This window comes from Phreatobacter aquiterrae (assembly GCF_053471285.1).
Genome location: NZ_JBJPHW010000006.1, coordinates 54,694 through 108,120 on the forward strand (window position 1 = coordinate 54,694; position 53,427 = coordinate 108,120).

The 53,427-nt window shown below is 68.7% G+C and carries 62 protein-coding genes and 1 tRNA gene (1 of these 63 only partly in view); 44 read left to right on the plus strand and 19 right to left on the minus strand.

All coding sequences use genetic code 11. The features are described from left to right. Positions 1–539, plus strand: partial view of an FAD binding domain-containing protein gene (locus tag ACJ4V0_RS10810; RefSeq protein ID WP_448299585.1) — the 3' portion only. Its footprint begins 259 nt before the window's first position; the window shows 539 of its 798 coding nt (coding positions 260–798); the start codon falls outside the window, past its left edge; it ends in the stop codon at positions 537–539. A 63-nt stretch (positions 540–602) separates the two neighbouring features. Here ACJ4V0_RS10810 and ACJ4V0_RS10815 read toward each other — a convergent pair whose 3' ends face one another. Further along, complete coding sequence (locus ACJ4V0_RS10815; RefSeq protein ID WP_448299586.1) at positions 603–968, minus strand: hypothetical protein; 366 nt, start codon at positions 966–968, stop codon at positions 603–605. Between the two features lie 269 nt (positions 969–1,237). On the opposite strand from ACJ4V0_RS10815, the gene ACJ4V0_RS10820 reads away from it, so the two are divergent. The 11 genes from ACJ4V0_RS10820 to ACJ4V0_RS10870 all read left to right on the plus strand — a co-directional run bounded on the left by ACJ4V0_RS10820 (position 1,238) and on the right by ACJ4V0_RS10870 (position 12,587). Beyond that, positions 1,238–2,059 carry a DUF3108 domain-containing protein gene (locus ACJ4V0_RS10820; RefSeq protein ID WP_448299587.1) on the plus strand — a complete coding sequence of 274 codons (822 nt, stop codon included), beginning with the start codon at positions 1,238–1,240 and terminating at the stop codon, positions 2,057–2,059. Positions 2,060–2,115: 56 nt separating this feature from the next. Beyond that, positions 2,116–3,033 (plus strand): AAA family ATPase, encoded by a 918-nt coding sequence (locus tag ACJ4V0_RS10825; protein WP_448299588.1) that lies wholly within the window; start codon positions 2,116–2,118, stop codon positions 3,031–3,033. 4 nt (positions 3,034–3,037) lie between these two features. Beyond that, a complete protein-coding gene (locus ACJ4V0_RS10830; protein ID WP_448299589.1) occupies positions 3,038–3,535 on the plus strand; it encodes a hypothetical protein in 498 nt (165 codons plus the stop codon). Next, the gene (locus ACJ4V0_RS10835) at positions 3,535–4,725 is read left to right on the plus strand and encodes a vWA domain-containing protein (protein ID WP_448299590.1); all 1,191 of its coding nucleotides are present in this window, start codon (positions 3,535–3,537) and stop codon (positions 4,723–4,725) included. Before ACJ4V0_RS10830 ends, ACJ4V0_RS10835 begins: the two co-directional genes overlap by 1 nt. Positions 4,726–5,032: 307 nt before the next feature. Next, positions 5,033–5,356, plus strand: a complete 324-nt coding sequence (locus ACJ4V0_RS10840; protein ID WP_448299591.1) for an XdhC family protein — start codon at positions 5,033–5,035, stop codon at positions 5,354–5,356. After that, on the plus strand, positions 5,356–6,033 hold the full coding sequence (locus ACJ4V0_RS10845; RefSeq protein WP_448299592.1) for an XdhC family protein: 678 nt from the start codon (positions 5,356–5,358) through the stop codon (positions 6,031–6,033). Before ACJ4V0_RS10840 ends, ACJ4V0_RS10845 begins: the two co-directional genes overlap by 1 nt. Positions 6,034–6,065: 32 nt before the next feature. Beyond that, positions 6,066–7,673 (plus strand): NTP transferase domain-containing protein, encoded by a 1,608-nt coding sequence (locus ACJ4V0_RS10850; protein WP_448299593.1) that lies wholly within the window; start codon positions 6,066–6,068, stop codon positions 7,671–7,673. Positions 7,674–7,997: 324 nt separating this feature from the next. Next, entirely contained in the window at positions 7,998–9,251 is a 1,254-nt protein-coding gene (locus ACJ4V0_RS10855; protein ID WP_448299594.1) for a BtaA family protein, read from the plus strand. A gap of 2 nt (positions 9,252–9,253) precedes the next feature. Beyond that, positions 9,254–9,919, plus strand: a complete 666-nt coding sequence (locus ACJ4V0_RS10860; RefSeq protein WP_448299785.1) for a class I SAM-dependent methyltransferase — start codon at positions 9,254–9,256, stop codon at positions 9,917–9,919. Between the two features lie 36 nt (positions 9,920–9,955). After that, positions 9,956–11,059, plus strand: coding sequence for a glycosyltransferase family 2 protein (locus tag ACJ4V0_RS10865; protein ID WP_448299595.1), 1,104 nt, complete (start codon positions 9,956–9,958; stop codon positions 11,057–11,059). Position 11,060: 1 nt separating this feature from the next. Beyond that, entirely contained in the window at positions 11,061–12,587 is a 1,527-nt protein-coding gene (locus ACJ4V0_RS10870) for a glycosyltransferase family 39 protein (RefSeq protein ID WP_448299596.1), read from the plus strand. Here the strand turns inward: ACJ4V0_RS10870 and bcsS are convergent. Continuing rightward, entirely contained in the window at positions 12,581–13,291 is a 711-nt protein-coding gene (bcsS, locus tag ACJ4V0_RS10875; protein ID WP_448299597.1) for a cellulose biosynthesis protein BcsS, read from the minus strand. The genes ACJ4V0_RS10870 and bcsS overlap by 7 nt on opposite strands. 199 nt (positions 13,292–13,490) lie before the next feature. Between bcsS and ACJ4V0_RS10880 the strand changes: the two genes are divergently transcribed. From ACJ4V0_RS10880 to ACJ4V0_RS10900, 5 genes are all read left to right on the plus strand, one after another. Next, the gene (locus ACJ4V0_RS10880; RefSeq protein ID WP_448299598.1) at positions 13,491–13,793 is read left to right on the plus strand and encodes an usg protein; all 303 of its coding nucleotides are present in this window, start codon (positions 13,491–13,493) and stop codon (positions 13,791–13,793) included. Positions 13,794–13,895: 102 nt separating this feature from the next. Further along, complete coding sequence (locus ACJ4V0_RS10885; RefSeq protein WP_448299599.1) at positions 13,896–14,516, plus strand: exopolysaccharide biosynthesis protein; 621 nt, start codon at positions 13,896–13,898, stop codon at positions 14,514–14,516. A 31-nt stretch (positions 14,517–14,547) separates the two neighbouring features. Beyond that, positions 14,548–15,177: an exopolysaccharide biosynthesis protein gene (locus ACJ4V0_RS10890; protein ID WP_448299600.1), complete on the plus strand. Its 630-nt coding sequence runs from the start codon at positions 14,548–14,550 to the stop codon at positions 15,175–15,177. Positions 15,178–15,252: 75 nt separating this feature from the next. Next, a complete protein-coding gene (locus ACJ4V0_RS10895; RefSeq protein WP_448299601.1) occupies positions 15,253–15,501 on the plus strand; it encodes a zinc-finger domain-containing protein in 249 nt (82 codons plus the stop codon). Positions 15,502–15,510: 9 nt separating this feature from the next. Beyond that, on the plus strand, positions 15,511–16,695 hold the full coding sequence (locus tag ACJ4V0_RS10900; RefSeq protein WP_448299602.1) for an FAD-dependent monooxygenase: 1,185 nt from the start codon (positions 15,511–15,513) through the stop codon (positions 16,693–16,695). A 4-nt stretch (positions 16,696–16,699) separates the two neighbouring features. Here the strand turns inward: ACJ4V0_RS10900 and ACJ4V0_RS10905 are convergent, their stop codons facing one another. Both ACJ4V0_RS10905 and ACJ4V0_RS10910 read right to left on the minus strand, forming a co-directional pair. Further along, positions 16,700–17,248: a DUF3617 domain-containing protein gene (locus tag ACJ4V0_RS10905; protein WP_448299603.1), complete on the minus strand. Its 549-nt coding sequence runs from the start codon at positions 17,246–17,248 to the stop codon at positions 16,700–16,702. Positions 17,249–17,370: 122 nt separating this feature from the next. After that, positions 17,371–17,455, minus strand: a tRNA-Leu gene (locus ACJ4V0_RS10910). Between the two features lie 222 nt (positions 17,456–17,677). On the opposite strand from ACJ4V0_RS10910, the gene ACJ4V0_RS10915 reads away from it, so the two are divergent. Then, positions 17,678–17,848, plus strand: a complete 171-nt coding sequence (locus ACJ4V0_RS10915; protein WP_448299604.1) for a hypothetical protein — start codon at positions 17,678–17,680, stop codon at positions 17,846–17,848. 6 nt (positions 17,849–17,854) lie between these two features. On the opposite strand, the gene gpt is transcribed toward ACJ4V0_RS10915, so the two are convergent. The 3 genes from gpt to ACJ4V0_RS10930 form a co-directional block, all read right to left on the minus strand. Further along, the gene (gene gpt, locus ACJ4V0_RS10920) at positions 17,855–18,349 is read right to left on the minus strand and encodes a xanthine phosphoribosyltransferase (protein ID WP_448299605.1); all 495 of its coding nucleotides are present in this window, start codon (positions 18,347–18,349) and stop codon (positions 17,855–17,857) included. A gap of 166 nt (positions 18,350–18,515) precedes the next feature. Further along, entirely contained in the window at positions 18,516–19,256 is a 741-nt protein-coding gene (locus tag ACJ4V0_RS10925; RefSeq protein ID WP_448299606.1) for an OmpW/AlkL family protein, read from the minus strand. A gap of 217 nt (positions 19,257–19,473) precedes the next feature. Next, complete coding sequence (locus ACJ4V0_RS10930) at positions 19,474–20,247, minus strand: competence/damage-inducible protein A (RefSeq protein WP_448299607.1); 774 nt, start codon at positions 20,245–20,247, stop codon at positions 19,474–19,476. Between the two features lie 135 nt (positions 20,248–20,382). Here ACJ4V0_RS10930 and ACJ4V0_RS10935 point away from each other — a divergent pair, with 135 nt between their 5' ends. Then, complete coding sequence (locus tag ACJ4V0_RS10935) at positions 20,383–20,865, plus strand: VOC family protein (protein WP_448299608.1); 483 nt, start codon at positions 20,383–20,385, stop codon at positions 20,863–20,865. Positions 20,866–20,872: 7 nt separating this feature from the next. On the opposite strand, the gene ACJ4V0_RS10940 is transcribed toward ACJ4V0_RS10935, so the two are convergent. From ACJ4V0_RS10940 to ACJ4V0_RS10950, 3 genes are read right to left on the minus strand one after another with little or no spacing between them, the layout of a single operon-like run. After that, positions 20,873–21,700, minus strand: a complete 828-nt coding sequence (locus ACJ4V0_RS10940; protein WP_448299609.1) for a transglutaminase family protein — start codon at positions 21,698–21,700, stop codon at positions 20,873–20,875. A 16-nt stretch (positions 21,701–21,716) separates the two neighbouring features. Continuing rightward, the gene (locus ACJ4V0_RS10945) at positions 21,717–22,661 is read right to left on the minus strand and encodes an alpha-E domain-containing protein (RefSeq protein WP_448299610.1); all 945 of its coding nucleotides are present in this window, start codon (positions 22,659–22,661) and stop codon (positions 21,717–21,719) included. A 14-nt stretch (positions 22,662–22,675) separates the two neighbouring features. Beyond that, positions 22,676–24,103 (minus strand): circularly permuted type 2 ATP-grasp protein, encoded by a 1,428-nt coding sequence (locus ACJ4V0_RS10950; RefSeq protein WP_448299611.1) that lies wholly within the window; start codon positions 24,101–24,103, stop codon positions 22,676–22,678. A 214-nt stretch (positions 24,104–24,317) separates the two neighbouring features. Here ACJ4V0_RS10950 and trhO point away from each other — a divergent pair, with 214 nt between their 5' ends. The 3 genes from trhO to ACJ4V0_RS10965 all read left to right on the plus strand — a co-directional run bounded on the left by trhO (position 24,318) and on the right by ACJ4V0_RS10965 (position 26,144). Continuing rightward, positions 24,318–25,076, plus strand: coding sequence for an oxygen-dependent tRNA uridine(34) hydroxylase TrhO (gene trhO / locus ACJ4V0_RS10955; protein WP_448299612.1), 759 nt, complete (start codon positions 24,318–24,320; stop codon positions 25,074–25,076). After that, on the plus strand, positions 25,073–25,294 hold the full coding sequence (locus ACJ4V0_RS10960; RefSeq protein ID WP_448299613.1) for a SlyX family protein: 222 nt from the start codon (positions 25,073–25,075) through the stop codon (positions 25,292–25,294). The genes trhO and ACJ4V0_RS10960 overlap by 4 nt, the downstream gene beginning before the upstream one ends. Before the next feature lie 94 nt (positions 25,295–25,388). After that, positions 25,389–26,144 (plus strand): proteasome-type protease, encoded by a 756-nt coding sequence (locus tag ACJ4V0_RS10965; protein WP_448299614.1) that lies wholly within the window; start codon positions 25,389–25,391, stop codon positions 26,142–26,144. Positions 26,145–26,153: 9 nt separating this feature from the next. Here the strand turns inward: ACJ4V0_RS10965 and ACJ4V0_RS10970 are convergent, their stop codons facing one another. Beyond that, positions 26,154–27,287, minus strand: a complete 1,134-nt coding sequence (locus ACJ4V0_RS10970) for a DUF1176 domain-containing protein (RefSeq protein WP_448299615.1) — start codon at positions 27,285–27,287, stop codon at positions 26,154–26,156. A 74-nt stretch (positions 27,288–27,361) separates the two neighbouring features. After that, positions 27,362–29,587: a glycoside hydrolase family 3 N-terminal domain-containing protein gene (locus ACJ4V0_RS10975; protein WP_448299616.1), complete on the minus strand. Its 2,226-nt coding sequence runs from the start codon at positions 29,585–29,587 to the stop codon at positions 27,362–27,364. 215 nt (positions 29,588–29,802) lie between these two features. On the opposite strand from ACJ4V0_RS10975, the gene ACJ4V0_RS10980 reads away from it, so the two are divergent. The 8 genes from ACJ4V0_RS10980 to ACJ4V0_RS11015 all read left to right on the plus strand — a co-directional run bounded on the left by ACJ4V0_RS10980 (position 29,803) and on the right by ACJ4V0_RS11015 (position 35,115). Continuing rightward, entirely contained in the window at positions 29,803–30,558 is a 756-nt protein-coding gene (locus ACJ4V0_RS10980; protein WP_448299786.1) for an alpha/beta fold hydrolase, read from the plus strand. 40 nt (positions 30,559–30,598) lie between these two features. After that, positions 30,599–31,453, plus strand: a complete 855-nt coding sequence (locus ACJ4V0_RS10985) for an alpha/beta fold hydrolase (RefSeq protein ID WP_448299617.1) — start codon at positions 30,599–30,601, stop codon at positions 31,451–31,453. 256 nt (positions 31,454–31,709) lie between these two features. Continuing rightward, positions 31,710–32,507: a hypothetical protein gene (locus tag ACJ4V0_RS10990; RefSeq protein WP_448299618.1), complete on the plus strand. Its 798-nt coding sequence runs from the start codon at positions 31,710–31,712 to the stop codon at positions 32,505–32,507. A 108-nt stretch (positions 32,508–32,615) separates the two neighbouring features. Beyond that, positions 32,616–32,831 (plus strand): DUF3126 family protein, encoded by a 216-nt coding sequence (locus ACJ4V0_RS10995; RefSeq protein WP_448299619.1) that lies wholly within the window; start codon positions 32,616–32,618, stop codon positions 32,829–32,831. A 134-nt stretch (positions 32,832–32,965) separates the two neighbouring features. After that, on the plus strand, positions 32,966–33,286 hold the full coding sequence (locus ACJ4V0_RS11000) for a DUF6949 family protein (protein WP_448299620.1): 321 nt from the start codon (positions 32,966–32,968) through the stop codon (positions 33,284–33,286). Between the two features lie 75 nt (positions 33,287–33,361). Then, positions 33,362–33,874, plus strand: a complete 513-nt coding sequence (locus ACJ4V0_RS11005; RefSeq protein WP_448299621.1) for a DUF1579 domain-containing protein — start codon at positions 33,362–33,364, stop codon at positions 33,872–33,874. 87 nt (positions 33,875–33,961) lie between these two features. Further along, on the plus strand, positions 33,962–34,507 hold the full coding sequence (locus ACJ4V0_RS11010; protein WP_448299622.1) for a gamma carbonic anhydrase family protein: 546 nt from the start codon (positions 33,962–33,964) through the stop codon (positions 34,505–34,507). Beyond that, a complete protein-coding gene (locus tag ACJ4V0_RS11015; protein ID WP_448299623.1) occupies positions 34,504–35,115 on the plus strand; it encodes a 2-hydroxychromene-2-carboxylate isomerase in 612 nt (203 codons plus the stop codon). Before ACJ4V0_RS11010 ends, ACJ4V0_RS11015 begins: the two co-directional genes overlap by 4 nt. A gap of 132 nt (positions 35,116–35,247) precedes the next feature. Here the strand turns inward: ACJ4V0_RS11015 and ACJ4V0_RS11020 are convergent, their stop codons facing one another. From ACJ4V0_RS11020 to ACJ4V0_RS11030, 3 genes are all read right to left on the minus strand, one after another. Next, on the minus strand, positions 35,248–35,892 hold the full coding sequence (locus tag ACJ4V0_RS11020) for a transglutaminase-like cysteine peptidase (RefSeq protein ID WP_448299624.1): 645 nt from the start codon (positions 35,890–35,892) through the stop codon (positions 35,248–35,250). Between the two features lie 400 nt (positions 35,893–36,292). Beyond that, on the minus strand, positions 36,293–36,952 hold the full coding sequence (locus ACJ4V0_RS11025) for a PilZ domain-containing protein (protein WP_448299625.1): 660 nt from the start codon (positions 36,950–36,952) through the stop codon (positions 36,293–36,295). Positions 36,953–37,025: 73 nt separating this feature from the next. Next, positions 37,026–37,625, minus strand: coding sequence for a PAS domain-containing protein (locus tag ACJ4V0_RS11030; protein WP_448299626.1), 600 nt, complete (start codon positions 37,623–37,625; stop codon positions 37,026–37,028). A 461-nt stretch (positions 37,626–38,086) separates the two neighbouring features. Between ACJ4V0_RS11030 and ACJ4V0_RS11035 the strand changes: the two genes are divergently transcribed. Then, entirely contained in the window at positions 38,087–38,806 is a 720-nt protein-coding gene (locus tag ACJ4V0_RS11035; protein ID WP_448299627.1) for a rhomboid family intramembrane serine protease, read from the plus strand. A 137-nt stretch (positions 38,807–38,943) separates the two neighbouring features. Then, complete coding sequence (locus ACJ4V0_RS11040) at positions 38,944–39,375, plus strand: CBS domain-containing protein (RefSeq protein WP_448299628.1); 432 nt, start codon at positions 38,944–38,946, stop codon at positions 39,373–39,375. A 5-nt stretch (positions 39,376–39,380) separates the two neighbouring features. Here the strand turns inward: ACJ4V0_RS11040 and ACJ4V0_RS11045 are convergent, their stop codons facing one another. From ACJ4V0_RS11045 to ACJ4V0_RS11055, 3 genes are all read right to left on the minus strand, one after another. Continuing rightward, complete coding sequence (locus ACJ4V0_RS11045) at positions 39,381–40,451, minus strand: patatin-like phospholipase family protein (protein ID WP_448299629.1); 1,071 nt, start codon at positions 40,449–40,451, stop codon at positions 39,381–39,383. A 3-nt stretch (positions 40,452–40,454) separates the two neighbouring features. Further along, positions 40,455–40,907 (minus strand): phosphoribosyl-AMP cyclohydrolase, encoded by a 453-nt coding sequence (gene hisI / locus ACJ4V0_RS11050; protein ID WP_448299630.1) that lies wholly within the window; start codon positions 40,905–40,907, stop codon positions 40,455–40,457. Positions 40,908–41,376: 469 nt separating this feature from the next. Further along, on the minus strand, positions 41,377–42,183 hold the full coding sequence (locus ACJ4V0_RS11055; RefSeq protein ID WP_448299631.1) for a prephenate dehydrogenase/arogenate dehydrogenase family protein: 807 nt from the start codon (positions 42,181–42,183) through the stop codon (positions 41,377–41,379). A gap of 272 nt (positions 42,184–42,455) precedes the next feature. On the opposite strand from ACJ4V0_RS11055, the gene gatC reads away from it, so the two are divergent. The 11 genes from gatC to ACJ4V0_RS11110 all read left to right on the plus strand — a co-directional run bounded on the left by gatC (position 42,456) and on the right by ACJ4V0_RS11110 (position 52,156). Then, positions 42,456–42,743: an Asp-tRNA(Asn)/Glu-tRNA(Gln) amidotransferase subunit GatC gene (gene gatC, locus ACJ4V0_RS11060; protein WP_448299632.1), complete on the plus strand. Its 288-nt coding sequence runs from the start codon at positions 42,456–42,458 to the stop codon at positions 42,741–42,743. 3 nt (positions 42,744–42,746) lie between these two features. Beyond that, on the plus strand, positions 42,747–44,258 hold the full coding sequence (gene gatA, locus ACJ4V0_RS11065; protein ID WP_448299633.1) for an Asp-tRNA(Asn)/Glu-tRNA(Gln) amidotransferase subunit GatA: 1,512 nt from the start codon (positions 42,747–42,749) through the stop codon (positions 44,256–44,258). 4 nt (positions 44,259–44,262) lie between these two features. Further along, positions 44,263–44,484: a hypothetical protein gene (locus ACJ4V0_RS11070; protein WP_448299634.1), complete on the plus strand. Its 222-nt coding sequence runs from the start codon at positions 44,263–44,265 to the stop codon at positions 44,482–44,484. A gap of 97 nt (positions 44,485–44,581) precedes the next feature. Then, entirely contained in the window at positions 44,582–46,861 is a 2,280-nt protein-coding gene (locus ACJ4V0_RS11075; protein WP_448299635.1) for a fused MFS/spermidine synthase, read from the plus strand. 220 nt (positions 46,862–47,081) lie between these two features. After that, positions 47,082–47,621: a sigma-70 family RNA polymerase sigma factor gene (locus ACJ4V0_RS11080; RefSeq protein ID WP_448299636.1), complete on the plus strand. Its 540-nt coding sequence runs from the start codon at positions 47,082–47,084 to the stop codon at positions 47,619–47,621. Further along, entirely contained in the window at positions 47,618–48,322 is a 705-nt protein-coding gene (locus ACJ4V0_RS11085; protein ID WP_448299637.1) for an anti-sigma factor, read from the plus strand. Before ACJ4V0_RS11080 ends, ACJ4V0_RS11085 begins: the two co-directional genes overlap by 4 nt. Before the next feature lie 118 nt (positions 48,323–48,440). Continuing rightward, positions 48,441–49,913, plus strand: coding sequence for an Asp-tRNA(Asn)/Glu-tRNA(Gln) amidotransferase subunit GatB (gene gatB, locus ACJ4V0_RS11090; protein ID WP_448299638.1), 1,473 nt, complete (start codon positions 48,441–48,443; stop codon positions 49,911–49,913). 44 nt (positions 49,914–49,957) lie between these two features. Next, the gene (locus ACJ4V0_RS11095; protein ID WP_448299639.1) at positions 49,958–50,449 is read left to right on the plus strand and encodes a DUF6869 domain-containing protein; all 492 of its coding nucleotides are present in this window, start codon (positions 49,958–49,960) and stop codon (positions 50,447–50,449) included. Between the two features lie 63 nt (positions 50,450–50,512). Next, a complete protein-coding gene (locus ACJ4V0_RS11100) occupies positions 50,513–50,971 on the plus strand; it encodes an HPP family protein (RefSeq protein WP_448299640.1) in 459 nt (152 codons plus the stop codon). Between the two features lie 79 nt (positions 50,972–51,050). Continuing rightward, complete coding sequence (locus ACJ4V0_RS11105; RefSeq protein WP_448299641.1) at positions 51,051–51,683, plus strand: glutathione S-transferase family protein; 633 nt, start codon at positions 51,051–51,053, stop codon at positions 51,681–51,683. After that, positions 51,680–52,156, plus strand: a complete 477-nt coding sequence (locus ACJ4V0_RS11110) for a GNAT family N-acetyltransferase (protein WP_448299642.1) — start codon at positions 51,680–51,682, stop codon at positions 52,154–52,156. Before ACJ4V0_RS11105 ends, ACJ4V0_RS11110 begins: the two co-directional genes overlap by 4 nt. A 24-nt stretch (positions 52,157–52,180) precedes the next feature. Here the strand turns inward: ACJ4V0_RS11110 and ACJ4V0_RS11115 are convergent, their stop codons facing one another. Beyond that, positions 52,181–52,483 (minus strand): hypothetical protein, encoded by a 303-nt coding sequence (locus ACJ4V0_RS11115; protein ID WP_448299643.1) that lies wholly within the window; start codon positions 52,481–52,483, stop codon positions 52,181–52,183. Positions 52,484–52,725: 242 nt separating this feature from the next. Here ACJ4V0_RS11115 and ACJ4V0_RS11120 point away from each other — a divergent pair, with 242 nt between their 5' ends. Further along, positions 52,726–53,424 (plus strand): glutathione S-transferase N-terminal domain-containing protein, encoded by a 699-nt coding sequence (locus ACJ4V0_RS11120; RefSeq protein WP_448299644.1) that lies wholly within the window; start codon positions 52,726–52,728, stop codon positions 53,422–53,424. Positions 53,425–53,427 lie beyond the last annotated feature (3 nt).

Below are 53,427 nucleotides of genomic sequence, written 5' to 3' on the forward strand. Positions count from 1 at the left end.
TCCCGGCGCTCGCCGCGCTCGCGGGCCATATCGGCGATCCGCATGTGCGCCATCGCGGCACCATCGGCGGCTCGGTCGCCAACAACGACCCGGCCGCCGACTATCCCGCAGCGCTGATGGCGCTGGGGGCCGTTGTCCACACCAGCAAGCGCAAGATCCCCGCCGACGAGTTCTTCGCCGGCATGTTCTCCACCGCCCTGGACGATGACGAGGTCATCACCAAGATCGCGTTCCCGATCCCGGGCAAGGCGGGCTACGTGAAGTTCCCGAACCCGGCCTCGCGCTATGCCATCGTCGGCGTCTTCGTCGCCAAGAAGGGCAGCAACGTGCGCGTCGCCGTGACGGGCGCTGGCTCCGGAGGCGTTTTCCGCCATGCGGACATGGAGGCGGCGCTGTCGAAGCGCTTCAATCCGAAGTCTCTGGAGGGCGTCACGACGCCGGCCGCCGACATGAACGGCGACATCCACGCCTCGGCCGACTATCGCGCCCATCTGGTGGGCGTCATCGCCAAGCGCGCGGTGGCGGCAGCCACAGCCTGATCGGTCACGACTTGTTAGAGGGGAAGCCGGGGCGACAGCTCCGGCCTTTCCGATTCAGCGGCCTCAGTTCGTGGCCTGGCCGAGGCGGTGGATCCGGAGGGTGCCGACAGGCTCGCCGTTGGCGTGGTAGGCGACGCAGCGCAGCGCGCCGATGGGACCGGCGACGTCGCGGTCGCGCGAATGGTCCTGCGTGAGGAGCGGATAGCACTGGTCGGCGCGCGCGACGGTGCGGAGCGTGCGCCAGCCGCGCGACAGCTCGGGATTGACGGCCATATATTCCAGCTTCACGTGGTCGGGACGGTTCGGGTCGATCATCCGCCGGACGCTGCCGGTCACCAGCGAGGCCTCTTTCGGGAAGAAGAGGTAGAGCGCCAGGAGGCCGCCGGCGAAGGCCAGCAGGAGGGTGGTAAGGACCGTGTTGTTGCGCATGGCGATCTCCGATGTGGAAACGCTGGGGCAACAAAGCCTTATCATGCAGCTCTTAATGAAAATTCGATTCGATTGCATATCATTCGTGTGACGGCGGGTAACCTCTGTGCCGGTCGCTCTGCCCGCTCGCGCGGACCCGGCTGTTGCCGGGCGTTCATCCGGGTTCCCCTATGTTTCCGGCGTGGCGCCGCAAATTCGCCCGACGGCGCCGCCAAACTCGGCTCCGAACAGCGGGGCCGAAGCCCCCGTTCCTTGAGAGGGTCGCGCGCATGAAATCCCCCGTCATCGCACTCGCCTTGGTTTCGCTCACCGCGCTTCCGGCGCTCGCCCAGTCGCAGGGGCAGGTCTCGGCGGACTACGCAGTCACCTTCCTCGGCCTGTCGATCGGGCGCGGCACCATGGTGTCGACCACGGACGGGCGCAGCTACCGGACCACACTCGAGGCGCGGGTCACCGGCATGGCGGCGATGTTCGCCGGCGGCACCGGCACGGCGACCTCGACCGGGCAGATCAGCGGCAATGCGCCGGTTCCGGCCAGCTTCAACGTCGAGATCCGCTCGGGCGGCAAGGTCGAGACGACGCGCATCGGCATGGCCGGCGGCAATGTCACATCCGTCGAGCGCAACCCGGACAAGCCGCCGCATACGCGGGCGACGCCGGTGCTGCCGGAGCACCTGCGCGGCGTGGTCGATCCGCTATCGGCCGGAATCTTCGTCGTCGGCGGCACGGGGCCGGTGACGGGCGCTGCGGCCTGCGAGCGGCGGTCGCGCATCTTCGGCGGCCGCGAGCGCTTCGACCTCATCTACTCCTTCGTCGAGACCCGGCAGGTCGACATCGGCGGCTACAAGGGCGAGGCGGCGATCTGCCGCGTGCGCTTCGAGCCGATCGCCGGCTACCGCCCGGACCGCAACGACATCCAGAGCGCGCGCCGCCGGTCGGCGGAGGTGGTGCTGGTGCCGGTGCGCGGCACCCGCCACCTCATCCCGGCGAAGATCACGCTGACGACCGGCTACGGCACCGGTATCGCCCAGGCCACGCGCCTCGCTCTCGATCCCGGCCTGCCGCAAACGCGACGCGCCTCTGCGGATTGAGGTTCTCGGCATCGCTCCGGCTGCGCTATGGTTCTGCGTCCAGCCGGAGTGCCTTCGTGACATCTGCATCGTCCCATCCGCTTCCCGCCTCCATCGACGAGACTCTCGCCCTGCTGAAGGGCGCCAACTACGTCGCCGACCGCTCGCTCGCGACGGTGCTGTTCCTAGCGCTGAAACTCGGGCGGCCGCTGCTGCTGGAAGGCGAGGCGGGCGTCGGCAAGACCGAGATCGCCAAGGTCCTCGCCTCGGCGCTGGGGCGCAACCTTATCCGCCTGCAGTGCTACGAGGGGCTCGACGTCGCGGCCGCGGTCTATGAATGGAACTATGCGGCGCAGATGATCGCCATCCGCCTTGCCGAGGCCGAGGGCGGCGTCGACAGGGACCAGCTCTCGGCGGGCATCTTCTCCGAGCGCTATCTGGTGAAGCGGCCGTTGTTGCAGGCACTGGAGCCGGACCTGCGCGGACCGCCGGTCCTGCTGATCGACGAACTTGACCGTACCGACGAGGCCTTCGAGGCCTTCCTCTTGGAGGTGCTCTCCGATTTCCAGGTGACCGTGCCGGAACTCGGAACGATCAAAGCGCCGGCGCCGCCCATCGTCATCGTCACCTCCAACCGCACCCGCGAGATCCACGACGCGCTGAAGCGGCGCTGCCTCTATCACTGGGTCGACTATCCCGACGCGGCGCGCGAACTCGCCATCCTCCGCGCCAAGGCGCCGGGGGCGCCGGAGCGGCTGACCAAGGAGATCGTCGCCTTCGTCCAGCGCCTGAGGAAAAGCGACCTGTTCAAGGTGCCGGGCGTCGCCGAGACCATCGACTGGGCGACCGCGCTGACCGAGCTCGACGCCGTCGGCCTCGATCCGCAGGCGGTCAACGATACGCTCGGCGTGCTGCTGAAGTACCAGGACGACATCCAGAAGATGCAGGGTGGCGAGGCCAAGGCGATCCTCGACGAGGTCAGGGCAGGGCGCTGACGCCATGGCTCCGCTGGCACTGATCACCGAACCGGGCCGGATGCCATGGTTGAAAGCCGCCGCCATCGGCGCCGCGCTGCTCGTCGTGCCGCTCGTCTGGTGGACGGCGCTGTGGCTAGCCGGGACGCGCGTGCCGGTGCCTGTTCCCTCCGGCCTGTCGATGATGCTCGTGGTGGTGGCGGCGATCTTCATCGCACCGCTCATCGAGACGGCCGTCCTCGCCGTGCTGCACTGGCTGATCGTGGCGCGCTTCGGCGCCGACCGCGCGATCTTCGTGCTGGCGGCCACGGTTGCGGCGGTGGCCGCCCACATGCCGGTCACGCTGGTGCGAACCCCCGTCACGGCCGCGATCTTCATCGTCTTCGCGCTTCAGTATGCCGGCTGGTGCGCGGCGCGCGGCTGGCGCTCCGCCTTTCTCGGCACGGCACTCGCCCATGCGGTTTACAATGCCGGGTCGCTCATCCTGTCGCCGCTCTGGGCGCTGCTGCTGAGGCCTGCCTGATGGCCCATGCGCTGACCGAAAACATCGCCCATTTCGCCCGCGCGCTGCGCATCGCCGGCCTGCCGGTCGGGCCGGGCACGGTGCTCGACGCGATCCAGGCTGTGGAGGCCGCCGGCATCGGTTCGCGCGAGGACTTCTACTGGACGCTGCATTCCGTCTTCGTGTCGAAGCACGAGCACTCCCTGCTGTTCCGCACCGCCTTCGAGATCTTCTGGAAGAAGCGCCACCTGATGGAGAAGCTGCTCTCCATCCTGTTGCCGGTGGCGCCCGTGCAGCCGGGGAAGCCGGATCCGGTGTCGCTGCGCCTGCAGGAGGCCTTCTTCAAGCAGGCCGAAAGCGTGCCGGTTGAGAGGCCGGAGATCGAGGTGGATGCCAGCCTCACCGTCTCCGACGTCGAGGTGCTTCAGAAGAAGGATTTCGCCCAGATGACGGCGGCCGAGATCGCCGAGGCGAGCCGGCGCGTCGCGGCTCTGGTGTTGCCCGATGACGCCGTTCCGACGCGACGCTTCGCGCCGGACCTCCGGGGGCGCCGGATCGACTTCCGGCGCACGCTGCGCCGCTCCATCGGCGAGGGCGGCGGCATCATCGACCTCGCCCGCCGCGGGCCGAAGACGAAGCATCCGCCGCTGGTGGTGCTCTGCGACATCTCCGGCTCGATGAGCCAGTACACCCGCGTCATGCTGCACTTCATCCACGCGCTGATGGAGAACCGCCGCAACGTCCACGCCTTCACCTTCGGCACGCGGCTGACCAACATCACCCGCATGCTGAAGGCGCGCGATCCCGACGAGGCCCTGGCGGCCTGCACGGCGGGCGTCGACGACTGGTCCGGCGGCACGCGCATCGCCCCCTCGCTGCACGCCTTCAACAAGCTGTGGTCGCGGCGGGTGCTCTCAGGGGGAGCCGTCGTGCTGCTGGTCACCGACGGCCTCGAGCGCGACGGCACGGAGGACCTCGCCCGCGAGGCCGACCGCCTGCACCGCTCCTGCCGGCGGCTCATCTGGCTCAATCCGCTGCTGCGCTTCGACGGCTTCCAGGCAAAGGCCCAGGGCATCCGTGCGCTGCTGCCGCATGTCGACGAGTTCCGCACCATCCACAACATCGCCGCCGTGGCCGATCTCGTGGCCGTCCTCGACGCGCGGCGGTCGGACCGCAGCCATGACCCGCGGCGATGGCTGAAGTCGGCGTGATGAGGGGGCAACCCAGTGCCCTGCATCGGGCAGGTGCGTCCTTCGAGGCTCGCCGGCCGGACGATGCTGGCGCATCGCCGGGGGCTCGCTCCTCAGGATGAGGAGGGGAGAGAATTGCATCAGCGTCTGACAATCGGGAGCGGTGCTCAACGCGCCTCGACCTGCTGCAGAACCCGTCCTCCTCATCCTGAGGAGCGAGCGATAGCGAGCCTCGAAGGACGCACTTCATCGATGCAGCCACTTCCCTTGCATACCGCCCCCGATCATCCGATGTCTTAAGCGTTGGACACCCTGCAGGGAGGCGACCATGCTCTCGACCGACGACGACATCCTCGGACAGGCCGAGGCCTGGGCGAAGGCCGGCAAGGGCGTTGCCATCGCCACCGTGGTGGAGACCTGGGGCTCGGCGCCGCGGCCCGTCGGCTCGCACCTCGTCATCGACGAGACCGGCACCTTCCTCGGCTCGGTCTCCGGCGGTTGCGTCGAGGGCGAGGTGGTCAGCGAGGCGATGGACGTCATCGGCTCGGGCAAGGCCAAGCTGCTCGAATTCGGCATCGCCGACGAGACCGCCTGGCGGGCCGGCCTGTCCTGCGGCGGCCGCATCGCCGTCTATGTCGAGAAGGTCTCCTGATGCACCTCGATCTCCTCTCCGCCCTGAATGCGGCGCGGGCCGAGCGGCGGGCCGCGGTTCTCGTCACCGACCTCGACGGCGGTGACGCCCGCATCGTCACCGAGGACCGCCTCCCCGGCGATCCGCTGGAGGAGCCGATCCGTGCAGCGCTGCGCACCGGCCGCAGCGGTGCGGTCGAGGGCACGCGCTCCTTCCTGACCGTGCAGGTGCCGGCGGCGCAGATGGTCATCATCGGCGCGGTCCACATTTCCCAGGCGCTCGTGCCGATGGCGAAGCTGCTCGGCTACGACCCGGTCATCGTCGATCCGCGCACCGCCTTCGCCACGCCCGAGCGCTTTCCCGACGTCCGCCTCCTGGCCGAATGGCCGGACGATGCGCTGCCGGGCCTGAACGTCGACCGCTACACCGCCTTCATCGCCCTGACCCACGATCCGAAGATCGACGACCCCGCGCTGCTGCACGCCTTCGGCAAGGAGTGCTTCTACATCGGCGCGCTGGGATCGCGGCGCACCCACGCCAAGCGGGTGGAGCGTCTGACGGCGAAGGGCGCGGCGCCTGAGGCCATCGCGCGCATCAGGGCGCCGATCGGGCTGGCCATCGGCGCGATCTCTCCGGCGGAGATCGCCGTGTCCATCCTCGCCGAGGTGACGCAGGCCTGGCGGCAGGGCATCGCGTGACCTGTCGCGTCCGGTTCCGATAGGAGACGGCGATGCGGTTCGGTCCCGTGCCGGTAGAGGAGGCGCTCGGCGGCATCGTTGCCCACGCCGTGCGGCAGGGCGGCCTCGTGCTGAAGAAGGGCACCCGTATCGGCGCGGCCGAGGTCGCGGCGCTGAAGGCGGCGGGCGTCGCCGCCGTGACCGTGGCGCGGGCAGAGCCCGGCGATGTCGGCGAGGACGAGGCGGCCGCGCGCATCGCCGCCGCCGTGGCGGGGCCGGGTCTGAGGATCGATCCCGCCTTCACCGGGCGCGCCAATCTCTTCGCGACGGAATCGGGCGTCCTGGTGGTCGAGCGCGACGGCATCGACCGCATCAACCGGCTCGACGAGGCCATCACTCTCGCGACGCTGCCGGCCTTCGCGACCGTCGAACCCGGCGAGATGGTGGCGACCGTCAAGATCATTCCCTATGCCGCGCCGGGTCAAAGGGTGGCGGAGGCCTGCGCCGGACCACCGCTGGTGCGGGTCGCGCCGTTCGTGCGGCGACGCGTCGCCGTGATCTCGACCCTGCTGCCGGGGCTCCCAGACAAGGTCGTCGAGAAGACGCTGCGGGTGACGGCCGATCGCCTCGCGCCTGCCGGTGCCGCCATCACGGCCGAGCGCCGCATTCCACACGAGGCAGCGGCCCTGGCGGCCGCTCTCGCAGAGGTCACGCCGGACAGCGACCTGATCCTCGTCTTCGGGGCCTCCGCAATCGCGGATCGACGTGACGTCATTCCCGCCGCGCTGGAGGCGGCCGGCGGGCGCATCGAGCACCTCGGCATGCCGGTCGATCCCGGCAACCTGCTGATGGTCGGCGAACTGGCCGGCGTCCCGGTCATCGGCGCGCCGGGCTGCGCCCGGTCGCCGAAGGAGAACGGCTTCGACTGGGTGCTGATGCGGCTGCTCGCCGGGCTGCCGGTGACGCGGGCCGACATCACCGGCATGGGGGTGGGCGGGCTGCTGATGGAAATCGTGTCGCGGCCGCAGCCACGTGAGGGGGATCAGGTTATGGACCATGCGCCACGCATCGCCGCCATCGTGCTCGCGGCCGGGCGCTCGACGCGGATGGGCGGGCCGAACAAGCTCTTGGCGCGCATCGACGATGTCCCGCTCGTGCGCCATGCGGCGCAGGCGGCGCTGGGCGCCGGCCTCGCGGACGTCGTCGTCGTGACCGGCCATCAGGAGGCGGCGGTGCGTGGGGCGCTGGCCGGCCTCGATCTGCGGTTCGCCCACAATCCGGGTTTCGCCGAGGGACTGTCGACCTCGCTGAAGGCGGGACTGGCGGTTCTCGACGAGACGGTGGACGCCGTGGTGGTGCTGCTCGGCGACATGCCGCGCATCTCGTCGGGACTGGTGCGGCGCCTCGTCGACGCCTTCGCCGCCGATGCCGGCCGGCACATCGTGGTCCCCGTGGCGGATGGCCGGCGCGGCAATCCGGTGCTGTGGGGGCGGCGCTTCTTCCCCGAACTCCTGCGGGTCACCGGCGACCAGGGTGGGCGGGCCATTCTCGCCGCCTCGCCCGAGGCCATCGCCGAGGTGCCGGCCGACCTCGACGACGTGCATCTCGACCTCGACACGCCCGAGGCGCTGGCGGCGGCGGGCGGCCATCCCGCGTCTTAACCATCGTCAATGCCGTCCACCGGCACGGCAAAAAAAGCCCCGGGGCGTTGCCGACCCGGGGTTGAATTTCATCTCCGTGGACGCGGAGTTGTTGGCATCATCTATCTGCTCTTCGTCGCGGCAGCACAATCAAAGCCGTATCTTTACCCTACCGGTTGACCTTACCGGAGCGATGCGGAAAATGCCCCAATTCTAACCTTCTCCGAGAGAGCGCTTCGGGAGAGGAGACCTGTCGCGCGTCATCGTCAGGTCATCGCGGTTTCACCCGCGCGTCATCGCCCGCTCATACGTCCGTCCCACTGACGCAGAATCGGGATGAACGGCATGGCCCTGGTGGCAGGCGAAACGCGCAAGGCGACCCATCGCAACCTCGAACGGGCGGTGACGCGCCACCGGCCGCTGTCCCGCGCCGGACTGCAGGAGCGCCTGTTCACGCTCATGTTCTCCGGTCTCGTCTATCCGCAGATCTGGGAAGATCCGGAAATCGACATGGAGGCGCTGGCGCTGACACCCGCCGACCATGTCGTGGCGATCGCCTCGGGCGGCTGCAACGTGCTGAGCTATCTCGTCGCGGGCCCGGCCCGCATCACCGCGCTCGACCTCAACGAAAACCACGTCGCCCTCAACCGGCTAAAGCTCGCTGCGGCGCGGCATCTTCCCGATCACGCGACCTTCTTCCGCTTCTTCGGCGAGGCCGACAGCCGGGACAATGTCCTCGCCTATGACCATCACCTGCGCGACCGGCTGGACCCCGCCACCCGTGCCTACTGGGATCGGCGCGATATCGCGGGACGCCGCCGCATCCGCCACTTCTCCAGCAATCTCTACCGCAAGGGCCTGCTCGGCTGGATGATCGGCACCGGCCACGCCGTGGCGCGGCTGCACGGACGTGATCCCCGCCGCATGCTGGATGCCCGCTCGCTCGCCGAGCAGCGCGCCATCTTCGACACCGAGCTGAAGCCGGTCTTCTCCTCCGGCCTGGTGCGCTGGCTGGTGAAGAACCCGGCCTCCCTCTACGGCCTCGGCATTCCACCGGCGCAATATGCGGCCCTGCTCAGTTCGGCGCGCGCCGGCGGCGGCATGGAGGAGGTTCTGCTGGCGCGGCTCGAACGGCTCGCCTGCGGCTTTCCGCTCGACCAGAACTATTTCGCCTGGCAGGCCTTCGGCCGGCGCTACCAGCCGGGCAGGGACGGGGCGGTGCCGCCCTATCTCGGCGCCGCCAACTTCGCGGCAGTCCGCGAGAGGGCCGACCGCGTCGAGGTCCGCCACGAGAATTTCATCGACCATCTGGAAGGCCTGCCCGATGCCTCCCGCGACGCCTATGTGCTGCTCGACGCCCAGGACTGGATGACCGACGCAGTGCTGAACCGGCTGTGGCGGGAGATCACCCGCACGGCGCGGCCCGGCGCGCGCGTGATCTTCCGCACCGCCGCCGAGGAGAGCCTGCTGCCCGGCCGGGTCGCGCCGGACCTTCTCGCCCGCTGGAGCTACGACCCGGCGCGCTGCCGGGAGATGACGGAGCGCGACCGCTCCTCCATCTATGGCGGCTTCCATCTCTACACGCTGGTGTCGCCGTGACGATGCCGGCTGAAGCCTTTCCGGCCGCCGAGCGGATGGACGCCATCTACCGCTGGCAGGTCGGCATCTATGACCTGACACGGAAATATTACCTGCTCGGCCGCGACAGGTTGATCGACGACCTGGCCCCGCCGCCCGGTGCCACGGTGCTGGAGGTCGGCTGCGGCACCGGCCGCAACCTCATCGTTGCGGCACGGCGCTATCCCGACGCGCGGTTCTACGGCTTCGACGTCAGCCCGGTCATGCTGGCCGAGGCGCGCCGCGCGGTCGCCCGCGCCGGGCTTGCCGACCGCATCAGGCTGGCGCAGGTGGATGCTGCGGCCTTCGATCCGCTCACCGCCTTCGCCCGCGACGGATTCGACCGGGTGTTCTGCTCCTACACGCTGTCGATGATCCCGCCCTGGGAAGCGGCGCTCGACCGTGCCATGGCGGCCGTGCTGCCCGGCGGATCGCTGCACGTTGTCGATTTCGGCGGTCAGGAGCATCTGCCGGGCCTGTTCCGCACCGGCCTCAGGGCCTGGCTGGCGCAGTTCCACGTCACGCCGCGCGACGGGCTGGCGATGGCGCTGGAGCAGGCTGCCGCGTCGCGTGGCTGCCGGGTGAGCATCGAGAGGCCCTATCGCGGCTACGCGGTGCAGGCGGTTGCGGTGCGGCCGCCCCTTGCTTGACCCCGTCGCCGGGCGGGGGCTATGACCCGCGCCCAGATGACCCAGCCAATCGACACTGCCGGCGCCCCCGAACTGACGGTGGTCGTCCCCAGCTACAACGAGCGCGACAACGTGCCGGAACTGGCGCGGCGGCTCGACCATGTACTCGCCGGTATCGCCTGGGAGATGATCGTCGTCGACGATGACAGCCCGGACGGCACCGCCGCGGTGGTGAAGGAGATCTCCCGTCGCGACCCGCGCATCCGCTGCATCCGCCGCGTCGGTCGGCGCGGGCTCGCGGGCGCCTGCATCGAGGGCATGCTCGCTTCCTCCGCCCCGGTCGTGGCGGTGATGGACGGCGACCTGCAGCACGACGAGACGATCCTGCCCGCCATGCTCGACCACATCCGCGCCGGGCGGGATCTGGTGGTGGCCAGCCGCAACATCGAAGGCGGTTCCAAGACCGAGGGCCTGTCGCGGCTCCGCCAGGGCATTTCCGATCTCGGCCGACGCCTGTCGGGGATGATCCTCAAGGCGCCCCTCTCCGACCCGATGTCCGGCTTCTTCATGATCCGCAGGGAGATCGTCGAGGAGGTCGCGCCGCGTCTCGCCACCTCCGGCTTCAAGATCCTCGCCGATATCGCGGCATCGGTGTCGAAGCCGCCGCGCCTTGCCGAGGTGCCCTTCGTCTTCCGCGAGCGCGTCCACGGCGAGAGCAAGCTCGATGCGAAGGTGGCGCTCGACTATATCGGCTTCGTCCTCAACAAGCTGTCCGGCGGGCTCATTCCGCTGCGCTTCATCTTCTTCGCCCTGGTGGGCGCGAGCGGCGTTCTTGTCCATCTCGCCGCGCTCTATGCCGGCCTGTCGCTGGGCGTGCGGTTCGAGTGGGCGCAGACGATTGCGACCTTCATCGCCATGACGTCCAACTACGTGATCAACAACGAGATCACCTATCGAGACGCCCGGCTGAAGGGCGCACGCTTCGTCACCGGTCTGCTGCTCTTCTATCTCGTCTGCAGCATCGGCGCCTTCGGCAACATCGGTGTGGCGAGCTGGCTCTACGCCGGCGATGTCGACTGGTGGCTGTCGGGCCTCGCCGGCGCCGTCATGGGCGCGGTGTTCAACTATGCCGCATCCGCCACCCTCGTCTGGCGCCGCTGACATGCCCGCCGCGCCGCGCCCGATCGGGGCGGGCAGCGCCGGTGTCGTGGTCACGCTGGTTCTCGCTCTGACGGCGATCCGCCTGTGGGCGGCGGGCAGCCTCGGCCTCGCCGCCGACGAGGCCTATTACTGGCTGTGGTCGAAGAATCTCTCCTTCGGCTATTTCGACCATCCGCCGATGGTGGCCGTGCTGATCCGCGCCTCGACGGCGGTGTTCGGCGATACGGAATTCGGCATCCGCTGGCTATCGGTGCTGCTCGGTTCCGCCGCGAGCCTCGGCGTCTGGGGTCTCGTCTGGCGGCTGACCGACGACCGCAACGCGGCGCTTGTTGGCGCTGCCATGGTGCAGGCGACGCTCTTCCTCGGGGCCGGCGCCATGCTGGTGACCCCCGACACGCCGCTGGTGCTGTTCTGGACGCTGGCACTGCTGGCGCTGATCGAGGTCTGGCGCACCGGGCGCGGAGAATGGTGGCTGGCGGTGGGGCTCTCGGTGGGCCTCGCCTTCGTCTCCAAATACACCGCCGTCTTCCTCGGGCTCGCCATCCTTGCCTGGCTCATCCTCGTGCCGGAGCTTCGCCGGTGGTTCCGCTCGCCCTGGCCCTATGCCGGCGGTGCACTGTGCCTCGTGGTCATGGCGCCGGTGGTCTGGTGGAACCTTGCCCAGGGCGGCGCCTCGCTGACGAAGCAGTTCGGCCGTGCGGTTCCGACCGCCTTCGACCCGCGTTTCGTGCCGGAATTCCTCGCTGGGCAGGCGGCGCTGCTGACGCCGCTCATCGGCATCCTCGTGCTCTGGGGCCTGTGGATCGCCGTTCGGCGCGCCCTGCGCCAGCGTGAGGCGGGGGCCGTGCTGCTGTCCGTCTCGGTGCTGCCGCTGGTCGCCTATCTCGTCTGGTACGGGCTTTTTGACAGGGTGCAGGGCAACTGGACGGCCTGCCTGCTGCCGGCCTCCATCGCCGCCGCGGTGGTCGGGGCGAAGGCGATGCCGCAGACACCGTGGCTCGCCGCCGTCCTGCGCTTCTGCTGGCGTTGGTCAGTTGTGGCGGGCGTGGTGCTGGGTCTGTTCGTCATCGGCCATGCGGCCTTCCGGCTGGCGCCGCTCGCCGTCGATCCGACCGGGCAGCTGCATGGCTGGCGCGCGGCGGCCCGCGCCGTCGAGCAGGCGGCGGAGCGGGCAGGGGCGGGGACCATCGGCACCGCGAGCTATACGACGACCGCCCAACTGCGCTTCTACGGCTCGGGGAGACCGCCGGTCGTCCAGCTCGGCGAGCGTCTGCGCTACGCCATGGAACCGCTCCCGGACCTGGCCGCCCTCTCGGCCCGTCCCGTGCTGGTGGTGGCCGAGAGCCGCCGGGCGGAAGAGGTGGCGGCTCGCCTCAGGGGTCTCTACCGCAACGTCGAGCCCGCCGGTCATGTGGACCGGCTGTGGCGCGAACGCTTGGGTCTGTCCGCGCAGATGGACCGTCTGTACCTGTTCATCGCGCGGGACCCGATCGAGCAGGGTGTGCCGGACCTCGCCGCCGTTCAGTAGCGCCGCCAGAGCGAAACCCCGCCATAGAGCCCCGAGCGGCCGCCGCGATCCATGGCGTAGCCTCCGGACAGGCGAAGGCCCACCGTGCCGATGGTGAAGCCGGTGACATGTAGGCCGAACCGCGAGCGCAGCGTGCCACGGTGGGCGCTAAAGCTCGCCTCCGGTCCGACGAAGACGCCCTTGCCGATGTCGTAGCCGGGGGCAAGGCGCAGGCTCGCCGCATGGAACGTCGTCGCGTAGCTGGCGAAGACATGCACGGCGACGCGCTCAGAGGGCGTGAGCCAGGCATCGATGGCGATCGCGGGGCCAATCCGCGTGCCGACATGGGGATCGGGCAGGGCGGGGCTGAGACGGCGCGTCTCCGTCGCCAGACCGGCGAAGAGCGTCGCCGATCCCCACAAGCCGGACTGCCGCCAGCCGGCCATGGCGCGCATGGTGCCGGTGGCCTCGAGGACCCGGTCGGGCAGGAGCGGGTCGATGCGGAAGCGCGAGACGCCGGAGCCCGCGGTGAAGCGGAGCACGAGCCCGCGGCCCTCGGCGTGGGCGCCGACTTGGGCATCGAAGCCGGAGGAGACGTGAAAGCCGTCGAAGGCGCCCTCGAGCCCGAGATAGGTGGTGAAACGGGGCGCGTCCGAGCCCTCGGCCGCCGATGCGGCCGACAACCCTGCGACGACGATGGCTCCCCATGCCCCCCATGCGCGCATGGCTCATGAGGTCACGGAATGATCCGCGCGGCCACATGGGAAGGAACCGGATGCAGGGTCCGGGCGGGCTGCCCTTGGGGAATTAAGGATTTGCTAACCATGCCGGTCGCTCAATCGACGAAGCGGAGCTGGCGAAGGTTCGGCCATGACACCGGCGCCCGCAGGACAGTGCATCGTCGCAACTCCACCGGAGGCCGTCATGCCCGTGCAGTCCAGTGCCGTCATCCCCCCGCGCGTCGATGCCGACTTCGTTCGATTGATCGAGGGCTATGACCTGACGACTGCGGAAATCCTCTACAGGATGCCGGACCACCCCCTGCTTCTGCAGACCTATCTCTGGCAGAACTACGATCAGGCGCCCTATTTCCCGGTGCTCAAGCGCTTCCTGGCCTTCTGGGAGAAGAACCTGGACGGCCGGCTGCACACGGTCAGGATCTGCTCGTCGCGCCTCGTCAGGCCGTGCGAGTTGCAGGTGGCGCAGAGCCTTGCCTACCTGCACTGACTGGCACGAATTGTCGCAAGGGCAGGCTGGCCGCAAGGCGGCAGTGGCGGAACCCCGCAAGGCGACGTATGGTCAGCGTCCCGTCGCCTGCCGGAACCCCACGTGTCCCCGCCTGAAAAGACGTCGCAGATCATCGCCTCGCTGATGTCGGCACAGGCGTCGAGCCATTCCGAGGTCCTGGGGACGCTGACGGTGGGCGACCTGCTCGCGTCGCTGCGCAGCCGCGCCTTCGGCCTGTCGCTGATTCTCTTCGGCCTGCCGAACCTTCTCCCCATCCCCGGACTGCCGATCCTCACCGGGATCGTCCTCGTGCTGCTGGCGCTGCAGATCGTCGGGGGGCGCGATGTGCCCTGGCTGCCGCCGCGCATCGCCAGCGCAAAACTGCCGCGCGAACGCCTGTCTGCCGTCGTGAGCCGGACCCTGCCCCTGCTCCGGCGCCTCGAGACAGTGACCCGGCCACGCTTCGCCCTGGCCGCCGGACCGACGGCACGGCGGATGGTGGGGCTGGCGGTGCTGGTGCTCGCCGTGCTGCTCATCATCGTGCCGATCCCGTGGATCGGCTCCATGCCGCAGGGCCTCGCCCTCTGCGTGCTCGGCCTCGGCCTGACCGAACGCGACGGCGTCCTGGTCACCGCCGGCTTCCTGCTGGCCGCCATCGCCGCAGTGGTCGGGGCGGGGATCGGCTACACCGTCATCCAGGGTGCGCTTGCGGTCCTGTTCTGAGGCGGGCTAGAAGCCGCCCGGGAGACAGCCCGTGGACGCATCGATCGAACAGTCGGCACCGAGGACCTCGGAGGTCTTCCTCACCCTCAAGACAGTGGGGGGGGATGACCGGATTTCGCTGGGGCAACTGACCGGCCTTCTCGGCGACCGGGCCTTCGGCCTGCTCGTGCTGATCTTCGCGCTGCCCAACATCATCCCGATGATTCCCGGCGTCTCGACCGTCTCGGGGGTGGTCATCGCCATCGTCGGCCTGCAGATGCTCATCGGCCGGCACGAGCCCTGGCTGCCGTCCGCCATCGCCGACCGGACGCTGCCGCGCGAGCAACTGTCCAGCATGGTGGACCGCACCATCGGCTGGATCGCCCGGCTTGAGCGCGTCGCAAAGCCGCGCTGGACCTTCATGACGCGGGGGCTGATGCACAGGGTGCTCGGCGCCATGTTCGTGCTGCTGGGTTTCATCCTCGCCCTGCCGCTGTCGTGGATCGGCAATTTCCCGCCCGGCGTGGCGCTGGTCTTCCTGTCGGTGGGTCTGCTGGAGGAAGACGGCATCCTCGTCGCCCTCGGCCATGCCATCGGCATTTTCGCCACCGTCCTCGTCCTCGCCCTGGTGGCGGCGCTGGTGGCGGCGGTGATGGTGAGCTTCGGCTGGCTGACCTCCTGACGCCCGCCGCGAATGACCGCTTCACTTGCGTCGTTGCGGGCACTATGGTCCGCCCACGTTTGACGAGGACATGCCATGGCCGATCACATCGTGCCCCATTTCGCCAATGACGACGGCGTCGCCGTCATCCATATCGGCGTGAAGGAATTCCAGTGCATGGGCGCCCGGGCGCCGTTCGATCATCCCCATGTCTTCCTCGACATGGGCAGCGACGCCGAAATCATCTGCCCCTATTGCTCGACGCTCTACAAGTTCGACGCGAGCCTCCACGCCGACGAGACGCGGCCGGCGGGCGCCTATGTGAAGACCCTCGCAGACGCCTGATCGCGGACCATGTCCGACCGCCCGCGTATCGCCATCGCCGGAGCCGGCATCGGCGGGCTGACCGCGGCGCTGTGCCTTGCCCGCACCGGCCTTGCCGTCGACGTCTTCGAGCGGGCACCCGCCCTCGAGGAAGTGGGGGCCGGCATCCAGCTCTCCCCCAATGCCAGCCGCGTTCTCATCGACCTCGGCCTCGAGGCGGCGCTGGCGCCTGCGGTCGTCGCCCCCGGGGGGATGGACGTGCGCTCCGGTCCTGCCGGATCGCTCATCGTCGCCGCCGAACTCGGCGAGGACATCGCCCGCCGCCATGGCGCGCCGTGGTGGGTGGTCCACCGTGCCGATCTGCTGGCCGTGCTGGCCGAGGCCGCCCGGGCCGAACCCGCCATCCGCATCGAGACCGGCGCGACGGTGGAGGGAGCCCGCGCGGTCGATGGCGGCGTTGAACTGGTCCTCGACCGGGCCGGCGAGACGCAATCGTCCACCGTGCCGGCCGTCATCGGCGCCGACGGCATCCGGTCCGTGGTGCGGTCGGCCCTCGGCGAGGGCGACATGCCGGTCTTCCGCCAGCGCGTCGCCTGGCGCGCCACCCTGCCCATGGCTGCGGTGCCGGCGGCGCTCAGGGGCGACAGGGTCGGGCTCTGGCTCGGCCCCGACGCTCATCTCGTCCACTACCCCCTGCGCGGCGGCGCCGACTTCAACGTCGTGGTGCTGCTGGGCGAACCCCGGCCCGTGGAGGGCTGGCGCGCCCCCGGCGATCCCGCCTATCTCCACCGCCGCCTCGCCGGCTGGTCACCCCTGCCGCGCGCGCTGATCGATCTGGTGAAGGACTGGCAGTGCTGGTCGCTGGCCGACCGGGCGACCTGGTTCGGACCGGGCCACGGCGCGGTGACGCTGCTGGGGGACGCCGCCCACGCCATGCTTCCCTTCGCGGCGCAGGGCGGCGCCATGGCGATCGAGGATGCGGCGGTGCTGGCGCGCACCTGCGCGCGCCGGCCTGACGACCTCGCGGCCGCCTTCCGCTCCTACGAACGGGCGCGGGCGGGACGGGTGGCGCGCGTCCAGGACCTCGCCCGGCGCAACGGCATGATCTACCACCTCGCCGGGCCCATGGCGGTCGCCCGCGACATGGCCATGCGGCTTCTCGGTGGCCGCGGCCTCATCGCCCGGCAGGACTGGATCTACGGCTTCCGCGCCTGAGGCGTCAGCGCCGGCGCGGCGGCGTCTGCGCCTGATCCCCGGTGCCGGCAAGCTGCCGGATGTTCAGCCTCTGGCCGCCCGGCAGCAGGATATCGCCGGGCACGAGGCCGCCGCCGCAGCGCGCCGAGACGAAGCGGCCCTCCTGCGTCGTCAGGGTCTGCTGGAATTCCGACTGGCCGATGGTCTGGACCGTGCCCTCGACCCGGAGCGAATAGGTGGCCCTGAGGTCGCCGGAGATGACCGAGCGCGCCGTCGTGCGGGTCTGGCCGGCCAGGCAATCGGTCTCGATGACATAGCCCTCGCCGTCGCGGCGGATGTCGTAGCGCTGGCACGTCTGGCCGAACTGGCCGAAGCCGTACTGCACCATCTGCCGCTCGGTGGCGGCGTCGGTGCAGGTCTGCACGGTGAACTCCTGCCCGCCCGGCCCGCCGCCGGTCATCATGCGGATTTCCCAGTAGCCCGGCCGGCGCATAGGCAGCTCGACCGCCTGCGGTTGCGCCAGCGCCGGGATGGCGCCGGAGACGACGGCAGCAAGGACCAGGGCAAGGCGCATGACGTCTCCCGGACGAACCAGATGGCTGACATCATACATAGGGCACGGCTGCCATTGCGACAGTGACGGATCGGCCACGGTCGGTGAGGGAAGCGGCGGTCAGCGTGTGGGGCTCGATGGTCTGGTGCGGACGGCCGGACTCGAACCGGCACGGGTTGCCCCGCAAGATTTTAAGTCTCGTGCGTCTACCGATTTCGCCACGCCCGCTCCGGGGCCGAGACTTACAGGGATCGCCGGGGCCTGTCACCGGTTGCACGCCGGCCGGCCGCCCCTGCCGCGAGGGAAGCCGCAGGCGTTAAACATCACCTAACGGCAACCGAACAGTTCGTTGACCATTTCGATCCTTCTGGTGAACGCCGCATTCAAAGCTGGCGGCTAGAGTCTGTCCGGGGATCGCGAGGAGGGGGAACGTCGCCGAGGAGGCCGACCGTGCAGCTCTCTCCTGCCAAGATCGTCTTCTTCTTCATGAGCCTGCTGGTGCTCATGAATCCGCCGCTGGTGCTGGGCCTGCTCGGTTCCGAGGGCCGCCGCGCCGGTATGTTGATCGACGAGAATCTCGGAACCGATTCGATGCGGATCGCCGTGTTCGGCCGCCGATGAGGCGCCTCACCCGGCGTCGCGGATCGGCGGCTGGAAGGTGTAGCCCATGTCCCAGGGGAAATAGATCCAGGTGTCCTGCGACACCTCGGTGACGAAGGTGTCGACCATCGGACGGCCCTGCGGCTTGGCATAGACGGTGGCGATGTGCGCCTTCGGCAGCATGTCGCGGACGACCTTGGCGGTCTTGCCGGTGTCGACGAGGTCGTCGACCACGAGGATGCCCTCGCCGCCGTCGGCCAGCAGGTGCTCGGCCACGGTCTTGATGACCTTCAACTGCCCCTGGCTCTGGTAGTCGTGGTAGCTGGCGATGCACACCGTCTCGATCATGCGGATGCCGAGCTCGCGGGTGACGATGGCCGCCGGCACCAGACCGCCGCGGGTGATGCAGACGATGGCGCGGAAGGGCCCTGCGCCGCTGATGCGCCAGGCGAGCGCCCGGGCGTCGCGGTGGAACTGGTCCCAGGAGACGGGGAAGGCCTTTTCCGGATTGGGCGTCGCCATGGGGCGCTCCACGAGAGACATCGACAGGGCGGCGACACTAGCGGTCCGCGCGGCCGCGGAACATCGGGGCGGCGGGCTTTTCCGCAGGTTTCTCGTCATCGTGTGCCGAAACGAAAAGAGGGCCCGCGAAGGCCCTCTCTTGTCTCCGTCCGATGTCGCGGAGCGATCAGAACCGGTAGGTGATGCCGGTGGAGATCAGCCAGGGGTCGATGGTGACCCGGCCCGAGGTGACGGCGAGTACGCCGGTGGTGTCGGTGTACTTGAAGGTCGAGCGCAGGAATATCTTCTTGACGTCGACGTTCACGCCCCAGTGGCGGTTGATCATGTAGTCGAAGCCGACCTGCAGGGCGAGGCCGGCGGCGGGTGCCACCGAGAAGCGGTCGTAGGCGAAGGGCGCGCCGTTCGCCATCGCGCCCTGGGCCGACTGCGAGAAGAACATCGTGTAGTTCAGGCCGACGCCGACATAGGGCTGGAAGGCGCCGAAATCGGTGAAGTGGTACTGCAGCATCAGCGTCGGCGGCAGCAGCCAGGTCTTGCCGATGGTGGCCGTCGAGCCGAGCGCCGTCGCCAGCGCGCCGGTCGGGCGGACATTGTGCGGCGTGACGCCGAGGATGAGCTCAACCGCGATGTTCTTGGTGAAGTAGTAGGTGATGTCCAGCTCGGGAACGATCGAGTTGGAGATGCCGAGGTTGGAGATCGGCGCGCCCGGCACGCCGTTGAGGGTGGTCACCGCGCCGCTTGAGGAGGGAATGACGGCCAGCGCGCGCAGGCGGATCTGCCAGGGGTTGAAGGCCGGCGTGGCGATCACGCTGTCGAAGGCCGCGCGCGGTGCGCCGAGATCGGCCGCGAGACCGGGAGACGCGAGAAGAAGCGTGCCGAGAGCGGCGCCGCGAAGAAGTCTGTTCATGGATTCAGCCCCATCAGGATGCAAAAGGTCCGCGGGTTTGGAAGGCCGGTCCCTGGGGGCGGGGGACTCGGCCGAAGTCGCCGCAGCACCTGACTCACAACGGCACCGGGATCGGAGCGGCCCCTTGATCTGGATCAATTGACAGGGCGTCGCACGGCAATTTGACGAGCGAAGTCCATCAACCTGTTGCGTGACAGCAACGGTTGATCCCGGAGCCTCACGCCCCGCGCGTGACGGAGATGGCGGCGTCCGGGCGCTTGTACTCGCCGACCATGGCGACGACGGCGGCCTCGGCCGCCTCCAGCAGCGCGGCATCCTTGGCGCGCAGCACCAGGCGGGTCCAGAACTTGCCGTCCTGCATCATGGGATAGGAGCCCATGATGACGCCGGGATGGGCCTTGGCGATCGCCGCATAGGGCGTGCCGATGTCGCCCTCGCGCAGGCCGGGGGCCTCGATGGAAACCTGCAACATCTTGGTTCCGGTCTTCAGCCGCGGCGAGACGACGTCCATCATCGCCTGCATCACCGCGGGCACGCCGGCCATGGTGACGACGTTGCCGATCATGAAGCCGGGCGCCTTGGAGACCGGGTTCTCGATCAGTTCGGCGCCGGCCGGGATGCGGGCCATGCGCAGGCGTGCCTCGTTCAGGTCCTTTTCGGGAATGCGCTCCAGCAGCATGGCGCGGGCGCGCGGGTCGACGTCGATGGAGACGCCGAAGGCCTTGGCGATGCAGTCGGCGGTGATGTCGTCATGGGTCGGGCCGATGCCGCCGGTGGTGAAGACGTAGCCGTACTTCGCCCTGAGCGTGTTGAGGGCGGGGACGATCTCGTCCTCCTCGTCGGGAACGACGCGGACCTCCTTCACGTCGATGCCGATGGCCGTGCAGTACTCGGCGATGTAGCCGATGTTCTTGTCCTTGGTGCGCCCGGAGAGGATCTCGTCGCCGATGACGAGAATGGCGGCGGTGACGGTGGTCGGCTGCGAGGACATGGGGCTCTCCGGGACTGGCACCGAGGTAGAGCGCAAGGGGCGATGCGGCAAGGGGCCGCAAGGACGGAGCGGTGTTGACGGCGGCGAGGCTATCGCTGTATTTAACTTATAGGTTAAGTAATGGAGACGGCCCCCATGGCTCGCATTCAGCCTCGCATCATCCCCTGCCTGTGGTTCGACGGCCGCGCCGAAGAAGCCGCGGAGCACTATGTCGCGATCTTCCCCGACAGCCGGATCACCGAGGTCGTGCGCTGGCCGATGGACGGCATGGCGCCGGCCGGCACGGCGCTCACGGTGGCGTTCGAACTCGACGGAATGACCTTTCTCGGCCTCAACGGCGGACCCGAGTTCACCTTCACGGAGGCCGTGTCATTCCAGGTGATGTGCGAGGACCAGGCTGAGGTCGATCACTACTGGGACCGCCTCGTGGAGGGCGGTGCGGAGAGCCGGTGCGGCTGGCTCAAGGACAAATTCGGCCTGTCCTGGCAGATCGTGCCGACCATGATGCCGACGATCCTCGGCGGCAGCGACCGGGCGACGGCCGCCCGGGTCATGCAGGCGATGATGGGGATGGTGAAGCTGGATATCGCCGCGCTGGAAAAGGCGGCGAGGGGGTGAGGGTGCGCTACTGGACCTGCACCTGGCGCGAGGCCTGGTCGACCACGACTTTGACTGTCAGGAACTCGCCCTCGCCGCCGTGGCGGGAGCCGCGGATGGGGGCGGCGTTGAGGTAGTCGAGGCCGCAGGCGATGCGGATGTGATGCTCGGTCGGGCAGGTTGCGTTGGCCGGATCGAAGCCGACCCAGCCGAGCCCGTCGACATGGGCCTCGGCCCAGGCGTGCCCCGCCTCCTGGTCGATGGTGCCGTCGGCATGGAGATAGTAGCCGCCGACATAGCGCGCGGGGATGTCGAGGTGCCGCGCCGCGGCGATGAAGACATGGGCGAAGTCCTGGCAGACGCCGCGCTTCAGGGCGAAGGCCTCGGCCGCCGTGGTGGCCGAATGGGTGGGGTCCTTGTCGAAGACCATGTCGCCGGAGAGATCGTCGAGCAGGGCGTGGAGTGTCGTCAGCGTGTCGCCGCCGCGCGCCTGACGCTCTTCCGCATAGGCGCGGATGGCGGGGTCTGCCGCGGTCAGGTCCGTGCCGCGCAGGTAGAGCCCGGGCGGGAAGCGCTCGATGGCGCCGCGCACGATGCCGGCGGTGTCGAAGGTCTCCACGAGACCGTCGACCCTGACGGTGAGGGTCTGGATCGGGCCGGCGCAGGAGAAGGTGTGGGTGATGTTGCCGAAGGCGTCCTCGTGGGCGTCGAGGCGGCAGTCCTGATCGACGTCGATGCGCCAGTTGGCGACGTGCTGGCCCTCGAAGTTGCGCGGGGTGAGGCGCAACGTCTGGATCACCGCATGGGCGGGAACCGCGTAGCTGTAGACCGTCTCGTGGGCGATGCGGATGCGCATGGTGCGGGCCGCGCCGTCAGGTCAGGTATTGCTGGGTGATGGCCGCGCCCAGCCGATTGTTCTCGGTGATGAAGTCCGAGACGAACTCGTGCAGGCCCGACTGGAAGATGTCGTCGATGCGGGCGTTCTCCAGCTGCGTGCGGGTGGCGCGGGCGGCGCGCTGGGCCGGGCCCTGCCGGCCATAGGCGAGGGCGAGGCTGTCGAGGTTGCGCACAATGCTCTCGTAGCAGGCGGCTAGCGAGCGCGGCATCTGGTCGTTGAGGATCAGGAGATCTGCCACCAGCCAGGGCTTCAGGCTCTCCTTGTAGACCCAGTGATAGGCCGTCAGCGCCGAGACGGCGCGCAGGATCGCCGACCACTGGAAGTAGTCCAGCGAGCCGCCGACATGTTCGGCGTCGGGCAGCAGCACGTGGTACTTCACATCGAGGATGCGCGCGGTGTTGTCGGCCCGCTCGATCATCACGCCGAGGCGGGAGAACCAGTAACCGTCGGAGCGCAGCATGGTGCGATAGGCCGAGCCGTCGAACCTCAAGCCCGTTTCCTTCACGAAGGAGAGGAAGTTGGCGAGGTGTTCGTCCTGATTGAGCCCGCTCGCCCGGTATTTCGACAGTTCGAGCCAGGCCGAGTTGATGGCTTCCCACATCTCCACGGTGAGCGCGGTGCGCACCGAGCGCGCATTGGTGCGGGCGACCTCGAAGCAGGAGCGGATCGATGAGGGATTGTCGGGCGAGAAGGCGAGGAAGTCGATCACCGTCTCGCGGGTCGCCTTGTCGTGGGCCTGAAAGAAGAGATGGGCGCAGCCGGCGGTGGCGACCGCCGACTCCCATTCGTTGGACGTGCCGGCATAGGCCGAGGGCAGGTTGGCGAGCCGGGTCGAGGCCTCGATGATGCGGGCGAGATATTCGGCGCGTTCGACGTAGCGGGCGAGCCAGAAGAGGTTGTCGGCGGTACGGGAGAGCATGGGTTCCGCCTATCTCACGAGTCCAGGACCCAGGTGTCCTTGGTGCCGCCGCCCTGACTGGAATTAACCACCAGGGAGCCCTCCTTCAGCGCCACGCGGGTGAGGCCTCCGGGGACGATGCGCACCCTGTCGCGGCCGGTCAGCACGAAGGGACGAAGGTCAACGTGGCGGGGCGCGATGCCTTCCTCGACCAGGGTCGGGCAGGTGGAGAGCGCCAGGGTCGGCTGGGCGATGAAGTTGGATGGGTCCTTCGCCAGCTTGTCACGGAACTGCTCGATCTCGGCGGCGGTGGCCTTGGGGCCGATCAGCATGCCGTAGCCGCCGGAGCCGTGGACCTCCTTGACGACGAGTTCGGGCAGCTTGTCGAGGACGTATTTCAATTCCTCCGGCTCGCGGCAGCGCCAGGTCGGCACGTTCTTCAGGATCGGCTCCTCGCCAAGGTAGAACTTCACGATCTCCGGCATGTAGCTGTAGACCGCCTTGTCGTCGGCGACGCCGGTGCCGACCGCATTGGCGAGCGTGACGTTGCCGGCATGATAGGCCGACATCAGGCCGGGCACTCCGAGCGCCGAATCCGGGCGGAACACCAGCGGATCAAGGAAATCGTCGTCGAGGCGGCGGTAGATGACGTCGACGCGCTTCGGACCTTCGGTGGTGCGCATGTAGACGACGTCGGCCTTGACGAAGAGATCGCGGCCCTCGACCAGCTCGACGCCGAGCTTGTCGGCGAGGAAGGTGTGTTCGTAATAGGCCGAGTTGAACAGGCCCGGCGTCAAGAGCACGCAGGTCGGATCGGACGAGGCCGAGCGCGGCGCCACCGACTTCATCGTGGCGAGCAGATCGTCGGTGTAGTTCTCCACCGGCGCGACGCGGTGCTGCGAGAAGAGCTCCGGAAACAGCCGGATCATCACCTCGCGGTTCTCCAGCATGTAGGAGACGCCGGAGGGCGTGCGGGCGTTGTCCTCGAGAACGTAGAAGGTCTCGGAATCGACGCGGACGATGTCGATGCCGGCGATCATCACGTAGATGCCGTGCGGCACCGGCTGCTGGTTCATCTCCGGGCGGAAGGCCGGATTGCGATAGACGAGGTCCTCCGGCACGAGGCCGGCGCGCAGAATCTCGCGCTTGGAATAGACGTCGCCGAGGAAGGCGTTGATGGCCCGCACGCGCTGGGTCAGGCCCTTCGACAGGCGCACCCATTCATCATTGGTGAGGATGCGCGGGATGACGTCGAAGGGGATGAGCCGCTCTGTCGCGGCCGCATCGCCATAGACCGCGAAGGTGATTCCGATGCGCCGGAACAGCGCCTCCGCCTCGCGCGAGCGTGTCGCGAGCAGGTCAGTCGGAATGGTCTTCAGCCAGCGGGCGAGGGTTTCGTAGGCGGGGCGGACCGCACCGTCCGCGAGGTTCATTTCATCGAAGATCGGTGCAGCGCCTGCCATTACCGGCTCTAGTCCCCTCTGGAAGACGAAGCGTGGCCCTTCTCTGGCGGAACGATCCTGACGCTTCACCGACAAGCTAGCGGCAAATCACGTCGTTAGGGAAGGGGGGCTTTCGCAGTCGCGAAACACAATGCGTGCTGCCAGAACCGCAACTCGCCGTTGCCGGTTCCCCGGCGGGCGGCTATGGCAGCGCCTTCATCCTTCCGGAGACCCCATGACCGTCAAGGTCGCCGCCCTCTATCGCTTCGCGCCCCTGCCGGACTGCGCCGCTCTCGTCGCGCCGCTGGCGGATCTGTGCGCCGGGCTCGGTATCCGAGGGACGCTTGTGCTGGCGCCCGAAGGCGTCAACGGCACGGTGGCCGGCGATCCGGCGGCGATCGACAATCTCGTGGCGCGCCTGTCCGGCGGCTGGATCTTCGGCGACAGGCTCGCCGGCATGGAGCTCAAGGCCTCGACGGCTGCGGCCATGCCCTTCGGCAGACTGAAGGTGAAGGCCAAGCGCGAGATCGTCGCCTTCGACAATGGTGTGACCGATCCGACGCGGCGCGTCGGGACCTATGTGGCGCCCGCCGACTGGAACGCACTCATCGCCGATCCCGAGACCATCGTGATCGACACGCGCAACGCCTTCGAGGTGGCGATCGGCACCTTCGAGGGCGCCCGCGACCCCGGCACCGTCAGCTTCGGCCAGTTCAGGGATTATGTGGCGCGCGAACTCGACCCCGCCCGCGACCGGCGCATCGCCATGTTCTGCACCGGCGGCATCCGCTGCGAGAAGGCGAGCGCCTATCTCATGGACCGGGGCTTTGCCGAGGTTCACCATCTCAAAGGCGGGATCCTCGCCTATCTCGAACAGGTGCCGGAAGCACAAAGCCTGTGGCGCGGCGGCTGCTTCGTCTTCGATGATCGCGTCGCGCTCGGCCACGGCCTCGCCGAGGTTCCGGAGACGGCGAGGGGAGTGCGCCTGCCATGACCGAGCCACTGGACATCGCCTCCCGCCTCGAGGCGCTGGAAGTGCGCGCCGCCTTTCAGGACCAGACCATCGAGGACCTGAACGCCACCATCACCACCCAGTGGCAGGAACTCGACCGCTTGAAACACCTCGTCTCGCGGCTGGAAGACCAGGTGCGCGAGGCGGAGGCCGCAGCCGGCGGCCCGCAGATGCCGGAGCCGCCGCCGCCGCACTACTGAAGCCGGGCCTGTGGATGCAACGGCATGCAACGGTCTCCGCGTTGCTCATGACGGTGGTGGCCGCTACACCCGTCGGGTTCCTGGAGAATCGCTGATGACCTATTGTTGCGGCATCCTCGTGCGCGACGGGCTGGTGATGATCGCCGATACCCGCACCAATGCGGGGCTCGACAACATCTCGACCTTCCGCAAGCTGCACGTGTTCCAGAAGCCGGGCGAGCGGGTCATGACGCTGGCCTCGGCCGGCAACCTGTCGATCACCCAGTCGGTGCTGGGGTTCCTGCACGAGGGGTTGCCCAACGAGGAGACCGGCGAACTCGAGTCCATCATGAATGCGCCGAGCATGTTCCAGGCGGCGCAGCGGGTCGGGCGCGCGATCCGCGAGGTCCGGCGCATCGATGGACCGGGCCTGGAAGAGGACGGCATCAAGTTCGAGGCGTCGTTCCTCTTCGGCGGTCAGATCAAGGGCCGGGCCCTGCGCCTCTTCATGGTCTATGCGGCGGGCAACTACATCGAATGCACCGTCGATACGCCCTACCTGCAGATCGGCGAGCACAAATACGGCAAGCCGATCCTCGACCGCGCCATCAAGTTCGACACCAACCTGAACGACGCCCTGAAGATCGGGCTGGTGTCGATGGATTCGACCATGCGCTCCAACCTCGGCGTCGGGATGCCCATCGATATCGCCGTCATGCCGCGCGGCGACGCCATCCTGCAGACGCACTACCGGATCGAGCCGGGCGAGCCCTATTTCCACGACCTGCGCGAGCGCTGGTCGGCGGCGCTGCGCAAGGCGCACATGGATATTCCGCCGCCGCCCTATGCCGGCTCGAACGTGGTGAAGTGAGCCCCGGCTTCAGCGCGTCGTGTAGAGGCTGAACCACGCGTCGATCACGCCGCGGCAGTGTGGCATGCGGTGAATGCTCACCGGCCTGAAAGCCGTGCCGTCCCAGCCCCACTCGCCGCGTTCGCCGCAGTCGCCGATGCCGCGCCCCTTGGAGAAATGGGTGATCCGCCCGGTGTCGGTATCCAGTTCCATATTGGTCAGGATGTTGTCCGGGACCTCGTTCTCCGATTCCTGCCGCGCCAGCGGCTGCGGGAATGACGCCGGCCGGACGACCGGTGTGGCACCGTCGGTGACCAGGTAGTAGGCGCGGCTCAGGTTGTAGGCGCCCCGCCAGCACCTCACGCCGGCCAGCAGCGTGTCGCCGGTGAGGCGGTGAATGACCCTCAGGCCTTCTTCTGCGGAACCCGTATCCTCGCTGGAACCTGGTTCCTCGTCGAGGTCGCAGATCTTGTCGAGATCGCTGCGGAAACGCTCCATGACCGCCGCCGACGCAGCCGGAGACAGCGATGGCGGTGCTTCGCCGCTGGCGAGCGGGCGGGGACCTGGGGCCCTCGGGGGCGCAACCGCTCCGTCGTTGGCTGGCCGGTTGCCCGGCCGCGCCAGCGCCGACACGGTGCCGACGCGTTGTTGCCGCTCGTCCATCCACAGGAGGACCGCCGATGCTCCGGACAGCGAAATGGCGGGAACCGGTTCGTCAGCGCCGGGCGGGGCAGGGTTGAAGGTCACCCGCAGTTCGCGATTGCGGCGAAGGGCCGAGAGGATGGCCTGAGCCAATGACGGGTCGGTGATCTCCAGCGCATTCTCGTCGAGACGGAAGGCGGAGCGGAGCGGCAGGGTGCGGATCGGGCCCTGCTCGGTCGCAAATGTCACCGTCCCGGTCTTCGGGCTCTCCCAGGCGAGGTCGAGACTGACAAAAAGCCTTGGCCGGGCAGGCCCCTCCGCATTCCGATCGATGCGAAGGCCAAAGCCGCTCGACGCGCCGCCGGCCGGAAAGCCGTGGGCACGACAGACGCGGACATTGTCGCAGCCGACCGTCCAGTCGCTGAAGTCGCGGAGATCGCCGAGTTCAGTTGCTCCCGCCGCAACGGTGGCGCTGAGGAAGCCGGCCAGGCAAGCCGACATGGAGAAGGGCGACAGGCGCATCGCAAGGCTCCGCGGATCGAGGTGGAGCCGTAAGTGCGAGCGGCACGTTTCAGCAGCGTGCCGCGCAGGAGGGCCTATCGCGCATCGACGCGCACAGTTGCGCTCAGCGTCGCGTTCGAATCGTTGCCGACATAGATCTCGTACTCGCCCGGCTCGACCCGGTAGCGCGCCTGGTCGTCGTGGAACCCGAGCGACCGGACGGGGATGGTGAAGCGCACCGTCGCCTCGCCGCCCGCGGCGACCGTCACCTTCTCGAAGAAGCGCAACTGACGCACCGGCCGCGACCGCGAGCCCACCTTCTGGCGGACATAGACCTGCACGACCTCCTGTCCGGCAGGGCCGGATGTGTTGGCGAGCCGGACCGAGCCGCTGATGGTCCCGGTGAGGGGAACCGAGGGCGCATCGAGCGTCAGCCGGTCGAAGGCGAAGCGGGAGAAGGACAGGCCGAAGCCGAAGGGAAAGAGCGGATCGAGCTTCTCGTCGAGATAGCCGGTCTCGTAGCGGAAATCCTTGATGCGCGGCCGGCCCGTGGGCAGCCGGTCGTAGTAGATCGGCGCCTGTCCGGTGGCGCGCGGGAAGGTCATTGGCAGCTTGCCTGAGGGATTGACCCGGCCGGCGATCACCTCCGCCAGGGCGGTTCGTCCCTCGGTGCCGAGGTGGAAGGCCTGGAGGATGGCCGAGACGCGGTCGGCGAAGCGCGTCAGCACGAAGGGGCGCGAGGTGTGCATGATGACGACGATCGGCTTGCCGGTGGCGATGAGGGCATCCAGCAGCGCCTGCTGTGGCGCCGGCAGGTCGAGATGGGCGCGCGAGGTGCCCTCGCCGATCTGCTCGCAGTCCTCACCGAGCATGACGACGACGAGATCGGCGGCCGCGGCGGTCTCCACGGCGGCGGCCGTGTCTCCCGCCGCGAGGCTGCAATGGGTGGCAAGGCCGGAGGCGGAGGTGACACGCACCTGATCGCCGAGAAGGCGCGCAAGTTCGTCGGTGAGCCTCGGCGGGCGCACGCGCGGCAGGCCGACATTGTCGGAATACTGCCAGTCCTCCTGATGCGTCGCGAGACCCCCGACGACTGCGATGGACCGGACTTCGGGCTTCACCGGCAGGATGCCACCCTCGTTGCGCAGCAGCACGATGGCCTCGCGCGCGACGGCGAGCGAATCGGCGCGTGCCTGCGGCGTCGCCATCTGGCCGGGCGCGGTCGCCGGGTCGTAGGGCGCCTCCTCGAACAGGCCCATATGCATCTTGACGCGCAGTACCCTGCGGACCGCGTCGTCGACCCGCGCCTGCGGCACGGCGCCCGACCGCACAAGATCGGCGAGGTGCTTGTCGTAGAGGCCGGACATCATGTCCATGTCGACGCCAGCCAGGATCGACCGGCGGGCGGCGTCGGCGCCCTCTCGCGCCGTGCCATGGGCCATGAGTTCGCCCACCGATTCGAAATCGGAGACGACGAAGCCGCGGAAGCGGAGCCGCCCCTTCAGCACATCGGTCACCAGCGAGCGATCGGCGGTCGAGGCGACGCCGTTCATCGCGCTGAGCGAGGTCATAATGGTGAAGGTGCCGGCGTCGATGGCCGCGCGGAACGGCGGCATATGGTAATCCCAGAGCTTGGACACGGGAATCCACACGCTGTTGTAGTCGCGTCCGCCCTCAGCCTCGCCGTAGCCGATGAAATGCTTGGACGAGGTGGCAAGGCCGCCCCGGTGATAACCGGCCACGCGGGTCGCGGCGAGGACGGTCGCCAGATGCACGTCCTCGCCGGCGCCCTCCATGACGCGGCCCCAGCGGGCGTCACGCGTCATGTCGATCATCGGAGCGAAGGTCCAGTTGATGCCGGCGGCGCGGGCCTCGCGGGCCGACCAGTAGGAGGCGAGCTCGACGAGGCGCGGATTGAAGGTTGCCGCCTGGCCGAGCGGCTGGGGGAAATAGGTGGCGAAGCCGTTGATCGCGTCGAGCGCGATGATCGGCGGAATCTTCAGGCGAGAGCGCGCTGCCGCCTCCTGGACCTGCCGGATATGGGGCGGCTCGGTGAAGTTCATCACCGCTCCGGTGCGGCCCTCGGTGAGCCATTCCATGCGGAACTCGTCGCCGCGGCCCCAGAGATTGAGCTGGCCGACCTTCTCGGGCAGCGTCATGCGGGCGAGAAGGGCGTCGATCCGCCGCTCGATGGCGCGCGCCTCGGCGCCAGTGCGCCATGCCAGATGCGGCGGCCCGGGAAGCGGGGGCTGCTGGGCGGATGCCGCCATGGGGGCGAGAATCAGCAGGGCGGGGAGCAGGCGGCGAAGGAAGGCGGTCATCGGGGCGCGCGCGGCTCCTGGCATGCGGCCGCAGCGCGGCCGTTACGAACATCGCATGCTTCCTAGCCGCGCCGGGCCACCTTCCGCAATGTGCCCGGCCGTTTCGTCGTCGGCCTGGTCCGCCGATGGATGGCCTCGCCTGCCTTTCGGAGGGTTTCGAACCCCGCGCAGGACCGCTAGAAGGCGCCATGCCCAGCTTCCCGTCCCACCTCCCGATGAAGACCTTCTCCTCCGACGGCGTCGAGATCGCCTATTTCGACACCGGCGAGGGCGATCCCGTGCTCTGCATCCACGGCTTTGCCTCCACCGCCCACATCAACTGGACCTATCCGGGCTGGGTGGAGACGCTGACGAAGGCGGGCCGGCGCGTCATCGCGCTCGACAATCGCGGCCATGGCGCCTCGCAGAAGCTCTATGATCCTTCCGCCTACCACACGACGCTGATGGCCGAGGATGCCCGCAGGCTGCTCGACCATCTCGGCATCGCGCAGAGCGTGGTGCTCGGCTATTCGATGGGCTCGCGCATCACCGCCTTCCTCGCCCAGCGTCATCCCGATCGGGTGAAGGCTGCGATCATGGGCGGCCTCGGCATCAAGCTCGTGGACGGGGTCGGACTGCCGGAGACCATCGCGGAAGCGCTCGAGGCCGAGACGCTGGAGGAGGTCCGCGATCCGCAGGGCCGTCTGTTCCGCGCCTTCGCCATGCAGACGAAATCGGATCGCCGGGCGCTGGCCGCCTGCATCCGCGGCTCGCGCAACCTGATGACGTCGGAGGAGGCGGCCTCGATCGCCTGCCCCGTGCTCATCGCGGTGGGCACGAAGGACGCCATCGCCGGAGAGCCGGAGGCGCTCGCGGCCATCATCCCCAAGGGGGAGGTGCTCGCCATCCCCGATCGCGATCACATGCCGGCCGTCGGCGACAAGGTGTTCAAGGCCGGCGTACTCGCATTTCTCTCCCGGGTTGCCCCCTGACGCCCGGACCTTTCGTTTCAGACCATCGGATTGCCGAACCATGTCCATGCACCCTCGCCACGCGAGCTTCACCGGTTCCGACGGCAACCGGCTGGAGGCCGACGTCTATGGTCATGGCGAGCGGGTGGCGCTGCTCCTGCACGGCGGCGGCCAGACCCGCCATGCCTGGCGGGCCACCGCACGCCGTCTGGCAGAGCGTGGCTTCACCGCCATCTGCGTCGACCAGCGCGGCCACGGTGACAGCGAATGGGTGACGGGCGGGCACTACGCCTTCGCCGATTTCGGCAGGGACGCGGTCGCCATGGGGGAGCAGATTCTGCAGCGGTTCGGCGCCAGGCCCGCGGCGATCGGCGCCTCGCTCGGCGGCCTTGCATCGCTGGGCGCGCTCGGCCAGTCGCCCTGCTTCTCGGCGCTGGTGCTGGTCGATATCGCGCCGCGCATGGAGGAATCCGGGGTGCGCAACATCCAGAGCTTCATGGGCGCGCGCGCCGCCGAGGGCTTCGCATCGATCGAGGAGGCCGCTGAGCAGGTCGCCGCTTTCCTGCCCCACCGGACGAGACCGCCCTCCGTCGATGGCCTGCGCAAGAACCTGCGGCAGCGGCCGGATGGCCGCTGGTACTGGCACTGGGACCCGGCCTTCCTCGACGCCGGGCGGGCCATGGCGAAGGATCGCGCGGCCGTCCTCCACCGCATGGAGGAGGATGCGCGCAGCCTGACCGTGCCGACCCTCATGGTCCGTGGCCTGAAGTCCGATATCGTCTCGCAGGCGAGCGTCGACGCCTTCATGAAGCTCGTGCCGCATGCCCGGCTGGTCGACGTGGGTGGCGCCGGCCACATGGTCGCCGGCGACAAGAACGACGTCTTCGCCGACGCCATCCTCGACTTCCTCGGCTGAGCGCGTTTCGGCTCCTCGCATGAGGCGGGTGGCCGCGAGCCGAGTCCTTTCAGAGGCTTGGCGCGGGTGCCTCATGCTCAGATTCAGATTCTGGCCGCCCTTCATCCTCCGATTCAGAGTCAGCGTCTGCCCGCAGGCCGCTCTGTGTTTCGGAGCGAGCAGGTTCGCCGAAGCAATCGAAATGCGGGGACCGGCGGGCGCCATGGCGGGGCAACAGGGGGGGCATAGGCAGGGTCAAACCCAAGGAGACCCGGCCATGACCCGCACCGCCCGCCACCTGCCGCTGCTCGCCCTCGCGCTTGCCCTGACCTCGCCCGCCGTCGCGCAGCAGGGCGTGCCGCCATCCGTGCAGCAGGAGATCGACCGGGCGCTGTCGCGGGTTCCGGAAGCGAATCGCCCGGCGATGCCGGGACGTCCTGGAGCCGGTCAGGCCGCCACTCCCGATGTCGACCGCTTTCTTCGTTCGGCCGGCGCGACGGCGTCGCGACGGGTGTCGGTTGGCTTCGTCAACAAGGCGCCGCACAAGGCGCTGGTCATCCAGTTTGCGCCGGTCGGTGCGAGGTCCTGGGGCGAAAACCGCCTGCGGCGTGAGACGCTCAACCCGCGCGCCATCATGTCGTGGCCGATCAACAGCACCGAGTGCCGCTATGACGTCCGCATCACCTTCGCCCTGGGCAACGAGTTCGTGCGCCTCGACCACGACTTCTGCGCGCAGGACAAGCTCGAGGTCACCGGTCCGGAGACCGACGCCGCGCCGCTGCCGGTGCGTGACGGCGTCGCCCTGTTCCGCGTCGTCAATCGCTCCAACGCGAAGGTGGCGGTGCTGCGCGTCACGCCGGCGGGCGCCGCGCGGCCGCAGCCCGATCTCCTCGGCATCTGGATGATGGATCCCGGCGACACCTATACGGGACGCGTCGCCCGCGGCGGCAACTGCCTCTACGACATCCGCGTCGGCTTCGACCCGGAGGATACGCAGACCGTGACACTCGCCCGGCAGAACCTGTGCGAAACCCCCGAGATCGTCATTCCGGCGCGCCAGGCGGCCGGCGGCTGACGGCTCACCGACCGCTTCGTCCACAGCCCGCCGCCGCGATGCGGCGGGCTTTGACTTGCCCCCCGGCCCATGGCACACGGCCTCCTCAAGCGACAACGGAGGCCAGCCGTGGACCGGACCGAGATCACCAAGATTCAGGACTATCTGCGCCGCAAGTTCGGCAACCAGACGATCAGGCTGCAGCCCAACATGCGGCGCAAGGAGATGGTCGAGGTGATGATCGGCGACGAGCAGATCGGCACGCTCTACAAGGACGTGGACGAGGGCGAGACCTCCTACACGGTCACCATCTCCATCCTCGACATCGACCTCGAGGAGGAGTGAGGCGCACATCGCCCACGCCTGTACGGTTAACCTTGCCTTAAGGAAACGGGCCCGAGGTCTTAACAGAACCCTAACGACGCGATACCGATTGGGACGAGGGCGGCTTGCCCTCGCGTAGGGTCGGGTTCCGCGTCATGTCCCAGGGCAGCCTCCAGCTTCTGCATTCGCTCGCGCTCGGTTTCGCGATCTCCGGGCTTCTGGTGGCCATCTACCGGGCGCTCGCGGCCAAGCCGGCCAGCTTCCGCCTGCTGCAGGGCGGCGGCGTCATGGCGGTGCTGGCGGTGCCTTTCCTCGCGTTCGCCGCTCCGGCGATCATCGTGCGCAACACGATCCGCGGCCGTCGCATCGAGAACCGCCGCTTCGAATTCGTCTTTCTCGCCACCCTTGTCGCGCTGATGTGGAGCCTGATGTCGGGCCGCGTCCTGACCATGGTGCTTCACTCAGTCGGCCTCTGAGACCTCTCTTTCACCTGACACGTCCTGACACCGGCCCGTTGCATGCTTCTCCCGTCACCACGGCGGGAGAGAGCCATGACGGGTCACGGAATGCAGGCTGACGCGACGCCGGCGGAGCCGCGCGACGGCCGCGACGACTTCGATTTCCTGATGGGCACATGGACGGTGCACCACCGACGGCTGCGCACGCGGCTGTCGGCCGATACGGTCTGGGAGGAGTTCGGCGGCACCTGCGCCGCGCTGCCGATCCTCGGCGGAGCCGGCAACATCGACGACAACCTGCTGCACCTGCCCGGCGGCAGCTACCGGGCGGCCTCGATCCGCGCCTTCGACCCCGCGCGCCGGCAATGGTCGATCTGGTGGCTGGACGGCCGCGACGTCGCCATCGGCCATCCCGTCCATGGCCGCTTCGAGGAGGGGGTCGGCACCTTTCTCGGCGACGACACGCTGCATGGCCGGCCGGTTCGCGTCCGCTTCCGCTGGTCCGGCATCTCCGCGCAGGCGGCGCGTTGGGACCAGGCCTTTTCCGGCGATGGCGGCGCGACCTGGGAGACGAACTGGGTGATGGACTTCCGCCGCGCGCCATGAGGAGCGCCCCCTCGTTCCGCCGACTTCTCAAGGCCGCCGCCGCCGTGCGATAGGACGAGCGACAATCAGGACACGCCGGAGGACGCCATGCCCATCTATGCCCTGGACGGGATCCAGCCGGCCCTGCCCGAAGGCGACCGCTTTTTCGTCGCCCCCGACGCCCATGTCATCGGCTCGGTGAAGATCGGCGCCGATGTCGGCATCTGGTTCGGAGCGGTGATCCGCGGCGACAACGAGTGGATCGAGATCGGCGAGGAGACCAACATCCAGGAAATGTGCATGCTGCACACCGATCCGGGATCGCCGATCAGGATCGGTGCCGGCTGCACCATCGGCCACAAGGTGATCCTGCACGGCTGCACGATCGGCTCGAACACGCTGATCGGCATGGGCTCGACCATCCTCAACAATGCGCGGATCGGCAACAACTGTCTCGTCGGGGCCAACTCGCTCGTCACCGAGGGCAAGGAGTTCCCCGACAACTCGCTCATCGTCGGTGCGCCGGCCCGCGCCGTGCGTACGCTCGACGAGGCGGCCATCGCCCGCCTCAAGGTGTCGGCGGCGCACTATGTGAAGAATGCCCAGCGCTTCAAGTCCGGCCTGACGCCGATCGGCTGCGGAGAGGTTCGTTGAGCGCGCCTGCCGTCGATTTCTTCTACGAGTTCGCCTCGACCTACTCCTATCCCGCCGCCATGCGGATTGCGGATGTGGCGGAGGCTGCGGGCGTCGCGGTGCGCTGGCGACCCTTCCTGCTCGGGCCGATCTTCGCGGAAGCCGGATGGACGACCTCGCCCTTCAACCTGATCCCGGCCAAGGGCCGCAACATGTGGCGGGATCTGGAACGGATCACCGGGGCGATGGGCCTGCCGTTCCGCAAGCCCGATTCCTTTCCGCAGAACAGCCTGACCGCCGCACGCATTGCGACGTCCCTGCCGGACGACGGCAAGCGCGCCGCCTTTTCGCGCGCGCTCTATCGCGCTGAGTTCGGTGAGGGCCTGTCGATCATGGATTCGGAGGTGCTGGGCCGCGCGCTGACGGCAGCCGGTGTCGAGCCTTCGACGGCCATCGTCGCGGCAGGTTCGGAGGATGTGAAGAAGGCCCTGCGCGCCACCACCGAGGAGGCGAAGGCCAAGGGCCTGTTCGGCGCGCCGAGCATCGTCACGGCCGACGGCGAACTGTTCTGGGGCAATGACCGCCTTGAGCAGGCGGTGGAGTGGGCGGCGAGGGCCACGTCTCGCTGAACGGACCTCTCCGGCAAGCCCAAGAAAGGTGACGGCCGGCCCTCGTTCTGAGGTACCGGCCGTCTGTTCGCGAACCCGGTCTGGGGACGGGGAGGGGTGGGACGTGACCGAGAGCGCGAAACTCGTGTGTGACTAGCGGGTGGCGACGGCGGCGGGCGCGGTGCCCGGGCCGACGGTCACCCACTGGTTGGGATCATGGGCTGCCTGGCGCTTGATGAAGCGGTAGCCGGTCTGGTGCCAGGCGCGGATGTCGTTGGTCTCGTTGTCGAGGACATAGTCGCCCCGATCCGTGCGGACGGTGAGAATGGCGTGGCCGTCGCCCTGGCGATCGCGGACGACCGTGACGAGCAGGGCGCTGGCGGGAAGTCCCGCCTCGACGAGCAGCTTCTTCTTCAGAAGGACGTAATCCTCGCAGTCGCCACGTCCGGAGGTCGGATAGGTCCAGACCTCGTCGCGGCCGTACTGGTCGATGTCCGTCATCGGCTCGATGGCGGTGTTCACATGGGCATTGATGCGCACCAGCGTCGCCCATGTGTTGCGGTCGGCACGCACCATTTCGGCACGCATCGGCGCGACGCGGCACTCGCCCGGATTGTCGCGGCAGAACTGCCGCCAGCCGATCGGTGCCGAAGTGGCACCCTGTTCGCTCAGGAAGGCGAGGCGATCGTTCGCCGTGGCCGCTCCACCCGATATCGCAATCAGCACGGCCATCGAGAGCGCGCCGAGCGCCGCCCTGCCAGCCGTCTTGCCCCTCTGCCAGGTCACAAGACCCTTCATGACGTGTCCCTCCGTCGATGTCCGGACACTGGCAGGGCGGCTTTGCGGTGGGCTGAAACGGATCGGTGAAAGGCGACGGGTTTGCGTCAGGATTCGTTGAGTTTAACGACCCGTGGATTTACCGAGAGAATTCACGATGCGATTCAAGTCGAGTGGACAAATATCTGAAATGGTGAGGATTTCCGGTGCGTTTGTCGGACGGGATCGGTAGCGGTCGCTAACGAATGGCGGACCTGGACGCGACGATGGTGAACGCCGCAAGGTCGGGGCGACGACCACCGTTTACCGGCGCTTCAGCACGACACCACGTCGCGTTTCGCAACGTCAGCGAAAGCAGTCGAACCTGCCGTTGGGGGAGGCGGGAAGAGCAGAAGCGGAGGAGAGGCGCGCGGGCGGCGGCTCAGCGCGGGATGGCGACCGGCTCCGCGTCGGCGCGCAGGTCGGCGCCGAGTTCCTCGCCAAGGGCGAGAATGGTCTCGAGCGGCTGCTGGCCGGAGAACTCGATGGCGATGCCCCGTTCCAGGACGCGCACGACGCGGGCCATGGTGCGCGAGATCTGCACGACATCGCCGGGCTTGAGATCGTCGACGCCGCCGATGGCCGCGCCCGACAGCGAGATGTCGAGAACCCGAACGGGGACCTTGTCGCCGAGCGGGGTGGTGATGGTTGTGAAGGGATTGCGCGGGATGACGCGCTCGTGCCGGCGATCTTCGGGCAGGCCGAGGATCTGCCGGTTGGCGAGCCATGTCAGCTGGTCGGCGAGCTTGTCCCGCTTCCGCAGGGACGCCTCGATGGTCATCGAGAATCCGGTCTCGCTGACGCGGACGATCATGCCCTCGATGCGTCCGACATGGTCGAGATAGGCGATGACCCGTTCGCCGAGCTTGCCGACGACTGGGGCGACGATGGCGGCGCCCCCCGGCGACATGTCGATGACCTGGCAGGGGAATTCGCGCCGGTCGGAGAGCATGAAGCGGCCGAGCACGTCCACCCGCACACGCTGGAAGCGGCGGTTCTCTTCCGACGATGGTGCGGACAGGACTTTCGCGAGCGCTGACATGTTCGGCAGGGTTCGAGGGCGACCGGTCAAAGATTAACGACGGAGCGTTAACGCAGTCTTGCGCGGAATCAACTCAGGCGACATTCCCGCCCTGAATGACACGCAGGGCGGGGCGTCCCGCAAACGGCCGGAGGCCGGGCTGGATGGTTGCCTCCCGCGCAACCACGTCGGCGCCGCTCCAGTTCGGCCACAGAAGGCGCACGGACTCGACCGCGATGGTCCGGATGCCGTCCCGGCCCACCCAGTAGGGCGTTTCAGGCGCGGTCAGGCAGCCGATCATCCGCGCGCCGATCCGGCCGCGATGGACGAGGGGCAGGACGGTTGCCTCCATGGCCATAGTCCGCCCGGCGGTGCTGGTGCCCGTCAGGGCCATGAGCAGGCCGGCATTGGCGGCAAGCGCATCGCGCAGGGCGCGGATGGCGACGGGGCGGGCGGCATCGGAATAGGCGTCGAGGAAGCCGACACCCTTCATCTCCCGCCCGAACAGCGCACAGACGCGCGATCCGGCGAGCCGATAGGGCAGGGAACCTGCCCGGTCACCCTCAAGGATGAAGGTGCTGCCGAGGATCGGGGCGATGTCTCGGGGATCGATCTCGGCGCGATCCGGAGCCGGACGACCGGCGCGCAGCTGATCCCAGTAGGTGAAGAGGGAACTGCTCTCGGTGTCGGTCATGATCTTCCTCGTCTGTACCGATCCGGGACGGAAATGGACCGTCGCTTCGGGTCTGCGGGATGAGGAGCAGCGGCCGTGCCAGCGCCGGCCGGGGCGGGCAGGGTTAAGGATCGGTTTCGCGGTTAGGGTTAAGAAAGGCTTTCCATTGCGTGCCGGCGCCGCGACGTGTTTGGCTGACGGCGTTCCACGAATTCGGAAGGCAGGGATTGACTCCCCCGCCGACCGCTCGACTTTCAGGCATTCTCCTGGGGACATGAGGAGATGGAGACGTGACTTCGCGGGAATGGTTCGCCATTCCCCACGTTCCCGCCGGGGGAGATCGCAAGATCTCCCCCCTTTTTTTGTCGGGAATCGGGGGCGATCCGCCGTTCCGGGGACAGCCTCGCGACCGCGGCCCTCGACACCGGCCCCGCCTTGGCTCTAGTGAAGCCGTCCCGTCCGCCCCATAAGCAGTCCCGTCCTTGTCCGAGCGCGAACCGATCCTCAACGTTCCCGGCGTCGTCACGGTGCTGTGTGGCCTCATGATCGCCATCCACGCGGTGCGCGAGTTCCTCCTCGGCGAGGACCGCGACCGCGAGGTGCTGCTGACCTTCGCCTTCATCCCGTCCCGCTTCGAGCGTTCGCTCGCAGGCTCCTGGGGCTTTCCGGGCGGCGCGGCGGCCGATGCGTGGACCTTCGTCACCTACGCCTTCCTGCATGCCGACTGGACCCATCTCGGGGTCAATGTCCTGTGGTTCCTGGTCTTCGGCACGGCAGTCGCGCGCCGGTTCGGGACGATCCGCAGCCTGCTGTTTTTCGCCGTGACCGCCGCCGCCGGCGCGCTCGGCCATCTCGCGGCGGTTGGAACGGCCTTCGTACCGGTGATCGGGGCCTCGGCCGCGGTATCCGGCTTCACGGCGGCGGCGCTGCGCTTCGTCTTCCAGATGGGCGGACCGCTCGGCGCCATGCGCCAGACCGGCGAGGACGCCTATCGCATGCCGGCGCTGAGCCTCGGCGCCATGTTGCGAAACGGTCCCGTGATGGGAATGGTGGCGGTGTGGATCGCGGTCAACGTCGCCTTCGGCGCCATCAGCCTGCCCATCCCCGGCTTCGAGGGCCAGATCGCGTGGCAGGCGCATCTCGCCGGCTTCGCCGCGGGGCTCCTGCTGTTCCGCTTCTTCGATCCCGTGCCGCGGGCCTGACCCCGGTATTGCACTGCACTGCGGCTGCCTTGTCTTCGCCCGAAGCTGTGCCAATACTCGTCTTCCGGGCGACCGGGGCATGACTGGCGGGGCGCGCCCGCATTCGGGGCGTCCCTCCGCGACCGGAGGCGCAGATCATGAACGTGAAGAGCATTCTGGATGCCAAGGGCCGGGCGGTGGCGACGATCGCCGCCGACGCGACCCTGGCGGATGCGGCCCATCTCCTCGCCGGGAAGCGGATCGGCGCCGTGGTGGTGACCGGACCGGGCTATTCGGTGGCCGGTATTCTCTCCGAGCGCGACATCGTGCGCTCGCTGTCGGAGCGTGGCGCGACCTCGCTCGACCGCTCCGTCGGCGATACGATGACGAAGAAGGTGATTACCTGCACCGAGATGGACCCCATCGGCCACCTGATGGAGAGCATGACAGAGGGCAAGTTCCGCCACCTGCCGGTGGTCGAGGATGGTCGCCTCGTCGGGATCATTTCCATCGGCGACGTGGTGAAGTGGCGCCTCGCGGAGATCGAGAGCGAGCACGACGCCCTGAAGAACTATGTGATGAACGCCTGACGCGCTCAGGCGACCGCCTTCAGCGCGTCGGCAATGTCTGGCAGCAGGCGTTCGGCGGCTTCCTCGCCGAGCGCGATGGCTTCTGCGGCGCGGTGGAACTCGAACAGCCCGATCTTCAGGAGGCGTGGTCCGATCAGGACGTTCGGTGGATCTCCGGCGAGGCGCTGGCGGGCGATCCGCTCCTGGGTGGCGTTGAACGCCTTGGCCATGACGGTGGGAATGCCCGGCGCACGGGCAACCGCGATGCGCGGGTCGATGAGGCCCGGCTCGCCGTCGAGGGACATGCCTGCCCGCAGCGGCCGCGACAGGGCCCGGCCGATGCCGCGTCCCAGGCCCCGGCCGATGCCCTTGCCCAGATTGACCATGGCGTTGACGCGCGGCCGCCGCTCGACCAGGGGCAGCGCCTCGTCCTCTGGGCTCGTGCCATGGTCCTGGATGACGGTGGCGCGGCCGAGCGCGTCGGCATTGAGGCTGACGGCAATGACCAGTCGCGCGCCGAGGGCACGGGTCACCGAGACGGGGACCGGATTCGACAGCGCGCCGTCCATCAGCCAGCGGCCGCCGACCCGCACCGGCGGCAGGATGCCGGGGAGGGCGTAGGAGGCCCTGAGCGCCGTCAGCAGCCGGCCGCGCGTCAGCCAGATCTCGTGGCCCGTGCCGATCTCCGTCGACACGGCGGCAAAGCCGATCGGCAGGTCCTCGATCCGTGTCTCGCCGATCTCCCGCTCCAGGAGCTGGGCGAGGCGCGAGCCGCCCATCAACCCGCCGCCGGAAATGGCGATGTCGACGAGCGAGATGACGTCGCGACGCTTCAGGGACAGCGCCCAGTCCGCGAGGGCGTCGAGCTTGCCGGCCGCATAGAGGCCGCCGACCGCAGCTCCGATGGAGGTGCCGGCGATGACGTCCGGCTCGTAGCCTGCCCGGACCAGGGTGCGGATTACCCCAACATGGGCGAGGCCGCGCGCCGCCCCGCCACCCAGGGCCAGCCCGATGACCGGGCGCGACTGCGGGGCTACCGCCTGACCGAAATCGGCGGGTTCGCTGTCTTCCCGGCGCCGACGCCTGAACTTCAGCATGGCTCAGCCGAAGGCCGGGCGCAGGCGCTCGGCGTCGCGTGGTGCGAGCCGCACGGCCTCCAGAGGCCCGCCGGTCGGGATGGCGCGGTAGAAGCAGGTGCGCCGACCGGTATGGCAGGACCCGCCGTCGCCGCCGACTGTGACCTTCAGCCAGACCGCGTCCTGGTCGCAGTCGATGCGCATCTCCGCCACCGTCTGAATCTGTCCGGAGGTGTCGCCCTTGTGCCAGAGCACCTGGCGCGAGCGCGACCAGTAGTGCGCCTCGCCGGTCTCGATGGTCAGGCGCAGGGCCTCTGCATTCATGTGCGCGACCATCAGCAGGTCCCCCGTTCGCGCATCGCTGGTCACCGCGGTGATCAGACCATCGACGCCGAAACGCGGCAGCAGGCGGTCACCTTCCTCGATATCGGCCCTGGAAGGTGACGCAGGGGTTTGCGGGGCGCAGTCGGCACACATGGCAGGGGTCCGGGATGGGGAAGGGCGATGATCTCTGTCAAGCTTTCTAACCCGCCCCTGTGGAGAAGCCCAAGGGGTTCCACGCGTGGAAGTGCCCGGCCACCGCCGTGTCAAGGTTAACGCTTTCTTCCGCTCGTCGGGCCCCTGCGCCCCGATGTAGTCTCCGCGATCTCATCCCCGGAGAGCGATATGAGCGAGCAGCGAGAGCTTTTCTCGACGTCCGTCCTGTCGGACCAGTCCGAACTCAAGGCCCATGCCGCGCTCTATGCGGCCCGCGAGCGGGCCGGCCAGCCGGAGGTCTCGGAGCTCGCCATCGTCACGGCCGCTCCCCGCGTCATCCCGCAGGGCGGCGCCGCCGCGGCGCGGGCGCTGCGCGAAAAGCTCGTCGCCGAGCACAGGGCCGTCGTGGTGGAGGCGGCGTCACGGTTCGGTCGCCGCGAGAATGGCGCCATTCCGGCAAAGTCCATCCTCAGGTTCCGCCTGCGCGACCTGCCGAAGCTGGTGCGGCCGGCGCGGGACCCGCAGGCGCCGGGCGACTGTGGGTCGCCGGGACCGCAGCCGCCAGATCGAGAAAGCGCCGACGAATCTCCGCGGCATAGGGGTTGAGTTGCTCAATCGCCTGCAGAACGCCCGGCGCATCGTTCCGCACCATGCCGACGGCCTCCATCAGCAGATCGAAGCTGCGCGTGGTGATGCGCGTGGGCAGAGGTTCGAGGCCGGTGAGCGCCCGGGCGATGAGATGCGTCAGCCCCTGGGCGATGGCGGCCTCGCGATCGTGCTCCTCCGGCGAGCTGACGAAGGCGCGGAGCCCGAAGGCCCGCCGCAGGAACGCTGCGACGCGCCGCTCGCCGCCGCCGCGCACCGGACAGATCGCGATCTTCAGCCCTGCAATGCCGTCGCGGCCGCTCTCCGGGCCGAACAGCGGATGGGTCGCGACGATCCGCACGCCGTCGGGAAGCGTGGCGCGCATGAGCGTCGCCGGCAGGACCTTGACCGAACCGACGTCGAGGACCAGCGCTCCCGGCCGGATATGCGGCCGCGCCGCCTCAAGGGCCTCGCCAAGCCCGGCCACGGGCACGGCGAAGACGAGGATCGGGCATCCGGCGACGGCGGCAAGGCTCGCCGGGCGCACGCCATCTATGGACGGACCCGCCATGGGATCGTAGGCGAGGACGTCGAAGTGGCGGCGCAGATGGCCCGCCATGAAGCGGCCGAAGGCGCCGAAGCCGAAAATGCCGAGGCGCGGGCGGAGAGGGAGGAGTTTGATCGTGTCCATGGCAGGTCTCTGGTGGGGCTGTCTGCCAGAGGGGCTGCCGATAAGGACCGCTGGCGAGGCAGCGGTCGAGGAATGACGAAACGTCCCGCTGTTATGGGAGCGGGGCGTAATAGGGGCGGGCGATGGTGCGGGCCGTCGTCATGGGCGTCCTCGTAGTCGGCGCAGGGTGAAGGTGTCAATCGGTGATGCCTCCGGTGATACCATTGCGGCGCGAAACGGGCTGATGCTAAGACGCCCCATCCATTCTTCCTCGTTCCAACGGTGACTTCCGCATGTCCGTCGATCAGGCGACCGTCCGGCGTATCGCGCATCTCGCGCGCATCGCCGTGACCGATGACGAGGTGCCCCACCTCCAGGGCGAGCTCAACGCCATCCTCGCCTTCGTCGAACAGCTGAACGAGGTTGACGTCTCGAATGTCGAGCCGATGACCTCCGTCACCCCGATGGCCATGAAGAAGCGGCAGGATGTCGTGACGGACGGCGGCATCCCCGATCTCATCATCGCCAATGCGCCGGAGCGCGAGGGCCATTTCTTCGCCGTGCCGAAGGTCGTGGAGTAAGTCATGAGCGACCTGACGAAGCTGACCATCGCCGAGGCCCGCGACGGCCTCACCAGGAAGTCGTTCTCGGCGGCCGACCTGACGCGCGCCTACCTCGCGGCCATGGAGACCGGCCGCAAGCTCAACGCCTATGTGCTGGAGACGCCCGAGAAGGCGCTGGAGATGGCGGCCGCCTCCGACGCGCGGATCGCGAAGGGCGAGGCGGGGCCGCTGGAGGGCATTCCGCTCGGCGTGAAGGATCTGTTCTGCACCAAGGGCGTCAGGACCACCGCCTGCTCGAACATCCTCGGCAATTTCGTGCCGCCCTATGAATCGACGGTGACGAGCAATCTGTGGCGCGACGGCGCCGTCATGCTCGGCAAGCTCAACAACGACGAGTTCGCCATGGGGTCGTCCAACGAGACGAGCTGCTTCCCCGGACCGATCAACCCCTGGCGGCGGCAGGGCTCCAACGTCGGCGCCGGCGCCGGCGGTGTCGAGGGCAGCTACCTCGTTCCCGGCGGCTCCTCCGGCGGCTCCTCGGCCGCCGTCGCCGCCATGCTCTGCGCCGGCGCGACCGCCACCGATACCGGCGGCTCGATCCGCCAGCCGGCGGCGCTGACCGGCACGGTCGGCATCAAGCCGACCTATGGCCGGGTGTCGCGCTGGGGCATCGTCGCCTTCGCCTCCTCGCTCGACCAGGCCGGCCCCATCGCCCGCGACGTGAAGGACGCCGCGATGATGCTGCGCTCCTTCGCGGGGTCCGATCCGAAGGACACGACCTGCGTCGACCGCGAGGTGCCCGATTACGTCGCGGCGGTCGGCAAGTCGGTCAGGGGCATGACCATCGGCATCCCCCGGGAATACCGCATCGACGGCATGCCGGAGGAGATCGAGAAGCTCTGGGACGAGGGCGCGCAGATCCTGAAGGATGCCGGCGCCAATATCGTCGAGATCTCGCTGCCGCACACGAAATATGCCCTGCCGGCCTACTACATCGTGGCGCCCGCGGAGGCCTCCTCCAACCTCGCCCGCTACGACGGTGTCCGCTACGGCCTGCGTGAGCCGGGCAAGGACATCGTCGAGCTCTACGAGAAGACCCGCGCCAAGGGCTTCGGCAAGGAGGTCAAGCGGCGCATCATGATCGGCACCTATGTGCTGTCGGCCGGCTATTACGACGCCTACTACGTGCGGGCGCAGAAGCTGCGCACGCTGATCAAGCAGGATTTCGAGCAGGCCTATGCCTCGGGCGTCGACGCCATCCTGACGCCGGCGACGCCGTCCGCCGCCTTCGGCATCGGCGAGAAGGGTTCCGCCGATCCGGTCGAGATGTACCTGCAGGACGTCTTCACCGTGACCGTGAACATGGCGGGCCTTCCGGGTATCGCGGTCCCCGCGGGTCTTGACCCACAGGGCCTGCCGCTCGGCCTGCAGCTCATCGGCCGCGCCTTCGACGAGGAGACGCTGTTCTCGGTGGCGAGCGTCATCGAGAAGGCCAAGGGGCGTTTCCCGGTTTCGGACCGCTGGTGGGGGTGAGCCCATGATCTCCGCCCGGGCCGTCGCCATCGCCGCGCTGACGGTCTTCGGGTGGGTGCTGTTGGCGCTGGCTGTGCTGATGGCGGTCTATGTCACCCTCGCCTGGCGTGCGGGCGACCCGGCGTTCAAGATCGCCTATCTCGCCGCCATGGGTCTCGGGGCCCTGGCGGGTGGCTTCGCCTGTCGCTTCTGGGCGCGCCGCATTGCCGGCGGGCGCACCGGCTAGCCCTCCGCAGATGCCGGTTCCGCTGCGGTACCGCCTACACGGGACTTTAAGGCTCATCGGCGATGGTCGGTCGAACGCTCACGCTCCGGGACGCCCGATGTCTTCCGTCCATCCCACCCTCGACGCGCCTGCCGGGCAGGGGAGCCTCGCCCGGCTCGCCGCGCTGCCACTCTTCGCGCTCGCCATCTTCGTCTCGGCCTTCCTGCTGTTCTCCGTGCAGCCGCTGTTCACCAAGATGGTGCTGCCGGTGCTCGGCGGCACGCCCGCGGTCTGGTCGGTGGCGATGGTCTTCTTCCAGGGCGTGCTGCTCGCCGGCTACGGCTACGCCTATCTCCTGAACCGCCTGCTCGATCCCCGTCGCGCCGCCCTCGTTCATCTCGCCATGATGGCGGTCGTCTTCGCGCTCGCCCTGCCAATCGCGCTGGCGCCGGGCTGGGGGCGTCCTCCGGCCGAGGGCGAGGCGCTGTGGCTCATCGGCCTGTTCACGGCCTCGGTCGGGCTGCCCTTCTTCGCCATCGCCGGCAATGGGCCCCTCCTGCAGGCCTGGTTCGCCCGCACCGGCCACCGCGACGCTGCCGATCCCTACTTCCTCTACGGCGCCTCCAATCTCGGCTCCTTCCTGGCGCTGCTGTCCTATCCCTTCGTCATCGAGCCGCTTCTGCCGCTGAAGATCCAGTCGGCCGTCTGGGCGGGCGGTTTCGCCGTGCTTGGCGGGTTGATCACGCTGGCCGGCCTGATCCTCGCCCGGACCGTCCGGGCGCAGGCGGCGCCGGCTCCGTCGAGCCGCCCCGCCACGCCGGTCGCCTGGGCCGACCGGCTGACGTGGATCGGCCTTGCCGCCGTTCCCTCGGGACTGCTGGTGGCGCTGACAGCGCACCTGTCCACCGATGTCGCCGCCGTGCCGCTCCTCTGGGTGCTGCCGCTGGCGCTGTTCCTGCTCACCTTCGTGCTCGCCTTCCGCGACGGCGGCGCCGGGCTTCACCGGGCCATGGTGGCGGTCCAGCCGCTCATGCTGGTCGGCGTCGTCTTCGCGATGGTGCTCAGCGCCAAGGTGCCCTGGCCGCTGGCGGCGGCGCTGCACGTCGGCTTCTTCTTCGTCGCCACCATGGTCTGCCATGGCGAGCTCTACCGCCGCCGTCCGGCTGCCGCCCATCTGACCGAGTTCTACGTCATGCTGTCGGTCGGCGGCGTTATCGGCGGCATCTTCGCCAGCCTCGCCGCGCCGGTCCTGTTCAACACCATCCTCGAATACCCGATCCTCGTGGTCGCAGCCGTCCTGTGCCGTCCCGGCATGGGCGCGGCGCTGGCGCGGCTCGGCTGGCAGCGCACCTCCCTGGCCGCCGCCGCGCTGGCCGCGCTGATGGCGCTTCAGGCGGCCACGGGCGTCACCTTCAAGGCGCTGCCCGTCATCGCCTATCTGTTCGTCGTCTGCGGTGTGGCCGCGACGCTGCTGCTCGGCCGCGAAAAGCCGGCCATGCTGCTGGCGGGCGCGCTCGCCTTCTTCGCGGTGAGCCAGGCGCCGGTCATGCCTGCGGGCACGCTGGCGCGCGAGCGGTCCTTCTTCGCCGTCCACGAAGTGCAGGAGACGGCGAACGGGCAGGGGCGCCTGCTGGTCCACGGCGTCACCGTTCACGGCGCCGAGCGGGTGCGCCATCCCGATGGCACGGTCATCGAGGGGCGGCCGGAGCCGGCGAGCTACTACCATCGCGCAGGCCCCTTCGCCGAGGCGATCAGCGCAGTCCGCACGGCCCGCGCCGGACGGCCGCTGCGCATCGCCGCCATCGGCCTCGGGGTCGGCTCGCTCGCCTGCTACAGCCAGCCCGGAGACGCCTGGACCTTCCTCGAGATCGATCCCGTCGTCGTGCGCATCGCCCGCGACAACAGATTGTTCTCCTCGCTGACCCGCTGCGCGCCCGACGCTCCGGTGGTCATCGGCGATGGCCGCCTGACGCTCGCCGACCAGCAGGGGCGCTTCGACCTGATCATCATCGACGCCTTCTCCTCCGACGCCATTCCGGTGCATCTGCTGACGCGCGAGGCCTTCGCCGGCTATGTCGAGAAGCTGGCGCCGGGCGGGGCGCTCGTCTTCCACATCACCAACCGCAACATGGACCTGCGCCCGGTCGTGGCCGCGTCAGCAGAAGCCCATGGCCTGACCGGCGGCATCCGCCACATCGTGGCTGAGGGCGGGGGCATCCGCGAGACGCTGACGGGGACGTCGATGGTGGCTATGGTGGCGCGCGCCGTGCAGGCGATGGGTCCGGCGGCTACGGCTCCCGAATGGCGACCGCTCGCCGTGCCTGTAGGCTTCCGCGGCTGGACCGACGACTACTCCAATATCATCGACCCGATCATGCGGCGCTTCCGCCAGCCTTAGGGCTGGCGGCGTCCGCATTTGCGCGGGCGCCGCCGCGGGCCGCGGCGACGGGGGGCGCGGCCTTCGGCCCGAGGTGGGGGGGTATCCACCGCTCGGTTTACGCCCGGCCATCGGGGTCGGATGCCTCGGTCGGAGAAAATCTGCAGGTGAGCGACAGCCTGTCGCATCCAAATCGCGCCCCGTCGTGTAGAACCCATGACTGCATGGTTCGGGAGGCTCCATGGCGTCGGTCACCGTCGATCTCAGGGATGCGCTCGCGCGTAGCGCGGGCGGCGACAAGGCTGCGCTGAGAATGATCTACGAGAGCGAATGCGCGTCGATGATCGGTGTCGCCGCGCGCATCGTGAAGCGGCGCGAACTGGCCGAGGAGGTCGTGCAGGAGGCCTTCGTCAAGGTGTGGCGCAACGCCCACCGCTATGACCCGGCCCTCGGCCCGCCAAAGGCCTGGATCTACGCCATCGTCCGCAATCAGGCGATCAACACGCTGCGCAGCGGCCGGCGCGAGGACCTCGTCGACGAAGTGCCCGAAGACTCCGGCTCCGCCGTCGAAGCCTTCGCGGCGGCAGAGCGCCTGCCCGACGGTCACGCGCTGCGCCGCTGCCTGGAGGGGCTCGAGGCCCGCCGCCGCACCAGCCTGCTGATGGCCTATGTGGACGGCTTCTCGCATGGCGAGATCGCCGGCCGGCTGGCCGTGCCGCTCGGCACCGTGAAGGCGTGGATCCGTCGCTCGCTCCTCGCACTCCGCGAGTGCATGGGGTGACCGACGATCTCATCGCCACGGCTGGCGAATATGTCGCGGGCCTGATGTCGGCCGAGGAGCAGGACGCCTTCGAGCGGCGCATCGCCACGGATGCGGAGGCTCGGCGCGCGGTGGCCGACTGGCGCCAGCGCCTGCTCGCGCTCGACGAGACGGCGACGCGACTGACCCCCTCGGACGGCCTCTGGCGCTCCATCGAGGCGGCCATCGGCGCTGCGCGGCCCGTGGTCACCGAAAGCCCCGGCGTCCTTTCCCGGCTCTGGCAGAATGCCGCTGCGCTGCGCTGGGCCTCGCTCGCCAGTGCGGCCGCGGCCCTCGTCATGGCCGTCCTGCTCGTCGCCCAGCCCTTCGATCGCGCCGACCGGCCGACCGTCGTCGCCGTGCTGATCGCCCCCAACACCAGCGAGGCGGGCGCCATCGTCGAGGCCTTCGCGGACGGGCGGGTGAGGGTGGTGCCGCTCCGCGCCATTCCGGTGCCCGAAGGCCGGGTGCTGCAGGTCTGGACCCTGTGGGACCGCCAGGTCGGCCCGCGCTCGGTCGGTCTCATGCCGCGGGCGGAGGCGCGCATCTATGCGACCTCCGGCATGCCGCGGCCGGTCGACCAGCAATTGTATGAGATCACGCTGGAGCCGGCGGGGGGCTCGCCGACCGGGCGTCCCACAGGCCCGATCCTCTATGTCGGGCGGGGATCGACGCCACTTTGATCGAGGGCGATGGGCAGTCGGCAATGGACAGTGGTTTCGCGCGATCGCGGACGGCCACTTGCCCGCTGGCGCCCCGTTGGGCTACCCAAGCGCATCTCCTTCATCGCCGGGCCCGCCCATGACCGCTCACGCCAATCCGAAAAACCTCATCCCTGGCGCCACCGGCGACTGGGAGGTGGTGATCGGCCTCGAGATCCATGCGCAGGTGGCCTCCAACTCGAAGCTGTTCTCGGGCGCCGCCGTCGGCTTCGGCGATGACCCCAACGCCAATGTGAGCCTCGTGGACGCGGCCATGCCGGGCATGCTGCCGGTGATCAACGAGGAATGCGTCCGCCAGGCGATCCGCACCGGCCTCGGTCTGAAGGCGAAGATCAACCACCGCTCGGTCTTCGACCGGAAGAACTACTTCTATCCGGACCTGCCGCAGGGCTACCAGATCAGCCAGTACAAGAGCCCGATCGTCGGCGAGGGCGAGGTCATCGTCGACCTCTCGCCGACCGAGAGCTTCAAGGTCGGCATCGAGCGCCTGCATCTCGAGCAGGATGCCGGAAAGTCGATCCACGACCAGCATCCGACGCTGTCCTATGTCGACCTCAACCGATCGGGGGTCGCGCTCATGGAGATCGTCTCCAAGCCCGACATGCGCTCGTCCGACGAGGCCAAGGCCTATGTGACGAAGCTGCGCACCATCCTGCGCTATCTCGGCACCTGCGACGGCGACATGGAGAAGGGGAACCTCCGCGCCGACGTGAACGTCTCGGTGCGCAAGCCGGGCGATGCCTTCGGCACGCGCTGCGAGATCAAGAACGTCAATTCCATCCGCTTCATCGGCCAGGCGATCGAGTACGAGGCGCGGCGGCAGATCGGCATCATCGAGGATGGAGGCACCATTGACCAGGAGACGCGTCTCTACGACGCCGGCAAGGGCGAGACGCGTTCCATGCGCTCGAAGGAAGAGGCGCATGACTACCGCTACTTCCCCGATCCGGACCTCCTGCCGCTCGAATTCAGCCAGGCCTATGTGGACGAACTTGCTTCCCACCTGCCGGAGCTGCCCGACGCCAAGAAGGCGCGCCTGATCGCGGCCTACGGCCTGACGCCCTATGATGCCTCCATCCTCGTTCTGGAGAAGGAGAGCGCCGACTATTTCGAGGCCGTCGCCAAGGGGCGTGACGGGAAAACGGCCGCCAACTGGGTGATCAACGAGCTGTTCGGCCGCCTCAACAAGGAAGGCAAGGATGTCACGGCATCGCCGGTGTCCCCGGCGCAGATCGGGGGCATCATCGACCTGATCCAGGCCGGCACCATCTCCGGCAAGATCGCCAAGGACCTGTTCGAGATCGTCTTCACCGAAGGTGGCGACCCCGCCGCCATCGTCGAGGCGCGCGGCATGCGTCAGGTCACCGATACCGGTGCCATCGAGAAGGTGATCGACGAGGTGATCGCCGCCAACCCCGACAAGGTCGAGCAGGCGAAGGCCAAGCCCACCATGCTCGGCTGGTTCGTCGGACAGGTGATGAAGGCTTCGGGCGGCAAGGCCAATCCGGGCGCCGTCAACGAGATGCTGAAGACGAAGCTCGGCATCGAATAGCCGATCGCATTGAACCTCGGCAGAGGTGGCCGCGACCAAGGGCCATGCCCGCAGCCTGTTTCCAGCCCTGCCTCGAATGCCGCGACAATCCCGACGGGCCGCTCTGCCGGGGTGCCGATGGCCGGCGTGACCTCGCACGCATCGCCCGCGGCTACCTGCGACAGGGCCACCCGGAGGCCATCGATCACGATATCGCCTTCGACTGCGCCTTCTCGATGCTGCACGACGACATCGATACGACGCTCGCCTTCATCTTCACCGCGAGCGACCTCTGCGAGAACGACGAGCAGCGCGCCTATCTCGGCGCCGGGACGCTCGAAAGCCTGCTGGTGAACGCGGGGCCGGCCGTCATCGATCGAGTGCTCGATCGCGCCCGCCGCGACCCGGCGTTCAGGCGCGTGCTGTCCGGCGTCTGGGGCCACAGCGCCATGGACAAGACCGTCCGCGCGCGGATCGACGCCCTTCTCGCCCCGCCGGTGTTCAAGACGCCGGCTCCGAAGCCGGGCCAACGAAACAGGCCGCATCGCCGCCGCTGACGGTTATGCATGCGACTTGCTTGTGACGCTCCGTTGTCCAGAGAATGGGCGCGGAGGCGTTTCATGGTTCTTCAAAGACGGCCGCACAGGCCATACAGGCTCGCGGTTGCGGCGGTCGCAACTGCCGGCGTGGTCCTGGCGGCGACATTTGCCTTCAGGGCTTTTTCCCTGCCCCTGCTGCTCGCCTCCATCGGCGGATCGGCCGTCATCGTCTTCGGCATGCCGGACAGCCGGATGGCACGCCCGCGCAGCCTCTATGGCGGTCACGCCTTCGGTCTGGCTGCCGGGTTCGTGGCGGTCATGCTGGGGCGGAGCGACTATGCCGTCGCCGCTGCAGTGGCTCTGGCCCTTGTGGCGATGCTTCTCACCGACACGGTTCATTCGCCGGCGGGCGCCGACCCCATCATCGTGGCGACGAGCGGCGTGGGGTGGGAAATCCTGCTGATCGCCGCAGGTCTTCTGATCCTCGCGGATGCCCTGGGCCGGTTCATCGGATGGTGTTTCGGCGACCCGCAACGGTGAATGGCAGGAACGCAGTTCTCCCCACTTGCGCGCATCGGGCAATCCCGTTTTCCATGCGCCTCCCTCAGGGAGGACAAACATGACGAAGCGCTTCACGCTCAACGGTTTCTGGCTGTCGGGACCGACCTACAAGGTCGGCCTCATGCTCAGCCTCTGCGGCGAGGATTTCGCCTACAACTCCATCAATCTGCGCGCCGGCGAACACACGACGCCGGCCTTCCTCGCCAAGAACCGCTTCGGGCAGGTGCCCGTGCTGGAGGATTCGAAGGCGGGTATCGCGCTATGCCAGTCGGCGGCAATCCTCGAGCATCTCAACGCCGAGCTCGGCAAGTTCAAGGGCGATGGCGTCGGCGATCTCGCCCGCGCCCGCGAGTGGATGTTCTGGGACTTCGACCGGCTCGCCGGCCCCATCTACCGCTCGCGTGCCCAGCGCTTCGGCATCCGCAATTTCAATCAGCCGATCATGGAAATGTACTGGGCCGAGGGCAACATGGCCCTGAAGGTGCTTGAGGAGGCGCTGGCGAAATCGGACTGGCTGGCGGGCGCGCAGCCGACCATCGGCGACATCGACGTCTATGGCGTCGTCGCCTATGCGCCGCAGGCAGGCTTCGACCTCAAGGCCTATCCGGCCATCGGCGCCTGGATGACGCGCATGGAGGCGCTGCCCGGCTTCATCCCGAGCGACGGCCTGCCCAAGGCATCGCGTCCGTGAGTTCGGACGCGGCCACCCTGCGCGAGGCGACCGCGGCCGACGTGCCGCGGATCGCCGCTCTCATCGCCATGGGCAATGCTTCCAGGCCCATGGGGGCGGCCGAGGCCGAGGCGGAAGGGCGGCTGCCGGTCTATGCCGAGGCCTATCGGCGCATCGCCGCATCGGAGGCCAATCACCTCTACGTGGCGGAGCTGGCGGGCCGGGTGGTCGGCACCTACCAGCTGACCGTCCTGCCGGGCATCGCCGAGCGCGGCCGCACGCGCGGCAAGATCGAGAGCGTCCATGTCGACCCGGCGCTGCGGGGAAGCGGCATCGGCGCCGCCATGATGCGCCATGCGCTCGTCGTGGCGCGCGAGAAGGGCATCGGTCTGATCGAACTCTCGTCCAACAAGAACAGGACCGACGCCCACCGCTTCTACGAGCGGCTGGGGTTCGCCAGGAGCCACGAAGGCTTCAAGATGGCGCTCGACTGAGCACCATCCCGGGCCGGGCGAGGGTCAGCTGCGGACGCGGCGCGCGCGGCATTCGGGGAGAAAGGTGCGCCAGGTCTTGCCAGCGGCCTGCAGGCGGGGCTTGTCACGCCGCCATTCGGCGCCGCAGTCGCGCATGATCTGGTCGTTGCGCAACTGCGCCGCCGAGCGCGCCCGACGGGGCGTCGTCGTGGTCGTGGTCGCGGCCGGGGGGGTCGTCGTCGCGGTCGCGGCGGGGCGGCTGCGCGCAGGCGCCGTCGCCGTCTGGGCGGCAACCATGTCGGCGGTGAGGACGAGGGCGGCAATGGCCGCCAGCCAGTGAAGTCGCATGGTGATCCTCCTTGTGATCGCGGGACATCCTGATCGCGGGCATCGTTCCACCGTCCGGCCCAACGCAGGATGAACGCCGCTCAGGTTGTATCCTGCCCTGTTCCTGCAACCGTGCAAATGAGGCATCGCACGGATGTGACGGCCGGGGGCTTGGCCTCGCGCCGCGACCTGCTAGCTTCGCGCCCCTGCGGACCGCCGGAGACAACCGGAGCCGCCCGAAACGCCCCCCGCGGAGACGCTCCATGTCGCAACGCCCGATCGATCTCTACTACTGGCCGACCCCGAACGGCTGGAAGATCACCATCATGCTGGAGGAGTGCGGGCTGCCCTACACGGTCGTTCCGGTGAACATCGGCAAGGGCGACCAGTTCAAGCCGGAGTTTCTGAATATCGCGCCGAACAACCGCATGCCGGCCATCGTCGATCCGGACGGGCCGGGCGGCGAGCCGATCTCGGTCTTCGAATCCGGCGCCATCCTGATGTATCTCGGCCGCAAGACCGGCAAGTTCTACCCGCAGGACGAGCGCGGCCGCGTCGCCGTCGAGGAATGGCTGATGTGGCAGATGGCAGGCTTCGGCCCGATGCTCGGCCAGACGCACCATTTCCGCATCTATGCCCCCGAGAAGATCGAATACGCCATCAACCGCTATACCAATGAGGCGAACCGCCTCTACGGCGTGCTGAACCGGCGGCTTGAGGGCCGCGATTACATCTGCGGCAACTATTCCATCGCCGACATGGCCTGCATCGGCTGGGCCAAGCTCTGGGAGCGGCAGGGGCAGGACATTGCCCAGTTTCCGAACGTGAAGGCCTGGCTCGACCGCATGCTGGCGCGCCCCGCCGTGCAGAAGGGCCTTGCACTCAACAAGGACGACCGCAACGCAAATGCGCCACGAGACCCGGCGGCGCCGGCGATCCTGTTCGGCCAGACGGCGCGCTGAGGC

Coding starts and splice junctions, on each gene's coding strand:
- ACJ4V0_RS10815 (WP_448299586.1), bottom strand. CDS start 968: ATGCGCAACAACACGGTCCTTACCACCCTCCTGCTGGCCTTCGCCGGC.
- ACJ4V0_RS10820 (WP_448299587.1), top strand. CDS start 1,238: ATGAAATCCCCCGTCATCGCACTCGCCTTGGTTTCGCTCACCGCGCTT.
- ACJ4V0_RS10830 (WP_448299589.1), top strand. CDS start 3,038: ATGGCTCCGCTGGCACTGATCACCGAACCGGGCCGGATGCCATGGTTG.
- ACJ4V0_RS10835 (WP_448299590.1), top strand. CDS start 3,535: ATGGCCCATGCGCTGACCGAAAACATCGCCCATTTCGCCCGCGCGCTG.
- ACJ4V0_RS10840 (WP_448299591.1), top strand. CDS start 5,033: ATGCTCTCGACCGACGACGACATCCTCGGACAGGCCGAGGCCTGGGCG.
- ACJ4V0_RS10845 (WP_448299592.1), top strand. CDS start 5,356: ATGCACCTCGATCTCCTCTCCGCCCTGAATGCGGCGCGGGCCGAGCGG.
- ACJ4V0_RS10850 (WP_448299593.1), top strand. CDS start 6,066: ATGCGGTTCGGTCCCGTGCCGGTAGAGGAGGCGCTCGGCGGCATCGTT.
- ACJ4V0_RS10855 (WP_448299594.1), top strand. CDS start 7,998: ATGGCCCTGGTGGCAGGCGAAACGCGCAAGGCGACCCATCGCAACCTC.
- ACJ4V0_RS10860 (WP_448299785.1), top strand. CDS start 9,254: ATGCCGGCTGAAGCCTTTCCGGCCGCCGAGCGGATGGACGCCATCTAC.
- ACJ4V0_RS10865 (WP_448299595.1), top strand. CDS start 9,956: ATGACCCAGCCAATCGACACTGCCGGCGCCCCCGAACTGACGGTGGTC.
- ACJ4V0_RS10870 (WP_448299596.1), top strand. CDS start 11,061: ATGCCCGCCGCGCCGCGCCCGATCGGGGCGGGCAGCGCCGGTGTCGTG.
- bcsS (WP_448299597.1), bottom strand. CDS start 13,291: ATGCGCGCATGGGGGGCATGGGGAGCCATCGTCGTCGCAGGGTTGTCG.
- ACJ4V0_RS10880 (WP_448299598.1), top strand. CDS start 13,491: ATGCCCGTGCAGTCCAGTGCCGTCATCCCCCCGCGCGTCGATGCCGAC.
- ACJ4V0_RS10895 (WP_448299601.1), top strand. CDS start 15,253: ATGGCCGATCACATCGTGCCCCATTTCGCCAATGACGACGGCGTCGCC.
- ACJ4V0_RS10900 (WP_448299602.1), top strand. CDS start 15,511: ATGTCCGACCGCCCGCGTATCGCCATCGCCGGAGCCGGCATCGGCGGG.
- ACJ4V0_RS10905 (WP_448299603.1), bottom strand. CDS start 17,248: ATGCGCCTTGCCCTGGTCCTTGCTGCCGTCGTCTCCGGCGCCATCCCG.
- gpt (WP_448299605.1), bottom strand. CDS start 18,349: ATGGCGACGCCCAATCCGGAAAAGGCCTTCCCCGTCTCCTGGGACCAG.
- ACJ4V0_RS10925 (WP_448299606.1), bottom strand. CDS start 19,256: ATGAACAGACTTCTTCGCGGCGCCGCTCTCGGCACGCTTCTTCTCGCG.
- ACJ4V0_RS10930 (WP_448299607.1), bottom strand. CDS start 20,247: ATGTCCTCGCAGCCGACCACCGTCACCGCCGCCATTCTCGTCATCGGC.
- ACJ4V0_RS10935 (WP_448299608.1), top strand. CDS start 20,383: ATGGCTCGCATTCAGCCTCGCATCATCCCCTGCCTGTGGTTCGACGGC.
- ACJ4V0_RS10940 (WP_448299609.1), bottom strand. CDS start 21,700: ATGCGCATCCGCATCGCCCACGAGACGGTCTACAGCTACGCGGTTCCC.
- ACJ4V0_RS10945 (WP_448299610.1), bottom strand. CDS start 22,661: ATGCTCTCCCGTACCGCCGACAACCTCTTCTGGCTCGCCCGCTACGTC.
- ACJ4V0_RS10950 (WP_448299611.1), bottom strand. CDS start 24,103: ATGGCAGGCGCTGCACCGATCTTCGATGAAATGAACCTCGCGGACGGT.
- trhO (WP_448299612.1), top strand. CDS start 24,318: ATGACCGTCAAGGTCGCCGCCCTCTATCGCTTCGCGCCCCTGCCGGAC.
- ACJ4V0_RS10960 (WP_448299613.1), top strand. CDS start 25,073: ATGACCGAGCCACTGGACATCGCCTCCCGCCTCGAGGCGCTGGAAGTG.
- ACJ4V0_RS10965 (WP_448299614.1), top strand. CDS start 25,389: ATGACCTATTGTTGCGGCATCCTCGTGCGCGACGGGCTGGTGATGATC.
- ACJ4V0_RS10970 (WP_448299615.1), bottom strand. CDS start 27,287: ATGCGCCTGTCGCCCTTCTCCATGTCGGCTTGCCTGGCCGGCTTCCTC.
- ACJ4V0_RS10975 (WP_448299616.1), bottom strand. CDS start 29,587: ATGACCGCCTTCCTTCGCCGCCTGCTCCCCGCCCTGCTGATTCTCGCC.
- ACJ4V0_RS10980 (WP_448299786.1), top strand. CDS start 29,803: ATGAAGACCTTCTCCTCCGACGGCGTCGAGATCGCCTATTTCGACACC.
- ACJ4V0_RS10985 (WP_448299617.1), top strand. CDS start 30,599: ATGTCCATGCACCCTCGCCACGCGAGCTTCACCGGTTCCGACGGCAAC.
- ACJ4V0_RS10990 (WP_448299618.1), top strand. CDS start 31,710: ATGACCCGCACCGCCCGCCACCTGCCGCTGCTCGCCCTCGCGCTTGCC.
- ACJ4V0_RS11000 (WP_448299620.1), top strand. CDS start 32,966: ATGTCCCAGGGCAGCCTCCAGCTTCTGCATTCGCTCGCGCTCGGTTTC.
- ACJ4V0_RS11005 (WP_448299621.1), top strand. CDS start 33,362: ATGACGGGTCACGGAATGCAGGCTGACGCGACGCCGGCGGAGCCGCGC.
- ACJ4V0_RS11010 (WP_448299622.1), top strand. CDS start 33,962: ATGCCCATCTATGCCCTGGACGGGATCCAGCCGGCCCTGCCCGAAGGC.
- ACJ4V0_RS11020 (WP_448299624.1), bottom strand. CDS start 35,892: ATGAAGGGTCTTGTGACCTGGCAGAGGGGCAAGACGGCTGGCAGGGCG.
- ACJ4V0_RS11025 (WP_448299625.1), bottom strand. CDS start 36,952: ATGTCAGCGCTCGCGAAAGTCCTGTCCGCACCATCGTCGGAAGAGAAC.
- ACJ4V0_RS11030 (WP_448299626.1), bottom strand. CDS start 37,625: ATGACCGACACCGAGAGCAGTTCCCTCTTCACCTACTGGGATCAGCTG.
- ACJ4V0_RS11040 (WP_448299628.1), top strand. CDS start 38,944: ATGAACGTGAAGAGCATTCTGGATGCCAAGGGCCGGGCGGTGGCGACG.
- ACJ4V0_RS11045 (WP_448299629.1), bottom strand. CDS start 40,451: ATGCTGAAGTTCAGGCGTCGGCGCCGGGAAGACAGCGAACCCGCCGAT.
- hisI (WP_448299630.1), bottom strand. CDS start 40,907: ATGTGTGCCGACTGCGCCCCGCAAACCCCTGCGTCACCTTCCAGGGCC.
- ACJ4V0_RS11055 (WP_448299631.1), bottom strand. CDS start 42,183: ATGGACACGATCAAACTCCTCCCTCTCCGCCCGCGCCTCGGCATTTTC.
- gatC (WP_448299632.1), top strand. CDS start 42,456: ATGTCCGTCGATCAGGCGACCGTCCGGCGTATCGCGCATCTCGCGCGC.
- gatA (WP_448299633.1), top strand. CDS start 42,747: ATGAGCGACCTGACGAAGCTGACCATCGCCGAGGCCCGCGACGGCCTC.
- ACJ4V0_RS11070 (WP_448299634.1), top strand. CDS start 44,263: ATGATCTCCGCCCGGGCCGTCGCCATCGCCGCGCTGACGGTCTTCGGG.
- ACJ4V0_RS11075 (WP_448299635.1), top strand. CDS start 44,582: ATGTCTTCCGTCCATCCCACCCTCGACGCGCCTGCCGGGCAGGGGAGC.
- ACJ4V0_RS11080 (WP_448299636.1), top strand. CDS start 47,082: ATGGCGTCGGTCACCGTCGATCTCAGGGATGCGCTCGCGCGTAGCGCG.
- gatB (WP_448299638.1), top strand. CDS start 48,441: ATGACCGCTCACGCCAATCCGAAAAACCTCATCCCTGGCGCCACCGGC.
- ACJ4V0_RS11095 (WP_448299639.1), top strand. CDS start 49,958: ATGCCCGCAGCCTGTTTCCAGCCCTGCCTCGAATGCCGCGACAATCCC.
- ACJ4V0_RS11100 (WP_448299640.1), top strand. CDS start 50,513: ATGGTTCTTCAAAGACGGCCGCACAGGCCATACAGGCTCGCGGTTGCG.
- ACJ4V0_RS11105 (WP_448299641.1), top strand. CDS start 51,051: ATGACGAAGCGCTTCACGCTCAACGGTTTCTGGCTGTCGGGACCGACC.
- ACJ4V0_RS11115 (WP_448299643.1), bottom strand. CDS start 52,483: ATGCGACTTCACTGGCTGGCGGCCATTGCCGCCCTCGTCCTCACCGCC.
- ACJ4V0_RS11120 (WP_448299644.1), top strand. CDS start 52,726: ATGTCGCAACGCCCGATCGATCTCTACTACTGGCCGACCCCGAACGGC.